Source organism: Micromonospora humida (assembly GCF_016901255.1).
GTDB classification, from domain to species: domain Bacteria; phylum Actinomycetota; class Actinomycetes; order Mycobacteriales; family Micromonosporaceae; genus Micromonospora; species Micromonospora wenchangensis.
In genome coordinates this window covers 1-55,227 of record NZ_JAFEUC010000015.1, presented here as the reverse complement: position 1 = coordinate 55,227, position 55,227 = coordinate 1, and the positions used below count along the sequence as shown (strand labels likewise).

The window sequence follows — 55,227 nt, the reverse complement described above, 5'->3', positions numbered from 1 at the left end:
GCACTTCTCGCTGCTGCCCGCCTGGCGGGGCGCGGCACCCGTGCAGCACGCGGTGCTGCACGGCGACGAGCTGACCGGGGCCAGTGTCTTCCAGTTGGAGCAGGGGCTGGACACCGGCCCGGTCTACGGCACGCTCACCGACGAGATCCGCCCCACCGACACCTCCGGCGACCTGCTGGAGCGGCTCGCCCACTCCGGGGCCGGGCTGCTGGTCGCCGTCCTGGACGCGATCGCGGCGGGCACCGCGCGGGCCGAACCGCAGCCCGCCGACGGGGTCTCGCTGGCTCCGAAACTGACCGTGGACGACGCCCGGGTGCGGTGGGGTGACCCCGCGTTCGCGGTCGACCGACGGGTGCGCGCCTGCACCCCCGCCCCGGGCCCGTGGACGACCTTCCGTGGCGACCGGGTCAAGCTCGGGCCGATCACCCCGGTCGGCAACGGCCCCACCCTCAAACCTGGAGAACTGCTGGTGGAGAAGTCCCGCGTGCTGGCCGGCACGGCGACCGTGCCGGTGCAGCTCGGTGAGGTGCGCGCGGCGGGCAAGAAGGCCATGCCGGCGACCGACTGGGCGCGCGGCGTCCGGGTCGCCGCCGGGGAGGAACTCGCGTGACCGAGCCGACCGCACGAGGAGACCGTCCGGCCGACACCGACCGGCGCGGCGACGACCGGCGGCCCTCCGGCGGCACCCGGGGCGACCGCCCCGCCCGAGCCGGCGGGTGGGGCGACCGGGCCGGGTCCGACCGGCGCGGCGGGCGACCCGGCCGACCGGTCCGTCCGGCCGTCGACCTGCCCCGGTACGCCGCCTACCAGGCGGTCGCGGCGGTGCACCGCGACGACGCGTACGCCAATCTGGTGTTGCCGGCGATCCTGCGCGAGCAGGGGCTGGCCGGGCGGGACGCCGCCTTCGCCACCGAGCTGACCTACGGCACCCTGCGGCAGCTCGGCACCCTCGACACGATCCTCACCGCCGCCGCCGGCCGGGACGTCGCGCGGATCGACCCGCCGGTGCGCGACGCGTTGCGGCTCGGCGCCTACCAGCTCCTGCACACCCGGGTCCCGGCGCACGCCGCCGTGTCCTCCACGGTCGACCTGGTCCGCACGGTGGGGGAGGGGGCCACCGGCTTCGCCAACGCGGTGCTGCGCGAGGTGGCCGGCCAGGACGTCGACGCGTGGACGGCCAAGCTCGCCCCGACGATGGCCGCCGACCCGATCGGCCACCTGGCCGTGACCTACAGCCACCCGCAGTGGATCGTCCGGGCCTTCGCCGACGCTCTCGGCGGTGACCTGGGCGAGGTGACCCGGCTGCTGATCGAGGACAACGAGCGCCCGCCGGTGCACCTGTGCGCCCGTCCGGGCCTCCTCGACCCGGCGGAACTGGCCGACGCGGTCGGCGGCGCTCCTGGTGCGTTCTCGCCGTACGCGGTCTACCTGCCCGGCGGCGCGCCCGGTGACCTGCCGGCGCTGGCCGACGGCCGGGCGCACGTGCAGGACGAGGGTTCCCAGTTGGTGGCGAACGCGCTGGCCACGGCCCCGCTGGACGGTCACGACGGCCGCTGGTTGGACCTGTGCGCCGGCCCCGGTGGCAAGGCCGGCCTGCTCGGCGCGCTCGCCGCGCAGCGGGGTGCCCGGCTGACGGCGGTGGAGGTCTCCGAGCACCGGGCCCGGCTGGTCGAGCAGGCCACCCGGGGTCTGCCGGTGAGCGTGCTGCACACCGACGGGCGCACGGTCGGGGCGGATCCGAAGCTGCCGGAGGGGCACTTCGACCGGGTGCTGGTCGACGCCCCGTGCACCGGGCTGGGGTCGTTGCGCCGCCGGCCCGAGTCGCGCTGGCGGCGGCAGCCGTCGGACCTGCCGCCGTTGACCCGGTTGCAGCGGGAGCTGCTCTCCGCCGCGCTGCGGGCGGCCCGTCCGGGTGGTCTGGTCGCCTACGTCACCTGTTCCCCGCACACGGTGGAGACGCACGTGACGGTCACCGAGGCGGCCCGGCGCGCGGGGGTGCCGGCGGACTTCGTCGACGCCCGGACGGTCCTGCCGTCGGGCATGCCCGGCCTGGGCGACGGCCCCACCGTCCAACTCTGGCCGCACCGCCACGGCACCGACGCCATGTTCCTGGCGCTCCTCCGCCGCACCTGACCGGTCCCGCCCCCCGTCGCGGCCCCGCCCGCCCTCGGTGATCAAGAGAATTGCGTCAACGAGCCGTCGCCGGATGACGCGAACCTCTTGATCACCGAAGCGGGAAGCGGCGGCGGGCGGGCGGACGGGCAGCGGGTGGGTCAGATGGTGGGGAGGCCCTTGGGGCCGGCGCCGCGCATCGAGCGGGTCAGCTTCCGGTCGTCGCTCCACAGGAAACAGCGGATGCCCCGGTCGCCCTCCTCCCACTCCCGCTGCGACGGCGGATAGAAGATCGACCCGGCCCGGTACGGCAGTTCGCTGTTGTTGGGCACCTCGGCGAAGCCGGCGATCAGCGCCATGCACCGCCGGTGCACCCGCTGGTTGGCGCGACCGAAATCGGCCCAGCTCAGGTCGCTGCGTTCCAGGTAGACGCCGACGAACTCGGCGCGGTGCGGCTCGGAGCAGAGCACCGGGGCCATGTAGTTGAGATTGTTGCCGATCAGTTTGGGATCGAAGCAGCGGTGGCTGAGCGGATTGTCGCCGATCATCGCCCCGCGCAGACTGCCGACGCGGTTGACCGGCCGGGTGTTGTCGATGCTGTCGGTCTCGCTCAGGTCGCACCGGAACCAGCGGGCGCCGCTGTTCCACGCCGAGTTGGCCGGCAGCGCGATGTTCATCGTCAGCCGGGCCGAGTGCCAGTCGCCACCGAGGACGTCGCGGGCCCGCTGGTCGCACTCGGTACGGGCGGGACGCAGCGCGGCGGAACCCGGCTCGGGCCGCTCACCCCGGGTCACCGCGCCGGTGAACGTGCCGACGTGGATGGTCTCGGCCAGGTGGCTGCGCGCGCAGTCCACCGTCTCGTAGGTGCCGGCCTGCACGACCGGGGTGATCCGGGGCAGGCAGGCGTCCGTGGCGGGCACGAACGACTGGGCGACCGGCAGCACCGGCCAGTCGTCGAGCAGGTCGCCGTCGGCACCGTGCTGCGGTACGCAGCCGCTGAGCGCCACCGTCACGGTGCCGGCCAGCGCCAGCGCCACGAGCCACCGTCGCATCGTCCGCCCTTTCCGGGGGTCGACGGTTCCGCCGCCGTGCCCCACCCGGCGTGCCCGCCGCCGGGCGAGCATCATACGTGACCGTCCCTGATGGAGTGTTGCGTCTTGCCGGTCGTTCGGCCAGTCGGCACCGGCCATTCGTCCCGGACTCCCGGGAAGAGGAGCCGTTGGTGCACCACGGGTCACGCCTGGATCACAGGGCGTCGCTCATGGTGCCGTGCTGTCCGCGGCGGATGGCCGCGTTCGTACACTTGCCCTGTGACCGTACCGCCGTCGATCATCGCGCCCAGCATCCTCGCCGCCGATTTCGCCCGCCTCGCCGATGAAGTCCGCGCCGTCGAGGACGCCGCGGACTGGCTGCACGTCGACGTGATGGACAACCACTTCGTGCCCAACCTGACCATCGGCCTGCCGGTGGTGCAGAGCCTGCGGGCGGTGACCCGGCTCCCGTTCGACGTGCATCTCATGATCACCGACCCGCGGCGGTGGGCCCCCGGTTACGCCGACGCCGGCGCGTACAACGTGACCTTCCACGCCGAGGCGTGCGACGACCCGGTCGCCCTGGCCAAGGATCTCCGCTCGGCCGGCGCCAAGGCCGGGCTGGCCATCGACCGGGACACCCCGATCGAGCCGTACCTCGACCTGCTGCCCAGCTTCGACACCCTGCTGATCATGACGATCAAGGCCGGCTTCGGCGGGCAACGCTTCATCCCGCAGCTGCTGGACAAGGTGCGGGCGGCCCGCCGGCACGTCGACAGCGGCCACCTGGAACTGCGCATCGAGGTCGACGGCGGAATCGCCGCCGACACCATCGAGCAGGCCGCGGCGGCCGGCGCGGACGCCTTCGTCGCCGGCACCGCCGTGTACGGCGCGGACGACCCGGCCGAGGCGATCCGTCGCCTGCGCGGGCTGGCGGAGCGCGCCAACGCCGGGGCCTGAGGTGGAACCCACCGGCGACCGCCCCGACGTGATCCTGGTCGTCGACGACGACGAGGACATCGCCCGCTTCGTCGAGTTCAACCTGAGGCTGCACGGCTTCGAGGTGCTGCACGCCGGGGACGGCCAGGAGGCGCTCGACATGATCGAGCAGCACAAACCGGACCTGGCCGTGGTCGACCTGATGATGCCGCGCATCGACGGCCTGGAGCTGACCCGCCGGCTGCGCGCCAACCCGATCACCTCGGCACTGCCGGTGATCATGCTGACCGCCAAGGGCATGACCGTGGACAAGGTGCACGGGCTCAGCGCCGGCGCCGACGACTACCTGGTCAAGCCGTTCGACACCGCCGAGCTGGTGGCCCGGGTCAGCTCCACGCTGCGCCGCAACAAGGAGTTCCGCGAGGTCTCCCCACTGACCGGCCTGCCCGGCAACAGCCGGATCCGCCGGGAGATCAGCGACCGGGTCCGCAGCGGCGTCGACTACGCCGTCGGCTACATCGACATCGACCGGTTCAAGAGCGTCAACGACCGGTACGGCTTCGTGCGGGGCGACGAGTTCATCTCCGCGCTGGCCCGCAGCCTGTACCGGGCGGTGGTCGCGATCGGGCTGCCGCCGGCCTTCCTCGGCCATGTCGGCGGCGACGACTTCGTGATCGTCTGCGCCCCCGACCAGATCCGCCCGCTGACCTCCCGGGCCGTGGTCGACTTCGAGAAGACCGCCGACACCCTCTACGACCCGACCGACCGGGAACGCGGCTTCGTCGAGCTGAAGGACCGGCGGGGCAACATCCGGCGGGCGGCCCTGGTCACCCTGTCGATCGGTGTCTCGCTCTCCGACGCCCGCAAGCGCTTCACCGACCCGCTGGCGGCGATCGCCGTGGCCAGCGAGATGAAAACGGTCGCCAAGAGCCAACCGGGGTCATACGTCGCAGTCGACAGGCGACGTGCCGACGGGGTGTGAAGTAGCACGCTGGAGGTGGCGGACTCCCCGGGGTTACGTGTAAGACTTCGCATGTACCCACCACGCGCTGGCGGGGCTCGGTGAAATTCCGAACCGGCGGTGATCCACGCTCGACGTGGTAAGCCCGCGACCCGGACGGCTGTGCCGCCCGGTGGACCTGGTGAGAATCCGGGGCCGACGGTGGGGGAGCGGTCCGTCCGCACCCCCGACAGTCCGGATGGGAGACAGCGCGCGGGCGGGGCGGGCCTGCGTGGCGTCTCTTGCGACCGCGTGGGCTCCCCGGGGGCGGCGCTGCCGTTCCCGGTTCCGCCGCCGCCTGCCCGGCTGCTCCCGTACCGCCCGCGCGGGGACCGGCGAGCGAGAGGGCAGGGCATGGGCGGCGTCTCCGTGGACGAGGCGATGCGTCGTGCCATCGAGTTGGGCGCGCGGGGTCTCGGCACCACCAGTCCCAATCCGGTCGTCGGCTGCGTGCTGCTCGACGCGGACGGCGTCGTCGTCGGGGAGGGCTTCCACGCCTACACCGGCGGGCCGCACGCCGAGATCGTCGCGCTCGCCCAGGCCGGTGAGCGGGCCCGGGGCGGCACCGCGGTGGTCACCCTGGAACCCTGCGACCACACCGGTCGCACCGGCCCGTGCAGTCACGCGCTGATCCGCGCCGGCATCGCCCGGGTGGTGATCGCCGTACCCGACCCCAACCCGGTCGCCTCGGGCGGCGCCGCCACCCTGCGCGCCGCCGGGGTGCGGGTCGAGTTCGGGGTACGCGCCGACGAGGCCGAGGCCGGCAACGTCGCCTGGCTGACCTCGATGCGGCGCGGCTGGCCGTACCTGATCTGGAAGTACGCCGCCACCCTCGACGGCCGGTCCGCGGCGGCCGACGGCAGCAGCATGTGGATCACCTCCGAGGCGGCCCGGATGGACGTGCACGCGTTGCGCGGCACGGTCGACGCGGTCATCGCCGGGGTCGGCACCGTGCTCGCCGACGATCCCCGGCTGACCGCCCGCAACCTGCGCGACGGCACCCTGGCCATCCGCCAGCCGCTGCGGGTGGTGGTGGACAGCGCCGGGCGTACCCCGGCCGACGCCCGGGTCCGCGACGGCGCCGCCCGGACCTGGATCGCCACCGTCGCGGAGGTCGGCGCCGGCCCGGACGGCCGGGTCGACCTGCCGGCCCTGCTGGCCGAACTGCACCACCGGGGGGTACGCGCCGCGCTGCTGGAGGGCGGTCCCCGGCTGGCCGGGGCGTTCCTCGCCGCCGGCCTGGTCGACCGGGTCGTCGGGTACGTCGCGCCGAAGCTGCTCGGGGCCGGACCGACCGCGTTGGTCGACGCGGGTGTGACGACCATCGCCGACGCCATCGATCTGGAAATCACCGACGTTACCCGGGTCGGGTCCGACCTGAGGATCACCGCGCTGCCCCGGAAGAGGGAGGCCTGAGATGTTCACCGGCATCGTCGAGGAGTTGGGCGAGGTCGTCCGGATCGCCGACACCGGGGGTGACTCGGCGCTGGTCGCGATCCGCGGCCCACTGGTCACCTCCGACGCCCGGCACGGCGACTCCATCGCGGTCAACGGGGTCTGCCTGACCGTGGTCGACGTCGACGGCGGGGTGTTCACCGCCGACGTGATGGGCGAGACGCTGCGCCGCTCGGCGCTCGGCGGGCTGCGCCCCGGCGACCCCGTCAACCTGGAGCGGGCCACCGCGCTGAACAGCCGGCTCGGCGGGCATCTGGTGCAGGGCCACGTCGACGGCGTCGGCGAGGTGCTCTCCCGGGAACCGGCGGCGCAGTGGGAGACGCTGCGGTTCCGGCTGCCCACCGCCCTGGCCCGGTACGTGGTGGAGAAGGGCTCGATCACCGTTGACGGGGTGTCGCTGACGGTGGCGGCGGTCGGCGACGACTGGTTCACCGTCGGGCTGATCCCCACCACCCTCAAGCTCACCACGCTCGGCGGCCGGGGGGTCGGCGCGCCGGTCAACCTGGAGGTGGACGTGCTGGCCAAGTACGTCGAACGCCTCCTCGACGCCCGGCTGCCCGGCGGCCCGGTCGGGACCGACGACGCCGCCCCGGCGCTGCCCGGCGACACCGCCGGAGAGGCACGGTGAGCGGCCCGGTCGGCTGGCTGCTCGACGCGCAGGTGCACGTCGTCGGTTCCCCGGTGCTGGTCCGGGAGATCGTCGGCAACGCCTTCGGGCTGGTCTCGGCGCTGCTCGGGCTGCGCCGGCTGGTCTGGGCCTGGCCGGTCGGCATGATCGGCAACGGGCTGCTGTTCACCGTCTTCCTCGGCGGGGTGTTCGCCACCCCGCAGGCGCACGACCTCTACGGCCAGGCCGGCCGGCAGGTCTTCTTCTTCGCGGTCAGCGTCTACGGCTGGTGGCGGTGGTCACGCAACCGCCGCCAGGGCGGGGACGCCCCGGCGGTCACCCCCCGCTGGGCCACCGGCCGGGAACGGCTCGGCCTGCTGCTGGCCGCCGTGCTCGGCACCGCGCTGAGCTATCCGCTGCTCGCCGCGCTCGGCTCGTGGGGGCCGCTGCCGGACGCCTGGATCCTCACCGGCAGCCTGCTGGCCACCTACGGGATGGCCCGGGGCTGGGTGGAGTTCTGGCTGGTCTGGATCGCGGTGGACGCGGTCGGCGTACCGCTGCTGCTGCGCGGCGGCTTCTACCCCTCGGCGGCGATGTACCTGGTCTACGGCGCGCTCTGCGGCTGGGGCTTCGCCGCCTGGTGGCGCAGCTCGCGGGCCAGCCGTACGGCGTCGACACCGATCCCGTCCACCTACTCGGAGGTCGTGGCATGAGCACCCAGGCGGTCACCTTCGCCCGGATCGAGGAGGCGGTGGCGGAGATCGCCGCCGGCCGGCCCGTGGTGGTGGTCGACGACGAGGACCGGGAGAACGAGGGCGACCTGATCTTCGCCGCCGAGCTGGCCACCCCGGAGCTGCTCGCCTTCATGGTCCGCTGGACCTCCGGGTACGTCTGCGTCCCACTGACCGAGGCGGAGTGCGACCGGCTGGACCTGCCGCCGATGCACCACACCAACCAGGACCGGCGCGGCACCGCCTACACGGTGACCGTGGACGCCCGGGAGGGGGTCAGCACCGGCATCTCGGCAGCCGACCGGGCACACACCATCCGGCTGCTCGCCGACCCCGGCACCGACCCGACGGACCTGGCCCGCCCCGGCCACGTGGTGCCGCTGCGGGCCCGCGCCGGCGGGGTGCTGCGCCGCCCCGGGCACACCGAAGCGGCGGTCGACCTGACCCGGCTGGCGGGGCTGCGACCCGCCGGGGTGCTCTGCGAGCTGGTCAACGACGACGGCACCATGATGCGCCTGCCGGATCTGGAGAAGTTCTGCGCCGAGCACTCGCTCACCCTGGTCACCATCGCCGACCTGGTGGCCTACCGGCGGCGGCACGAGAAGCAGGTCGAGCAGGTCGCGCAGGCGCGGATGCCCACCCCGTACGGGGTGTTCCGGGCGCTGGGCTACCGGGCCGAACACGACCCGGCCGAGCACGTCGCGCTGGTCTTCGGTGAGCTGGGCGACGGCAGGGACGTGCTGGTCCGGGTGCACTCCGAGTGCCTGACCGGGGACGTCTTCGGGTCGCTGCGCTGCGACTGCGGGCCGCAGTTGCAGGCGTCGCTGGCCCGGGTCGCCCGGGAGGGGCGGGGCGTGGTGCTCTACGTGCGCGGCCACGAGGGGCGCGGCATCGGCCTGCTGCACAAGCTGCAGGCGTACCAGCTCCAGGACCAGGGCCGCGACACCGTGGACGCGAACCTCGACCTGGGCCTGCCGGCCGACGCCCGGGACTACGGCACCGGCGCGCAGATCCTCTACGACCTGGGGGTGCGGTCGATGCGGCTGCTCACCAACAACCCGGCCAAGCGGGCCGGGCTGGAGGGGTACGGGCTGACCGTCACCGGCCGGGAGGGGCTGCCGGTCCGGCCGCACCCGGAGAACGTCCGCTACCTGCGGACCAAGCGGGACCGGATGGGCCACCTGTTGGACGAGCTGGACGAGGTGACCGAGGCCCCGATGGGCCGGCCGGTCCCCGGCGACGAGATCGGAGCATGACGATGGCGGGTTTCGGTGAACCCGGAGTGACCCCGGTGGATGCCGCCGGGCTGACCGTCGGGGTGGTGGCGGCGCGCTGGCACGGCGAGCTGACCGACCACATGCTCGACCGGGCGGTGGCCGCCGCGCAGGCGTGCGGGGCGCGGGTGGTGACGGCCCGGGTGGCCGGTTCGGTGGAGCTGCCGGTGGTGGCGCAGGCCCTGGCCCGGCGCTGCGACGTGGTGGTGGCGCTGGGCGTGGTGGTGCGCGGCGCGACCGCCCACTTCGACTACGTGTGCCGGTCGGTGACCGACGGGCTGACCCGGGTCGCCCTGGACGAGGGCAAGCCGGTGGCGCACGGGGTGCTGACCGTGGAGAACCTCGACCAGGCCCGGGACCGCGCCGGGCTGCCCGGCTCCGCCGAGGACAAGGGCTGGTCGGCGACGGTGGCCGCCCTGGACGCCGCCCTGGCGGTCCGGGCCGTGTCCACGGCCAACGGCCACCGCGTCGGCTTCGCCGGCTGACCACCCGTCGGGGCTTTGGCCTGGTGGGCCGATGTTGCGGGGTCCACGACCGCCGACCCCGCAACATCGCCCCACTTGGGGCACCCCGCGCTAGAGCCGGCCGGCCTCGATGATCCGCTTGAGGAACTGCCGGGTTCGGGGCTGGGTCGGCTCGCCGAACACCTGCGCGGGCGGCCCGGCCTCGACCACCCGACCGGCGTCGAGGAAACAGACCTGGTCGGCGACCTCCCGGGCGAACCCCATCTCGTGGGTGGCCAACACCATCGTCATCCCGTCGGCCTTGAGGTCCCGGATCATCGCCAGCACCTCCCCGACCAGCTCCGGGTCGAGCGCCGAGGTGACCTCGTCCAGCAGCATTAGCCGGGGCGAGTTGGCCAGCGCCCGGACGATCGCCACCCGCTGCTGCTGGCCGCCGGAGAGCCGGTCCGGGTAGGCGTCCGCCCGGTCGGCCAACCCGACCCGGGCGAGCAGCTCCCGGGCCTGCGCCTCGGCCTCGGCCCGCGCCCGCCGGTGCACCCGGCGCGGCGCGAGGGTGACGTTCTCCAGCACGCTCAGGTGCGGAAACAGGTTGTACGACTGGAACACCATGCCGATGCGCCGGCGGACCCGGTCGGGGTCGACCCGGGGGTCGGAGATCTCCTCGCCGTCGAGCGTGATGCTCCCGTCGTCGAGTTCCTCCAGCAGGTTGACGCAGCGCAACAGCGTCGACTTACCCGACCCGGACGCCCCGATCAGGGCGACCACCCGGTGCTCCTCGACGGTGAGGTCGAGCCCGTCGAGCACCACCCGGCCACCGAACTCCTTGCGTACCCCCTGGCAGGTCAGCACGGCCATGGTCAGCCTCCGGACTGGCGTCGGGCCGCGCGCAGCGTCACCCAGTCGGTGACCGCGATCAGCGGGATGGCGAGCAGCACGAACAGCACCCCGGCCACGATGTACGGGGTGTAGTTGAAGCTCTGCGCGGTGGCGATCTGGGCCGCCCGGACGGCGTCGATCGGGCCGGCCAGGGAGACCAGGCCGACGTCCTTCTGCAACGCCACCACGTCGTTGAGCAGCGGCGGCGCGACCCGCCGGACGGCCTGCGGCAGCACCACGTGCCGCATGGTCTGCCGGTAGGTCAGCCCCAGCGAGCGGGCCGCCGCGAGCTGGCTCGGGTGGACCGACTCGATGCCGGCCCGGAACACCTCCGCCAGGTAACCGCCGTAGGTGAGCACCAGCGCCAGCCCGCCGAGCACCAGCACCGGGGGCATCCCCTGCAACCGCAGGCCGGGCACGCCGAGGGTGAGCACGTACAGCACGATGATCAGCGGCAGGCCCCGGAAGGTGTACGTGTACCCGGCGGCGAGCGCGCGGACCGGGAAGAAGACCGGCCCGCGCAGGGTCCGCAGCAGCGCGATCAGCAGGCCGAGCAGCAGCGCCCCGACGGCACAGCAGACCAGCAGCCGGACGTTGAGCCACAGCCCGGTGAGCACCTCCGGCAGGGCGTCGCGGGCGATCTGTGGGTCGAGGAACGACAGGCGCACCCGGTCCCAGCCGGGTGCGCCGGTGACCGCGACGACCAGCAGCGTGCCGAGCACCGCCGTGGAGACGGCGGCGACCAGCACGCTGCGGGTCGTCTGCCGACGCCGGTACGCGGCCCGCCGCCGCTGGGCCGCCGACAGGAGGTACGGCCGGTCCACCGCCGGGTCGTCGTTGCCTGCGGACACCCGGCTCACTGGAGTTCGGTCGCCCCCGCCACCTGGGCGAGCCACTTCTGCTCCAGCTGCTTGAGCGTGCCGGCCTCGGCGAGTTCCCCGACGGTCTTGCTGACGCACAGCGTGAGCGGGGAGTCCTTGTCCAGCAGCAGCCCGAACGCCTCCGGCGCACCCACCTGCGGCAGCTGGCCGACGATGGTGGCGTCGGTGACCTCCGAACCGGTGATGTAGAACGCGGTCGGCAGGTCGACCACCAGCCCGTCGATCTGGCCGTTCTGCAGGGCCTTCTTGGCGTCGTCGTTGCTGTTGTAGACCTGCGGCTTGACCGAGGGCTTGATCAGGGCGGTGATCGCCTGGTAGCTGGTCGTGCCGACCTGCGCGCCCAGCTTGGCGTTCTTCAGGTCCGCCACCGACTTCTTCCCGGCGATCTTCGACGACTTGAGCGCGATGACCGTCTGCCGCACCAGGTAGTACGGGGCGGAGAAGTCGACCGCCTGCTTGCGTTCCTCGGTGATGGAGAACTGGTTGATGTCGAAGTCGAAGGTCTTCGGGCCCGGGGCGATGGCGGTGTCGAACTTCACCCGGGTCCAGGTGACGTCCCCCCGGGCGTACCCGAGCCTCTCGGCCACCGCGTACGCGACGGCGGACTCGAAACCCTCGCCGCTGTCCGGCTTGTCGCCCTTGAACCACGGCTCGTACGCGGGCTCGTCGGTGGCGATGGTGAGCTTGCCCGGTGTCCGGGTCTTCAGGCTGTCCTTGGCGCAGGACGCCGCGGTGGGGACGACGTCGGGGGTGGTGGGCGTGGGGTCCTGCGGGGCGCATCCGGCCACGGCGACGAGGAGCACGGCGGCGGTGGCGGCGGCGCGGGTACGTGAGCTGCTGCTGACCATGGCCGCCAGGATAGAGAAGACCGCCGATCCCTCGAAGGGTGTCCCATCAGGTAGATGAGAGATCGATGTGCAAACGTGTCCGGTCCGTTGCCGGTGGCCGGTGACCCGCGCTCCGGCCGGCCGGAGCGCCCGGCGTCTCCGGCCCCGTCCCAGCCTGCGGGAACGGGATGTGGGCAGGGCGACCCGGCCGGACCCGGAGCGCACGGCGTCGGTGGGTGGCTGGAAGAATCCGGTTCCGTGAAGACGTTCGAGGAGTTGTTCGCCGAGCTCCAGGCCAAGGCAGCCGCCGGCACGCCGGGTTCCGGCACGGTCGACGCCCTGGCCAAGGGGGTGCACTTCGTCGGCAAGAAGGTCGTCGAGGAGGCGGCCGAGTCGTGGATGGCCGCCGAGCACGAGGGCCCGGAGCGCACCGCCGAGGAGATCTCCCAGCTGCTCTACCAGGTGCAGGTGCTGATGCTGGCCAGCGGTCTGGAGCTGAAGGACGTCTACCGACATCTGTGAGTGCGCCCGCGTCGTTGATCTGATCCGATCGAAGGAGCACTCCGTCATGCTGCGTGTCGCCGTACCCAACAAGGGGGCCCTGGCCGAGAAGGCCGCCCAGATGCTGCGCGAGGCGGGCTACCGCCAGCGCACCGACCCCAAGGACCTGGTCTGCCCGGACGAGGCCAACGACATCGAGTTCTTCTACCTGCGCCCGAAGGACATCGCCACCTACGTCGGCTCGGGTGACCTCGACGTCGGGATCACCGGCCGGGACCTGCTGATCGACTCCGGTGCGCCCGCCGAGGAGGTGGTCGACCTGGCCTTCGGCCGGGCCACCTTCCGCTTCGCCGCCCGCCCCGAGGACGTCGGCGACGTGCAGGAGCTGGGCGGTCACCGGATCGCCACCGCGTACCCGGGGCTGGTCGAGCGGTACCTCGCCGAACTGGGCGTCAAGGCCGACGTGATCCGGCTCGACGGCGCGGTGGAGAACGCCATCCGGCTCGGGGTCGCCGACGTCGTCGCCGACGTGGTGGAGACCGGCGCGACGCTGCGCCAGGCCGGACTGGTCGTGTTCGGGGAGCCGCTGCTGCGGTCCTCGGCGGTGCTGGTCCGCCGGGCCGACGCGCCGGCCCACCCGCAGGCGGAGCAGTTGCTGCGTCGCCTGCACGGGGTGCTGGTGGCCCGCCGTTACGTGATGCTCGCCTACGACGTGCCGGCGGGCCTGCTCGACCGGGCCAGCGGCCTCACCCCGGGCATCGAGTCGCCGACGGTCTCCCCGCTGCACCGGGAGGGCTGGGTCGCCGTGCAGGCGATGGTGCTCCGCGACGACGTCCACCGGATCATGGACGAGCTGTACGAGTTGGGTGCCCGCGCCATCCTGGTCACCAACATCCACGCCTGCCGGCTCTGATCCGACCGCCCGGCGGCCCGTACCACCCGTCGCGCCCTCGTGCTCGACGTCCCTCGTGCTCAACGGCCCTCGTGCTCAACGGCAATGGGGACGATACAGCGGCATCATCCCCCACGGATACCGCTGTATCGGCCCCATTGCCTCAGCCCGCCCTGCCCCCGCCCCGCCCTCGCCCGCCCCGTCCGGCCCCGACCAGTCCGACCAGGCCCGCTCGAACCGGGCGGGGCTGGTGGGGGTGGGTGGCGACGCGACGCCGTCCGGGTCGGGTGGCAGACTGGAGCGGTGAGCGACACCGAGTTGATCCGTCTCAGGCCGCGTCGTATCCGGGTCGTCTGCTGGGCCTCGGCGATCGCCCTGCTGGTGGTCTTCAGCCTGGTGGCCACCTCGTTGACCGGGGCGACCGGCGAGGGCTACGGCACCTTCCAGCGTGGCGACCAGGTTGCCATGGTCGGCCTCGGGGTGCTCGGCGCGCTCGGCATCCTGCTGTTCACCCGGCCCCGGGTCGAGGCGGACGCCCGGGGGGTCCGGGTGCGCAACATCCTCGGCTCGTACGAGCTGCCCTGGGAGGTCGTCCGGGGGGTGCGCTTCGACCGGGGCGCGCCCTGGGCCAGCCTGGAGCTGCACGACGACGACCTGCTGCCGATGGTGGCGCTCCAGGCCGCCGACAAGGAGATCGCGGTCGACGGGGTCCGCGCGTTGCGCCGGCTGCACCAGGCCCACCTGGCCGGCCTCGGCGGCACCCCGGCCCGCTGACCGTCCCGGCCGAGGAGCCGCCTCCGCCGGCCCGCTGGCCCGCTGACCGTCTGGAGGGCCGCTACCGGGGTTCTCGTACCGTGCTGACCTGCGGGCCCGGTTTGGGGGATGGCTGCGCCGGGGTGTAGTGTTGCCACGTCGACCAGACTGCCCCCGCCTGTGGCGTGTGGGTGGTCCCGAAGCGGAGCGCCTGCTCCCACCCGAGTCGCCCCTGAGGTGGCCGGGTCCGGTCACCGGTTCCGGGTTCGTCCCGGCACCGGATGCGCGATCATGTGATCGTGACGACCGGTCGAGCGGGCCCTGGCATGCGCCGGGGCCTTCTGCTTTCCGGGTCGCCCCCACCCGGGGGCCGCGCGGGGTCGGCCACGCAGCAGACTCGACTCGAGGAGGCCACATCAGCGTCGAACCACGCGTGAACGAGCAGATCCGGGCACGTGAGGTCCGACTGGTCGGCCCTGAGGGTGAGCAGGTGGGCATCGTCCCGCTGGAGCGCGCCCTGCAGCTGGCCGCGGACGTCGACCTGGACCTGGTCGAGGTTGCGCCGATGGCGCGCCCGCCGGTGTGCAAGCTCATGGACTTCGGCAAGTTCAAGTACGAGAGCGCACTCAAGGCGCGCGAAGCGCGGCGTAACCAGCAGCAGACCGTCATCAAGGAGATGAAGCTCCGGCCGAAGATCGACCCGCACGACTACGAGACCAAGAAGGGTCACGTGGTGCGGTTCCTCAAGGCCGGCGACAAGGTCAAGGTGACGATCATGTTCCGCGGTCGGGAGCAGAGCCGCCCGGAGCTGGGTTACCGGCTCCTGCGTCGGCTCGAGTCCGAGATCACGGACCTGGGATACGTCGAGGCCGCTCCGAAGCAGGACGGCCGTAACATGATCATGGTTCTCGCTCCGCACCGGGCCGTCAAGGCATCCGCGGTCGCCGCCACGGCGTCCCGTGGGGGCCCCCGGGACCGGGCCGCGGAGGAATCGGCCGCCCCGGCAGGTGGCGCGACCCCGGTGGTCGGCGAGACCGCAGCAGCCGGCGAGACCGGCCCGACCGCTGACACCAGCGGCCAGTAACAGGGAGAAGACGTTCCACATGCCGAAGATGAAGAGCCACACGGGTATGGGCAAGCGGGTCAAGGTGACCGGCAAGGGCAAGATCGTCGCCCAGCAGGCCGGCCTTCGCCACAACCTGGAGAAGAAGCCGTCCACCCAGACCCGGCGGCTGACCGGCACGGTCGAGCTGGCCAAGGCCGACGTCAAGCGCATCAAGAAGCTGCTCGGCCGCTGACGCGCGCCACCTTTACCTAACAAGGAGTTGAGATGGCACGCGTCAAGCGGGCTGTGAACGCCCAGAAGAAGCGTCGTACCCTGCTGGAGACCGCGAGCGGTTACCGCGGTCAGCGCTCCCGGCTGTACCGCAAGGCCAAGGAGCAGGTGCTGCACTCGATGCAGTACGCCTACCGGGACCGTCGCGACCGCAAGGGCGACTTCCGGCAGCTCTGGATCCAGCGCATCAACGCTGGCGCCCGGGCCAACGGCATGACCTACAACCGGCTGATCCAGGGCCTGCGCCTGGCCGGCATCGAGGTCGACCGCAAGATCCTGGCCGACCTGGCCGTCCACGACGCCGCGGCGTTCGCCGCGATCGTCGAGCTGGCCCGCGCCGCCGTGGCGGCCGAGGGCACCGGTGGCGCCGCGGCCCAGGCCGCCTGACCCACCCCGGCAGCAGATCGAGGCGTCTCCCATGCAGTCACCACCGCGCGGGAGACGCCTCGACGCCGTCACCGGCCCGTTCACGCCGCGTACGCCCCGGGTGGTCGCCGCCCGCCGGCTGCACCGCCGGCGCGACCGCGATGCCACCGGCCGGTTCCTGGCCGAGGGACCGCAGGCCGTCCGCGAGGCCCTCGACCGCACCGGCACGGTGGTGGAGCTGTTCGGCACCCCGGCCGCGCTCGACCGGCACGCCGACCTCGCGGCCGCTGCCGCCCGCGTCGACCTGCCCGTCTCCGAGGTCACCGACGAGGCCCTGGCCGCGCTCACCGAAACCGTCACGCCGCAGGGCGTGGTCGCCGTCTGCCGGCACCTCGACGTGCCGCTGGACGCCGCCCTGGCGCGTGGTCCCCGCCTGGTCGCGGTGCTCGCCGGCATCCGTGACCCGGGCAACGCCGGCACCGTGCTGCGCACCGCCGACGCGGCCGGCGCGGGCGCGGTGGTCTTCGCCGGCGACACCGTCGACCCGTACAACGGCAAGTGCGTGCGGGCCTCCGCCGGCAGCCTGTTCCACGTCGACGTGGTCCGCGCCGGCGACCCCGGGGCCGTGGTCGACGCGTTGCGCGCCGCCGGGCTCACCGTCCTCGCCACCACCGGGTACGGCGACAGCGACCTCGACGACCTCGCCGACCGGGGTCGGCTCGCCGCCCCCACCGCCTGGCTGTTCGGTGCCGAGGCGCACGGCCTGCCCGGGGAGCTGACCGCCGCCGCCGACGCCCGGGTCCGGGTGCCGCTGCACGGGCGGGCCGAGAGCCTGAACCTGGCTGCGGCCGCCGCCGTCTGCCTGTACGCTTCAGCCCGAGCACTGCGCCGACCCCGGTCGGGCGCACACCCAGCAGGGGAGCCGGTCACGTGAGGAACGCGCCACGGCGTTCGTTTAGCCAGCCCGCCGGTGTCGGCGGGCGGTGGGCCTGACCTTCCTCCGCGCGTAACTCCCACCGGCGGGCTGCGGCACCGCCGCGCGTCCGTAGACTCGCCTAGCCGCCCGGAAGGGCCGGCGCCGCCGTGAGGGAGTGCCCGTACGCCATGAGTTACCGCAACGATCCGTACGACCCGAAGCAGGTCGCCCTGCTCGACCCGGCCGCCCTGGCCGGGGCCGTGGCCGACGCCGAGAAGGCGTTCGCCGCCGCCGCCGACCCCGACGCGTTGACCGCGTTGCGACCCGCGCACCTCGGCGACCGGTCCCCGGTGTCGCTGGCCCGCCGGGAGATCGGCGCGCTGCCGCCGGCCGCGAAGTCCGACGCCGGCAAGCGGGTCAACGAGGCCCGGCGGGCCGTCGAGTCCGCCTACGCGGCCCGTGCCGAGGTGCTCGACCGCGAGCAGGCCGCCCGGGTGCTGGTCGAGGAGCGGGTCGACGTGACCCTGCCGTACGACCGGCGGCCCCGGGGGGCGCGGCACCCGCTGTCGACCCTGATGGAGCAGATCAGCGACCTGTTCGTCGGGATGGGCTACGAGGTGGCCGAGGGTCCCGAGGTCGAGTTGGAGTGGACCAACTTCGACGCGTTGAACATCCCCGCCGACCATCCGGCGCGCGGGTTGATGGACACCTTCCACATCGCACCCCCGCCCGGCGCGGACACCTCCGGCCTGGTGCTGCGCACCCACACCTCGCCGGTGCAGGCGCGCACCATGCTGACCCGCAAGCCCCCCATCTACGTGGTGGTGCCCGGCCGGGTCTACCGCACCGACGAGCTGGACGCCACCCACGCGCCCGTCTTCCACCAGGTCGAGGGCCTGGTGGTCGACCGGGGCATCACGATGGCGCACCTGCGTGGCACCCTCGACCACTTCGCCCGCGCCATGTTCGGCGAGGGGGCCAAGACCCGCTGGCGTCCGCACTACTTCCCGTTCACCGAGCCGTCGGGGGAGTTCGACGTCTGGTTCCCCGAGCACCGCGACGGCCCGCGCTGGGTCGAGTGGGGCGGCTGCGGCATGGTCAACCCGAGGGTGCTGCGGGCGTGTGGCATCGACCCCGAGGTCTACTCCGGGTTCGCGTTCGGCATGGGCATCGACCGGACGGTGATGTTCCGGCACGGGGTCAGCGACATGCGGGACATGGCCGAGGGTGACGTGCGGTTCACCCGCGCGTTCGGGGCCGGGGCGTAGGGCGATGCGGGTACGAGTCACGGAGACGGTGGTCTGAGTCATGCGAGTTTCTGTCAGTTGGCTGCGGGAGTACGTCGACCTCCCCGTCGACCTGCCCACCGAGGACCTGGAACAGGCCCTGGTGGACCTCGGCATCGAGGTCGAGTCCGTGGTGGACCTGCGCCGCACGGTCACCGGTCCGCTGGTCGTCGGTGAGGTCCGCGAGATCGAGGAGCTGACCGGGTTCAAGAAGCCGATCCGGCACTGCCTGGTCGACGTGGGCACCGCCAACGGCACCGGCGAGTTGCAGCAGATCGTCTGCGGGGCGCGTAACTTCGCCCCCGGCGACCGGGTCGTGGTGATCCTGCCCGGCGGGGTGCTGCCCGGCGACTTCACCATCGGCGCGCGCAAGACGTACGGTCGGATGTCGGCCGGCATGATCTGCTCGGCGATGGAGCTGGGCCTCGGCGACGACCACTCCGGCATCATCGTGCTGCCGCCGGACACCCCGGCCCGGCCCGGCGACGACGCCCGCCCCGTGGTGGGCCTCGACGACGTCGTGGTCGAGCTGGAGATCACCCCCGACCGGGGGTACGCGCTGAGCGTGCGCGGCATCGCCCGGGAGCTGGCGTACGCCCTCGGGGTGGCCTTCCGCGACCCAGGCCGGGTGCCCGCGCCGGCCGGTACGGCGCAGCCGGCGTACCCGGTGCAGGTGCGCGACACCGTCGGCTGCGACCGGTTCACCGCCCGGATGGTCCGGGGGGTCGACCCGACGGCGGCCACGCCCGGCTGGATGCGGCAGCGGCTGACCGTGGCCGGGGTCCGCAGCATCTCCCTGGCGGTGGACGTCACCAACTACGTGATGCTCGAACTGGGCCAGCCGATGCACGCCTTCGACGCCGACCGGCTCACCGGTCCGCTGGTGGTGCGCCGGGCCGAGGCGGGCGAGAAGGTGACCACCCTGGACGGTGTGGTCCGCTCCCTCACCGCCGAGGACATGGTGATCTGCGACGACACCGGCCCGATCTCGCTGGCCGCGGTGATGGGCGGCGAGACCAGCGAGGTGGTCGGCGGCACCACGAACGTGCTGCTGGAGGCCGCCCACTGGGACCCGGTGATGGTCGGCCGTACGGCCCGCCGGCACAAGCTGTTCAGTGAGGCGGCGAAGCGGTGGGAGCGGGGCGTCGACCCGGCGCTGCCGCTGGTGGCCCTCCAGCGTGCCGTCGAGCTGCTCACCACCCACGGCGGGGGCGAGGCCGGCGCGGAGATCCTCGACCTCGACCACGTCCGGCCGATGCGGCAGGTCGTCCTCCCGGTCGACCTGCCGTCGCGCCGGGTCGGGGTGGACTACTCCCCGCAGCGGGTGGTCGACCTGCTGGAGCAGGTGGGCTGCACGGTGATCCGGGGTGCCGACCGGCTGGCCGAGGACGCGGGCACGGTCGCGACGACGGCCGGTGGTGGTGACGTGCTCACCGTCACCCCGCCGACCTGGCGGCCCGACCTCACCGACCCGGCCGACCTGGTCGAGGAGGTGGTCCGCCTCGACGGGTACGACCGGGTGCCGTCGGTGCTGCCCACCGCGCCCCCCGGCCGGGGGCTGACCTGGCAGCAGCGTCGCCGTCGGGCGGTGGCCCGCTCGCTCGCCGAGCGCGGCTACGTCGAGGTGCTGGCCCTGCCGTTCGTCGCCCCGGAGTTGGCCGACCAGCTCGGGCTGCCGGCCGACGATCCGCGCCGGCCAGCGGTACGGCTGGCCAACCCGCTGTCCGAGGAGGAGCCGCTGCTGCGCACGACCCTGCTCGGCCCGCTGCTGGGCATCCTCAAGCGCAACCTGGGCCGGGGTCACCGTGACCTGGCGCTCTACGAGATCGGGGCGGTGTTCCACCCACGTCCCGGCGTGGGTGCGCCGCCGGCCATGGGGGTGGACCGCCGTCCCACCGACGCCGAGTTCGCCGCCGCCGACGCGGTGGTGCCCGCCCAGCCCCGGCACGTCGCGGTGGTGCTCACCGGGGACGTGGAGCCGGCCGGCTGGTGGGGGCCGGGCCGCGCCGCCGGCTGGGCCGACGCGGTGGAGGCCGGCCGGGCCGTGCTGGCCGCCGCCGACCTGCCGGCCGAGCGGATCGAGGTGCGGGCCGCCGAGCGGGCGCCCTGGCATCCCGGCCGCTGCGCCGCGCTGCTGGTCGACGGGGAGGTGGTCGGTCACGCCGGTGAGCTGCACCCGGCGGTGCTGGCCGCGTTGGAACTGCCCCGCCGGACCAGCGCCATGGAACTGGACCTGGACGCCCTGCCGGCGGCACCGGTCGTGTCCGCGCCGACGGTGTCCGGGTTCCCCCCGGCGCTGATCGACGTCGCGTTGGTGCTGGACGACACGGTGGCGGCCGCCGACGTCCGGGCCGCGCTGGTCGAGGGCGCGGGTGAGCTGCTGGAGCACGCCCGGCTCTTCGACGTGTACGCGTCGGAGTCGCTCGGCGCGGGTCGCCGGTCGCTGGCGTACAAGCTCACCTTCCGGGCACCGGACCGGACGCTGACCGTGGAGGAGGCGGTGGCCGCGCGGGACGCCGCCGTGGCCGTGGCCGCCCAGCGGTTCGGGGCGACCCTGCGCGGCGCCTGAGGTGTGACAGCCGACGACGGCCCCGACCCGGTCTCCGGGTCGGGGCCGTCGCGGTCACGTGTCGTCGGTGATCTCCCCGCAGGTACGCAGGGCCGAAAGGTCGCGGACGGTGATCCGCCGGTAGTCGGTCTCCACCAGCCCCTCGGCGCGTAGCTCCCGTAGCGCCTTCTGGATGGAGGTCTCGGCCGCGCCGCAGATGGTGGCGAGTTCCGGTTGGGTCAACCGGACGTCGATGACCATGGCGTCGCGGTCCTGCCGGCCGTGCGAGCGGCACAGCTCGGCCACCACCCGGGCCACCCGGATCTTCACCGGGTACGACGAGAAGTCGATCCGGCGACGGTTGGACCAGCGCAGCCGGTCGGAGACCATGGCGGCCAGTTCGAGGGCGGCGTCGGGATGGTCGCGCAGGAATGCCTTGAACTGTGCCGGCTGGATGACGCTGTAGCGGGTGGGGCCGCAGGTGGTCACCGTCGCCGACCGGGGATGGTCGTTGAGCGCCGACATCTCACCCACGAGGTCACCGCCGACCCGCAACGACAGCAGGGCGGTCCGCCCGTCGGGCAGCGAAGCGGTGACCTTCGTCAGGCCGTCCTCCAGTAGCACCAGGTACGCCTCGTGGCGACCCTCCTGGATGAGGATCTGCCCGGCGGGTACCTGCCGGCGGACGCCGGTGGCCAGCAACGCGTCCCGTACCGGGCGGTCGAGCCGTTGCAGGAAGGTCCCGTACGGCCAGTCGCCGTCGGTGGGGACATGGGGTTGCCGCATCAGCACCGGCATCCTCCTCAGCAGACGAGAGGTGCCGAAGCGTATCCGGGTTGACACAGCTCGCACCGCCCCGCGACGGACCGCGAGGGTCTCGGCGACCACCAGGGCCAGGATCACGGGCGGGGAGAGCCCGAGCGCCAGGAGCAGTTCGGTCAGGTTCGTCCACATGTTCCCAGCACAACCGACCCGGCCTAGCACGACATCTGTCCACGATGGGATGACCGGATACCGACAGTCCCGGCGATGCCGTACTTCTAGGGGGTCTGCGCCCTGCGGGGCGGTTTCCATGGGCACGGTGGTGCCCGCTCGCCGAGCGGGCTGACGACGAAGGGTGTGCCCATGCGACATCCCGAACGGCGTCTGCTGATCTCTGTGGACATGGAACGGTACAGCCGGCGCAGCAATCTTCAGCAGTACGAGGCACAGCAGAACTTCCACACGCTCCTGCAGGCGGCGGCGACCGACGTCGGCCTGGACCGGGTCACCTGGGCCACCCAACAGGCCGGGGACGGCGAGCTGGCGATCCTGCCCCGCGACGTGCCGGAGTCCCGGGTCATCGGCCGGTTCGTGCCGGAGCTGAACCGGCGGCTACGCGCGTTCAACAGCAGCCGGACGCCCGCCGCGCGGATCCGGCTGCGGGTGGCCGTACACCAGGGCCTGGTGCACCTGGACGGCGCGAACGGCTTCCCCGGCCACGCCGTCGTGCATGTCTGCCGGCTCTGCGACGCCAAGCCGGTGCGCCAGGCGCTGGCCGCGTTCCCCGACGCCGGCGTGGCGCTGGTGGTCTCGACGGAGATGTACCGCGACGTGGTCTGCGAGTACCCGGAGGAGATGCGGCCGGAACGGTTCCGCCGGATCGAGGTCGAGCATCCGGAGAAGGAGTTCCGGGAGCCGGCCTGGCTCTACGTGGTCGACGAGGACATGTCGGCGTGGCCGCCGCCGGAAGGGCCGGCCCCTACCGACGGGGATCCGGTCGATGCGCGCCCTGCCGGGCAGTCCGACACCGGGCGGCGGGCCCGCCCCGCCCCGGCGGTCGAGCCGGGCATCCGCACCGGCGACATCCGGGTGCGTGGGCAGAACGCCATCGGCGCCGGCGCGATGGCGATCGGCGAGATCGGCCGTGACCTGAACCTGCGTGCCGACCGAGACGGCAGGGACCGGTGACCGGTCCGCACCCGGGCGCACCCGCCACCGCGCCGGCGGCGGGCGTACCGGGCCCGGTCGGCCCCACCCCGAACGGGGGGCCTGTCCCATCGCCGAAGGGCTCTGCCAAAGTCCTCCACCCGCAGCCGGCTGCCTCGGCCCCGCCTACCCGACCTGCCCCGTCCGGCGGCGCACCGGTGGCGGCACCGGCCACTCCGGTGGAACCCGACCGGTCCGCCCCGGCCCGAGCTGGTCGGTCCACCCCGGCGCACGACTCTCCCGACCGCCCGGAGCGCGCTGCTCACCCGGAGCACGCGGACCGGGCCGAGCACGTGGACCGGCCGGAGCACGCGGACCGGCCCGAGCACGTCGACCGGTCCGAGCGCGCGGACCGCCCCGACCGCAAGCCGGTCGGCCGGGCCTCGGACAAGAAGTCGCCGGTGGATGAGCCGGCGGAGCCGCTCTATGCCGAGGAGGTGCTCCGGCAGGTGCAGGGGCTGCTCGGCAACGGCCCGATCAGCGCCGGTGACATGCGGGTGGCCGGCCAGAACGCGACCGGTCACGGTGCGATGGCCGTCGGCACGGTGAACGTCGGTGCGGTCCGTGACGGTCGGTCGGCCCGTATCTGGTTCGAGACCTTCACTGAAGGCACCGTGCGGGAGCTGTCCGACGCGTACGCCTCGACGTCGAGCGATCAGCAACTGGACCGTCGGCTCGGACAGCAGCATCTGGTCTGCCTCTCCGGGCCGCCCGCGAGCGGACGGTTCACCTCGGCCCGGCTGGCTGCCGCGCGTCGGCACGGGCTGGCCAGGGTGTGCCTGCTGGGGGGCGTGAAACAACCGGGCGACCTGCTCGCCTCGGACGTCACGATCCCCGGCGGGTACGGCTACGTGCTGCCGCTCGACGACGCCGGGGTGCGCGACGTCGACGGCCCCACCCTGATGGGGCTGGCGACCCGGGCGAAGAACCTGGACATGACGATCGTCCTGGTGGGGGACTTCTCCCGACGGCGCAGCGAACTCGCCGGGTACCTGGTGGAGCACCGTCCCGCTGCGGCCGCCGAGGTGTTCGGGGCGCAGCTGCGGTCCGCGCTGTCCAACAGGTGTGTCGGTGAATGCGGGAACGACTGCGATGGAGGATGCCTGGACGGGTACGTCGAGGAGTGCACCACGCATCCCGAGCTGCACGCGTACCTGACGAGTGAACCACGGCCGGAGGACCTGGCACCTCTGGTGGAGGACATCGCGTTACGGGTTCCGAGGGGTGCCTCGCTGCGGGCGCGGCTCGCCCAGTTGCTGCCCCGCCACCAGCGGGAGTGGGCGGCGCAGATCCTCGACGTGGAGGAGACGGTCGAGGGCTGGTCCGCCGAGCAGATCCGTGCCTTCCGGGTCTCCTGCGCGGTGCTGGCCGGCCGGCCGGTCGCCGAGATCCGGCAGGCAGCGTGGGCGCTGATCGAGCCGGTCACGCCGGCCCCGGTGCCGGCTCAGGCGCCCACCCCGGCCCCGGCCCCGGTCGCGGGGGCGGAGACGGGCGGTGGTCCACCGGTGGGCGGCACCCGGATGCGGGGCACGGTGCTCGACAACCTGCTGGGCGTGGCGTTGCGGCGGGCCGTGCGGATCGAGGACGGGGGGACGGCCGGCGGTACGCGGATCGCGTTCCAGGCCGCCAACGAGCAGCTCCGGTCGGTGTTGCTGGAAGTGGCCTGGACCGACTGGTGGCTGCCGGAGCAACTGCTGGACTGGCTGGCCGGCCTGGCCAGGGCAGAGGTGCCGGAGACCCGGCAGCTCGCTGCGGGGGCGCTGGGCTGGTCGGCGGGTCGCGATGTCGGTGCCGCACTGGCCACCGTCGCAGGACTGGCTGCGGAACCCCGGGCGGCGGTGCGGCAGGCGGCAGCCGTCGCCGTCGTCGCGATGGCGGTGCAGCCGGCCCTGGGGCACCGGGTCCGTGCCGAGCTGGACAGGTGGGCCAGCGGATCGGCGGCCCATCTGCGGGACACCGTCGCCCGGGCGTACGAGCTGGGGCTGGCCCGGCTCTGGCCCGACGCGGCGCTGGTCCATCTGTGGTGGGTGGCGCAGGCCCGGACGCAGCGGTGGCACAACTCGGTGGTGCGGGGGCTGGTCGAGGTCCATGTCGGCGGTCAGCCCGGTCTTCTGCTGACGACGCTGATCGACTGGACCCGGTCGGATGACCCGGAGGCGCGGCTGCACGCCGCCCGGACGCTGCGGGTGCTCGCCGAACGGTGGGCGCCGCCGCCCCGGGAGCACTGGCCCGAGTTGCTCGGCCTGGCCGGGCAGGGTGTTGTCGGGATGGCGGACCTCGCCACCCTCTGGGCGACCGCGTTGAGCCTGCCGGAGACCGCCTACCGTTCGTGGCGCACCCTCGGCTGGTGGCTCAGCGGCGCGGACGGGCAGCCCGAGGTGGCCGGGCGCTGTCTCGACCTGTTGCGCCTGGTGATCACCGGCCGGCCGTCGCTGCGGCATCGGCTCGACCACCAGCTGCATCACGTGTGGCGGCCGGTGATGCCCCGTAACTCCCTGCTGGACGACGTGCGACGACTGATCGACGAGGAGCAGAGATGACGACCCAGTCCGGTGATTCCGGTATCCGCCCGTCCGCGCCCCCGCGACGTCGGTGGTGGCACGTGCTGTTCCCGCCGGTCGCGCCGGTGGCCCGCCCGACGGGGTGGGTGACGTACCGGCACGACGTGCCCGCCCCCCTGCTCGTGCCGGCGAAGGGCGACGCCTTCGACTTCCGGCTGCACGCGGTCTATTCCTGGACCGCGCAGAACATCAGCTACGACGAGTTGCGGTTCCGGGCGGAGCGCTACCTGCCGTGGGCCGGTGGCATCCTGCGGGACCAGGCGTTGGACCTGGGCCGCGCCCACGAGCCGCACCGCTCGCACGAACTGGAACAGGCCCTCAACCAGCGGCTGGCCAACCAGCGTTGGCCCCGGGTCGGGCCGGAGCCGCACTTCGGCGTGCAGGTCCGGGTGATCCCGGACGAACGGGTCCGGGAGCGGTTGCGCCCGTACTGGGAGAACCGGATCTGGATGGAGTGCGAGCACGAGCTGCAGAAGATCCGGGCGCGTCAGGTGGACGAGTTGACCAGACGCTGGTGCGCGTTACTGCAGAGCATGGAGGACGACCCGGTGACCTCGCACGCCGCCCGATTGACCGGTGATGATTTTGCCGAGGTTTTCGCCCATTACGTGCAGGAGCGCCGGGGTGCGGTGCCCGATCTGGTCAGCCTGCTCCGTGAGGCGCTGCAGGGGCACTCGGATCTGGGCATGGGCCCGTCGGAGTACACCGAGGCGTGGGACGCGGCGCTGCGCACCTACCAGCGGCAGCACGGGCTCGCCGAACAGGCGAACTGAGCCGGTGGTCGGGTCCCGGTCCGGCAACCGGGACCCGGCCACCTCTTCGCACGCCGCTCCTGTGGGCGGATGTAGCGGTGTCGGCGGGGATCGATGGCGCTACGTCGGCCCATCGGAGTCGATCACCGCGATCGGGGGTGAGGGCGGTGCCGGTCATGTCATGCTCATGCGGCGGAGCGTATTAAGTTGCATCTGACTGGGGCGGCGGCTAACCTTCTCTGCATAGTCATGCGGAGGTTAGAATGGGTATCCGAGTTGCGGTCGCCGGGGCGAGCGGCTACGCCGGGGGCGAGCTGCTGCGCCTGATCGCCGGTCACCCCGAGTTCGACCTCGTCGCCGCCACCGCGCACCGCCAGGCCGGTGCGCCGGTCACCGCCGTACACCCGCAGCTCGTGGGGTTGGACCTGACGTTCGCGGCGACCGATCCGGCGACGCTGGCCGACGCGGACCTGGTCTTCCTGGCTCTGCCGCACGGCGAGTCGGCGGCGCTCGCCGCCGAACTGCCCGAGTCGGTGCGGGTGGTCGACCTCGGTGCCGACCACCGGCTGCGCGACGCCGACGCCTGGTCCCGCTACTACGGTGGCCCGCACGCCGGGGCGTGGACGTACGGCCTGCCGGAGCTGCCCGGCCAGCGGGCGGCGATCGCCGGGGCGACCCGGGTCGCCAACACCGGCTGTTACGCCGTCGCCATCACCCTGGCCCTCGCGCCGCTGATCGCCGCCGGTGCGGTCGCGCCGGCCGACGTGGTCGTGGTGGCCGCCTCCGGCACCTCCGGGGCCGGTCGGGCCGCCAAGGCGCACCTGCTCGGCAGTGAGGTGATGGGGGATCTGTCGCCCTACAAGGTGGGTGCCCACCAGCACGTTCCGGAGATCAAGCAGGCCACCGGCGCGACCGGGCTGTCGCTGACCCCGGTGCTGGCCCCGATGCCGCGCGGCATCCTCGCCACCGTCACCGCCGTGCCCACCGGCGATGCCGACCCGCGTGCGGTGCTGGCCGACGCGTACGCCGACGCGCCGTTCGTGCATCTGCTGCCCGAGGGGGCGTGGCCGCACACCGCCGCGACCGCCGGGGCGAACTCGTGCCACCTCCAGGCCACCGTCGACGTCGACTCCGGCCGGGTGATCGTGGTCAGCGCCATCGACAACCTCGGCAAGGGCGCCGCCGGCCAGGCGGTGCAGAACGCCAACCTGATGCTCGGCCTCCCCGAAACCACCGGCCTGCCCCTCTTTGGAGTTGCCCCGTGAGCGCGAGGAGCGCAGCGCAGCGGAGCCCCGCAGTCGCGAACAGACAGTCAGCATCGGTGAGCGCGAGGAGCGCAGCGCAGCGGAGCCCCGCAGTCGCGAACGAAAGGTCTGTCCCGTGAGTGTCACCGCCCCTCGGGGCTTCCGTGCGGCCGGTGTCGCGGCCGGGTTGAAGAGCGGCGGGGCCACCGACGTCGCCCTGGTCGTCAACGACGGTCCGGACGCCGGAGTGGCCGGCGTCTTCACCACCAACCGGGTCAGGGCCGCGCCGGTGCGCTGGACGCAGCAGGTCGTCCGGGGCGGCGTGGTCCGCGCGGTGGTGCTGAACTCCGGTGGCGCGAACGCCTGCACCGGCCCGGCCGGTTTCCAGGACACCCACGCCACCGCCGAGCACACCGCCGCGGCGCTCACCGCGTCCAGCCCCCGGCTGCGGCTCGGTGCCGGTGACGTGGCGGTCTGCTCGACCGGCCTGATCGGCGAGCGGCTGCCGATGGACAAGCTGCTGCCGGGGGTGCGTACCGCGATCCGGGCGTTGGCCCGCGACGGCGGCCCGGCCGCCGCCGAGGCGATCATGACGACGGACACCGTGCCGAAGACCACCGTCTCCCGGGGCACCGGGTGGAGCGTGGGCGGGATGGCGAAGGGCGCGGGCATGCTCGCCCCCGGCATGGCCACGATGTTGTGCGTGCTGACCACCGACGCGGTGGCCGGGCCGGAGTTGCTGGACGCGGCGTTGCGGGCGGCCACCCGGGTCACCTTCGACCGGGTCGACTCCGACGGGTGCATGTCCACCAACGACACGGTGCTGCTGCTGTCCAGTGGGGCGTCCGGGGTGGAGCCCGACGAGGCGGAGTTGACCGCCGCGGTCACCGCGGCCTGTCATGACCTGGCGCAGCAGTTGGTGGCCGACGCGGAGGGGGCGACCAAGCAGGTCGCCATCGAGGTGGTCGGTGCCGCCGACGAGGACGACGCGGTCGAGGTGGGCCGTTCGGTGGCCCGGAACAACCTGGTCAAGACGGCGTTGTTCGGCAACGACCCGAACTGGGGGCGGATCCTGGCCGCCGTCGGCACCACGGCCGCCGCGTTCGACCCGGACGCGGTGGACGTGGCGGTGAACGGGATCTGGGTGTGCCGGGGCGGTGCCGCCGCGGAGGACCGGTCCAAGGTCGACCTGACGGGGCGGGACGTCACCATCCGGATCGACCTGCACGCCGGCGCGGCGGCGGCCACGATCTGGACCAACGACCTGTCGCACGCGTACGTGCACGAGAACTCGGCGTACTCGACATGAGCCTGTCCGCGGATCTCACCCGGGCCCAGGTGAAGGCCGAGACGCTGATCGAGGCGCTGCCCTGGCTGGCCCGGTTCTCCGGGGCCACCGTCGTGGTCAAGTACGGCGGCAACGCGATGGTCGACCCGGCCCTGCAACGGGCCTTCGCCGCCGACATGGTCTTCCTGCGCTATGCCGGGCTCAAGCCGGTCGTGGTGCACGGAGGCGGGCCGCAGATCTCGGCGATGCTCGGTCGGCTCGGCATCGCCAGCGAGTTCAAGGGTGGCCTGCGGGTCACCACGCCGGAGGCGATGGACGTCGTCCGGATGGTGCTGGTGGGTCAGGTCGGCCGGGAACTGGTCGGCCTGATCAACGCGCACGGTCCGTTCGCCGTGGGCCTGTCCGGCGAGGACGCCGGCCTGTTCACCGCCGTGCGCCGGCCCGCGTACGTCGACGGTGAGGCGGTCGACGTGGGTCAGGTGGGTGACGTGGAGTCGGTGGACGTCTCGGCGGTGACCGACCTGATCGCGGCGGGCCGGATCCCGGTCATCTCGACCGTCGCGCCGGACGCCGACGGGGTGCTGCACAACCTCAACGCCGACACCGCCGCCGCCGCGCTGGCGATCGCCCTGGAAGCCCGCAAGCTGGTCGTCCTCACCGACGTCGCCGGTTTGTACGCCGACTGGCCGGACACCGCCAGCCTGGTCAGCGAGATCGACACGGAGGCGCTGGCGACGCTGTTGCCGTCCCTGGAGGCGGGGATGGTGCCCAAGATGGAGGCCTGCCTGCGGGCGGTGCGCGGGGGAGTGCCCGCCGCGCACGTCGTCGACGGCCGGGTCGCCCACTCCACGCTGCTGGAGGTCTTCACCTCGGAGGGGTTCGGCACGATGGTCGTCGACACCCCGACCGGGTCCACCAACCAGGAAGGCACGGTCGGTTCATGAGCACGCTGGTGGAACGCTGGCAGCAGTCCATGATGGACAACTACGGCACCCCGCCGCTGGCGCTGGCCTCCGGCTCGGGCGCGGTCGTCGTCGACGAGGCCGGCCGGGAGTACGTCGACCTGCTCGGCGGCATCGCGGTCAACTCCCTCGGGCACGCCCACCCCGCCGTGGTGGCCGCCGTGTCCAAACAGGTCGCCACCCTCGGCCACGTCTCCAACCTGTTCGTCGCCGAACCCCCGGTGGCGCTGGCGGAACTGCTGCTGGCGCTGGCCGGGCGGCCCGGTCGGGTGTTCTTCGCCAACTCCGGCGCGGAGGTCAACGAGGCCGCGTTCAAGCTGTCCCGGCTCACCGGCCGGTCGCACGTCGTCGCCACCGTCGGCGGTTTCCACGGCCGCACCATGGGGGCGTTGGCGTTGACCGGCCAGCCGGCGAAGGCCGACCCGTTCCGTCCCCTGCCCGGCGACGTCGACCACGTCCCGTACGGCGACGTGGCGGCGCTGGCGGCGGCCGTCACCGACGCGACGGCGATGGTGATCCTGGAGCCGGTGCAGGGCGAGAACGGGGTGGTCGTCCCGCCGCCCGGCTACCTGGCCGAGGCGCGGCGGATCACCGCCCGGCACGGTGCCCTGCTGGTCCTCGACGAGGTGCAGACCGGGATCGGGCGCACCGGGGACTGGTTCGCCCACCAGGCCGAGGGGGTCGAGCCGGACGTCGTCACCCTGGCCAAGGGGCTCGGCGGCGGGTTGCCGATCGGCGCCTGCCTGGCCTTCGGCCGGGCCGCCGAGCTGCTGCGCGCCGGGTCGCACGGCACCACCTTCGGCGGCAACCCGGTGAGCTGCGCCGCCGCCCTCGCGGTGGTCTCCACGATCGCCAGCGAGGGACTGCTCGACCACGTCAAGCGCACCGGTGAACGGCTGCGCCGGGGCATCGAGGCGCTGGGCCACCCGCTGGTGGCCGAGGTACGCGGGGCCGGGCTGCTGCTCGGTATCGTGCTCGCCGCGCCGGTCGCCGGCCCGGTGGCCGAGGCGCTGCGGTCGGCGGGGTTCCTGGTCAACCCGGTCCAGCCGGGCGTGATCCGGCTCGCCCCGCCGCTGGTCCTCACCGCCGAGCAGGTCGACGCGTTCCTGGCCGCCCTCCCCGCCGCCCTCGACGCCGCCACCCCCAACTCCACCCCGACCCCGACGGAGACCCGCACATGATCCGGCACCTGCTGGCCGACGACGACCTCACCCCGGCCGAACAGTCGGCCGTGCTCGACCTGGCCGCCCGGATGAAGGCCGACCGGTTCGGGTTCACCCCGCTGGCCGGGCCGCGTTCGGTGGCGGTGCTGTTCGACAAGCAGAGCCTGCGCACCCGGATCTCGTTCGACGCCGGCATCGCCGAGCTCGGCGGCCATCCGCTGGTGGTGGACACCCAGGTCACCCACTTCGGGCGGGGCGAGACGCTGGCCGACGCCGGCCGGGTGCTGTCCCGCTACGTCGCGGCCATCGTGCTGCGTACCCACGGCGACGACCGGATCGCCGAGGTGGCGGAGCACGCCACGGTGCCGGTGGTCAACGCGCTGACCGACGGCTACCACCCGTGCCAGCTCCTGGCCGACCTGCTCACCGTCCGCGAGCACTGCGGCGGCACCGCCGGGCGGACCCTGGCGTACGTGGGGGACGCGGCGAACAACCTGTCGCACTCGTACCTGCTGGCCGGGGCGACCGCCGGGATGCACGTGCGGGTCGCCGGGCCGGCCGGGTTCCAGCCCGATCCGGGGGTGCTGGACCGGGCCGGGAAGATCGCCGCCGGCACCGGCGGATCGGTACGGGCGCTTGTCGACCCGGTGGAGGCGGTCCGGGACGCCGACGTGGTCGCCACCGACACCTGGACCTCGATGGGGCAGGAGGACGACGGGCTGGACCGGATCACCCCGTTCCTGCCGTACCAGGTCAACACGGCGCTGCTCGGCCACGCCCGGCCGGACGTGAAGGTGCTGCACTGCCTGCCCGCGCACCGGGACGAGGAGATCACCAGCGAGGTGCTCGACGGCCCGCAGAGCGTGGTCTTCGACCAGGCGGAGAATCGGCTGCACGCCCAGAAGGCGCTGCTGACCTTTCTCCTGGAGGCCTCCTCATCATGACCGCCCCGACCCGCGCCGCCCGGCACGCCCGCATCGTCGAGTTGATCCGGGCCAGGGCGATCCGTTCCCAGACCGAGCTGGCCGACCTGTTGGCCGCCGACGGGGTGCAGGTCACCCAGGCCACCCTCTCCCGGGATCTGGAGGAGTTGGGTGCGGTGAAGGCCCGGGGCGGCGACGGGCGGGCCGGTTACCTGATCCCCGAGGACGGCCACCGGCCGCTGCGTGACGCCGAGGCGGCTCCCGCCCGGCTGATCCGGCTGCTGCGGGAACTGCTCAACGGGGTCGATTCCAGCGGCAACATCGCGGTGCTGCGCACCCCGCCGGGCGCGGCCCACTACCTGGCCAGCGCGGTGGACCGGGCGGGACTGGCCGAGGTGGTCGGCACCATCGCCGGTGACGACACCATCCTCGTGGTGGCCCGGGAGGCCGACGGTGGGGCCGCGCTCGGCGAGAAGCTCGCCGGGTGGGCCCGCCGCGACGACGGCGGCGAGACGAACACCCCGTGACCGGCCGGGTCACGGGTTCACAGACGACGGACGAGCCGACACCCGGGGGCGTGTACCCCACCGTCGGGGAGCGAAAGGTGAGCACTGCCAGAATGAGCGGCGTGGACGACAAGAGCCTGACCGAGAACAGCGCCGCGACGAACCGGACGAGCCTGTGGGGTGGCCGGTTCGCCGGTGGCCCCGCCGAGGCCCTGGCGCGGCTGTCGGTGAGCGTCCAGTTCGACTGGCGTCTCGCCCCGTACGACATCGCGGGTTCCCGGGCGCACGCCCGGGTGCTGGCCGGCGCGGGGCTGCTCGACCCCGACGAGCTGGGGAGGATCCTGGCCGCGTTGGACGACCTGGAGGCGGCCTGCGCGTCCGGGCAGTTCCGCCCGACGATCGACGACGAGGACGTGCACACCGCGTTGGAGCGGGGCCTGCTGGAGCGGCTGGGCAGTCTCGGTGGCAAGCTGCGCGCCGGCCGGTCCCGCAACGACCAGGTCGCCACCGATCTGCGGCTCTACCTGCGGGACCACGCCCGGGGGGTGGCCGCCCGGCTGGTCGAGCTGGCCGATGCCCTGGTGGAGCAGGCGGAACGGCACGTCGACACGGCGGCGCCGGGGATGACCCACCTCCAGCACGCCCAGCCGGTCACCTTCGGGCACTGGCTGCTGGCGCACGTCCAGCCGCTGCTGCGGGACCTGGAGCGGCTGCGCGACTGGGACCACCGGACGGCGGTCAGCCCGCTCGGTGCGGGGGCGCTGGCTGGCTCGGGCCTGCCGCTGGATCCGGTGGCGGTCTCCAAGGAGCTGGGCTTCCGGACGTCGTTCGCCAACTCGATGGACGCGGTCGCCGACCGGGACTTCGTCGCCGAGTTCCTCTTCGTCACCGCGCTGGTCGGGGTGCACCTGTCCCGCCTCGGCGAGGAGGTGGTGCTCTGGACGTCGCACGAGTTCGGCTGGGTCGAGCTGGACGACGCGTTCGCCACCGGGTCGTCGATCATGCCGCAGAAGAAGAACGCGGACATCGCCGAGCTGGCCCGGGGCAAGTCGGGCCGGCTGGTCGGTGGGCTGATGAGCGTGCTGACGATGCTCAAGGGCCTGCCGTTGGCCTACGACCGGGACATGCAGGAGGACAAGGAGCCCGCGTTCGACGCGGTCGACACCCTGGAGCTGCTGTTGCCGGCGCTGGCCGGGATGATCTCCACGATGACGGTACGGGTGGACCGCCTGGTCGCCGCCGCGCCGGTGGGCTTCTCGCTCGCCACCGAGGTCGCCGACTGGCTGGTGCGGCGCAACGTGCCGTTCCGCGATGCGCACGAGATCACCGGCAAGCTGGTGGCGCTCTGCGCGGCCCGCGACTGCGCCCTCGACGACGTGTCCGACGCCGATCTGGTGGCGGTCAGCGAGCACCTCGACCCGTCGGTGCGTGACGTGTTGTCGGTCCGGTCGGCGCTGGCCGCCCGGATCACCCCCGGCTCCACCGGCCCCGGCCCGGTCGCCGACCAGCTCGCTGCCGCGTCCGACCAGCTCACCGGCTGGCGGGAGTGGGCCGCCGAGCGGGTCGTCCCCCGCTGAGCTGACCCGCGCCGGTCGTCCGTCGTCCCGTGGTCCGGGGCGCGCGGGCGACCGGGCGCGGTCCGGCCGGTCCGCGTCCCGGCCGGTCGTGCGGGTGGCCGCCGGTCAGGTGGGGCGTTCGCGGCGGGGCAGCTTCGCCACCACCGCCTCGTACGAGCCGTCGACCGCCTCGACCAGTTCGTCGTCGGGGATGGCGCCGCCCAGGTCGAGCGCGTTCCAGCCGGAGCGGCCGACGTACGGCATCGGTCGGGCGTCGGCGGGGAACCGGTGCAGCCACTCGTCGGCGACCTCGCGGCTCGGGCCGCACTTCACCCCGACCCTGGCGGTGCCGTCGGGTGCGCCGAGGAACGCGAAGATCCGGCTGCCCACCTTCACCACCTCGTCGCCCTCCCAGGGCCGGTCCAGCCAGGCCCCCGGCTTGCCGAGGCAGTACGCCAGCATCTCCTCGCGGGTCATGGTGTCCTCCCGGTGCGGTGGTGGTCGGCCCAGTCTCCCCGAACCGACCTGCTCCGGCTGGTCGGCAGTCCTGACCGTTGCCGCCGCGTCGCCGCTGGCGGACGGTTGGAGAACACGTTAGGTAATCAGGGCGGCGTGGCTACGCTCAGTGACGTCTGCTCCTGGGGCGCCCTCATCTCCTCGCCTCCTTTGCTCTGCTGCCCTTTCCGCACCATCCTTCTGACCTGCGATTCTCGTAGGAGTTGAGGCGGCAGCTCCGAATGGCAGCCGCTACTCGCGGTGTCTGTCGCGTCGAGGTCAGCAGAGCAAAGCGTCGCAGGGGGAGAGGTGGCGACGGCCAGCGGACTACTCCAAGTAGTGGGGTGGCGGCCGGCGTTGACGGCGTCGTGTCGGCAGTCAGGCGGTCCGGCTGACCAGGCGTTCGTAGCGCTGCCGGGCGGCCTGCGCGCTGCCCAGGCCGAGGCCGTGGCCGATCGCCTGCCAGGTCAGTCCCCGGGCCCTCGCCGTCGTCAGCAGTCCCGCCTCCAGCACGTCGAGTTCGGCCCGCAGGTGTGGCACCAGGGTCAGCGCGGCCGTCAGATCGGCCCCGTCGACAGGCTCCTCGTCGGTGTCCGGCACGACCCCGCCAGCGGCGAGCGCGGTGACCACGCAGACCGCTTCCCAGGGGTCGGCGAGGTGCGGGTTGGTGTGCCGACGGCGTCGGGCGTCGGTGTCGGCGTGCCGCTCGCTGAGCCGGTACAGCGCGGCGTAGGTCCGTTCGGCCCGGGCGCGGCTCGCGTCGGGTGCGGTGAAGGCGTCGCTCATCACCCCATCCCAATCCATCAACGGGACGTTGTCAACGAAACGTTCAAACGGTTTCCGTCGGTTTGCCGATCTTCGCCGGGTGGCGTTTCCTGGACCGGTGGACTACCCGTGGCTGCACGCCCCCGCCGCCGAGGTCGCCGCGACGGCACGCACCCTGCTCGGCTGGGAACTCGCCGCCGGCGGCGTCCGGATCAGGCTGACCGAGGTGGAGGCGTACGCGGGCACCGGCGAGGACCCGGCGTCGCACGCCCACCGGGGCCCCACCCCCCGGACCACTGTGATGTTCGGTCCGGCCGGGCACGCCTACACGTACTTCGTGTTCGGCATGCACTGGTGTCTCAACATCGTCTGCGGCCGGGACGGGGAGGCGGCAGCCGTCCTGGTGCGCGCCGGTGAGGTGGTCGACGGGCTGCCGACCGCCCGCGCCCGTCGGGGCGACGTCGCCGACCGGGACCTGGCCCGGGGGCCGGCCCGGCTGGCCGTCGCGCTCGGCGTCACCGTGTCGGCGAACGGCACCTGCGTGCTCGACGGGAGCGGCCCCCTGCTGCTGAGCCCGCCTATCCGGCCGGTCACCCGGGCCGAGGTCTCCGCCGGCCCCCGGGTCGGCGTGGCCGCCGCCCACGACGTGCCCTGGCGGTTCTGGATCACCGGTGACCCGACGGTCAGCCCCTACCGCCGGCACGTACCCCGACGTCGTACCTGACCCGGCCGTCGACCGGCCGGTCGACGGGACCGCCGGCTCGCTGGCATTCGCGCACAATCATGACCCTGGAGGTGGCCCGGATGGACTCACACGACGCCGGAGTGCTGGTCGGTCGGCTGGCCTGCGTGGTCATTCCGCTGCTGGTGATGCTGGTGCTGGCCGCGGTGGTCGTGGTGGCGGTGCAGTTGGCCCGCCGCCGGCCGACCCCACCCGGGCCACCCCCGGCCCCGTCCTGGCCCCCGCCCGGTCCGGCCGGGTACGGCATGCCCGCCGCGTCGTCGCACCCCACGCCACCCGCCGGCCCGTCGCCCACGGGCGGCCCGTCCGACGCCGTACCGCCGGCCACCGGTCCCGCCGGGGATGCTCCGGCGGCTCCCGCCGGTCCGCCGTCGGGCGCATCGGACCAGCCCGGCCCGGGTACGCCCCCGGAGGGGGAGCGGCCGCCGGTGGGGTGACCGGGGCCACCCCGCGCGTGGTCGCCGCCGGAATAGTTGACGCTGCAACTATGTTGTGCGCGACGTCCGGGTACCACGAACGGTCCCGGTATCTCAGATACGAGGAGCTGGTCATGCAGTTCGGAGTCTTCACCGTCGGCGATGTCACGGTCGACCCGACCACCGGACGGGAGCCGACCGAGCACAAGCGGATCAAGGCGATGGTGGCCATCGCCCTCAAGGCCGAGGAGGTCGGTCTCGACGTCTTCGCCACGGGTGAGCACCACAACCGCCCGTTCGTCCCCTCCTCGCCCACCACCATGCTGGGGCACATCGCGGCCCGCACCGAGCGGCTGCTGCTGTCCACCTCGACCACGCTGATCACCACCAACGACCCGGTGAAGATCGCCGAGGACTACGCCATGCTCCAGCACCTGGCCGATGGCCGGGTGGACCTGATGATGGGGCGCGGCAACACCGGGCCGGTCTACCCGTGGTTCGGGCAGGACATCCGCAACGGCATCCGGCTGGCCGTGGAGAACTACGAGCTGCTGCACCGGCTGTGGCGCGAGGACGTCGTCGACTGGCAGGGCAAGTTCCGTACCCCGTTGCAGTCGTTCACGTCGACCCCGCGCCCGCTCGACGGCGTGCCGCCGTTCGTCTGGCACGGCTCGATCCGCAGCCCCGAGATCGCCGAGCAGGCCGCGTACTACGGTGACGGCTTCTTCGCCAACCACATCTTCTGGCCCAAGGAGCACACCCAGCGGATGGTCGGCCTCTACCGTCAGCGCTTCGCCCACTACGGCCACGGCTCGCCCGAGCAGGCCATCGTCGGGCTCGGCGGCCAGGTGTTCATGCGGCGCAACTCGCAGGACGCGGTCCGCGAGTTCCGGCCGTACTTCGACAACGCGCCGGTCTACGGGCACGGGCCGTCGCTTGAGGAGTTCACCCGGGAGACCCCGCTGACCGTGGGCAGCCCGCAGCAGGTCATCGACCGTACCCTCGGTTTCCGCGAGTACGTCGGCGACTACCAGCGGCAGCTGTTCCTGCTCGACCACGCGGGGCTGCCCCTGAAGACGGTGCTGGAGCAGCTCGACCTGCTCGGCGAGGAGGTCGTACCCGTGCTGCGCAAGGAGTTCGACGCGCTGCGCCCGGCGCACGTGCCGGTCGCGCCCACCCACGCCTCGCTGGTCGCCGCCCGCGACGCCGCCGACAAGGCGGCCACCGGAGCGGCCGACGCCGGTGACCTGGCCGGGGCCGGGGCGGAGGGCCGGCGATGACCCGCCGCACCCTGGCCGTGGTGTCGGCGGGGCTGAGCCAGCCGTCGTCCACCCGGCTGCTCGCCGACCAGCTCGCCGCGGCCGCCCGCGACGAGCTGGTCGGGCGCGGCGACGAGGTGGAGCTGCGGGTGGTGGAGCTGCGCGACCACGCCCACGACGTGGTGAACAACCTGCTCACCGGCTTCCCGTCGACCGAGCTGCGGGCCGCCCTGGACGCGGTCACCGGCGCCGACGGCATCGTCGCCGTCACGCCGATCTTCAACGCGTCCTACAACGGGCTGTTCAAGTCCTTCTTCGACGTGGTGGACGCCCAGGCGCTTGTCGACCGGCCGGTGCTGATCGGCGCGACCGGCGGCACCGCCCGGCACTCGCTGGCCCTGGAACACGCCGTCCGGCCGATGTTCGGCTACCTGCGGGCGGTGGTGCTGCCGACGTCGGTGTTCGCCGCGCCCGAGGACTGGTCCGGTGGCACCGCCGAGGGGGCGCTGCGGTCCCGGATCCAGCGTGCCGGCCGGGAGCTGGCCGACCAGGTCGACAGGCGTCCACCGGCCACCGGGCCGGCCGACCCGTTCGCCCTCACCACCGACTTCGCGCAGCTCCTCGGCGGTCGGGAGGACTGAGCCTCACCGGTACGGGTGGGCCACCAGCACCGGGCAGTGGGCGTGCTGCACCACCGCCTGGCTGACCGAACCCAACAGCAGGCCGGTGAAACCACCCCGCCCCCGGGTGCCGACGGCCAGCACCGACGCCGTCGCGCTCGCCTCGACCAGGCCCTGCGCCACCCCGACCGCCCGGACCGGATGCTCCCGCAGCACCACGTCCGGGTGGTCGGCGCGCACGGCGGCGGACGCCTCGGCGAGCAGCCGCACGGCGTGCGCCCGGTACCCGGCCTCGGCCTGCTCCGCGTCGGCCCCGTCCCGCTCCGGCGGGGTGGGGCCGACGTGCACCAGCACCAGCGGGACCCCCCGCCGGACGGCCTCGGCGGCGGCCTGGTCGGCGGCCACCCCGGCGGCCGGCGAGCCGTCCACGCCCACCAGCACCGGCCCGTCCGGGCGACCCGCGGGGGTATCCGGGCGCACCACCAGCACCGGGCAGTGCGCGTGCGCGGCGACCTGCGCGCCGACGGAGCCGAGCAGCAACCCGGTGAACCCGCCCAGGCCCCGGCTGCCCACCACCACCAGGCCGGCCCGGCGGGACTCCTCGACCAGGGTCGCGCCGGCACCACCGGCGACCTGCCGCGCCTGCACGGTCAGCCCCGACCACCTGTCGGCCAGCTCGGCGGCGGTCCGCTCCAACATCCGCTGCGCCTCCTCCGACGGCGCCGGCACCCCCAGGTCGTACGGGTTCAGCGGGACGCCGTACCCGAGCGGATGCAGGTAGCCGTGCACCAGGTGCAGGGGTACGCCGCGCAGCACCGCCGCGTGGGCGGCCTGCTCCGCGGCGGCCAGGCTGGCCGGCGATCCGTCCACCCCCACCACTACCGGTCGGTTCATCAGCCCTCCCAGGAGATCGGCCCAGCACTCGTTGCCGGTCCGACCCATTGTCGACGTGCCGGCCCGCCCGCGCCGGCAGGTGACCCGGCCGGGCGTGCCGCCACCGCGACGGTCAGGCCGCCGGGCGTCGGACGATCACCAGCGGGCTGTGCGCGTGGTGCAGCACCGCGTGGCTGACCGAACCGAGCAGCATCCCGCCCAGGGCACCGCGGCCGTGCGCGCCGACGACGGTGAGCTGGGCCGACGCCGACGCCTCGACCAGCACCCGGGCCGCCGCGCCGGGCACCAGCCGTCGGGTCACCGGCACGTCCGGATAGCGTTCCGACCAGCCGGCCAGCGCCTCGGCGAGCACCCGTTCCTCCTCGGCGGCGACCGCCTCCACGTCGTAGACCAGCGGCAGCACGTCACCCGGGCCGATCGGTGCCGGGGTCAGCCAGGCGTGCACGGCCAGCAGCCCGGTGTCGCGCTGCGCCGCCGCGGCGAAGGCGAAGCCGAGCGCCTCGGTGGACAGCGCCGACCCGTCCACCCCGACCAGCACCGGGCCGTCGGCCCGTGGTTCACCCCGGACCACCAGCACCGGGCAGTCGGCACGGGCCGAGACCTGGACCGCCACGGAACCGATCAGCAGCCCGGCGAAGCCGCCCAGCCCTCGGGTGCCGAGCACCACCAGCGCCGCGTCGCGGGCCTCGCGCAGCAGCACCGGGGTCGGCGCGCCGTCGCACAGGCACCCGGTGACGGTCAGCTCCGGAGCGATCTTGCCGGCTTCGGCGACCGCCTCGGTGACGATCCGTTCGGCCTCGTTGCGCAGCCCGCCGTCGGGCGGTCCGCTGGGCGCGGGGCCGAGCGGGGCACCGAAGAGCGGCCAGATGAACGCGTGCACCACCCGCAGCGGGCGGTTGCGGGCGACGGCCTCCCGGGCGGCCACCCCGACCGCGTCCAACGCCGATCGGGAACCGTCCACACCCACCACGACGGGGGCACCGGCTCTGTTGGTCATCACGTCCTCCTTCGTCCGTCTCCAGCCTGGTCGGGCCCGGCCCGCCCGGTCAGGGGCGTCCGCCCCGACCGGCGGGCCCAAGGTCCCGGGTGGGGCGGTCGGTGGGCGCTGCGCAATGTCGCCGAAGTAGCGGTTTCGGAGCCGCCGGACACCGCTGTTTCGGTGCCCTGGAGTTGATCGAGCGTCACGTCGCCGTCGCGGCGCACCCCGGGGTCGGCCGCGGCTCGGGCGATCCGCCGCAGGTCACGGGACCAACGGCCCTGCCGCCCGGCCGCCGACGGGTGTGCCATGGAGGCGACGACCACCGGCGAAGGGCACCCCGATGACCCCTCTGGAGATGCTCACCGAGCACCCCTTCCTCGCCGGGCTGCCGCCGCAGTGGCTGCCCCGGCTGACCGGGTACGCCCGACCGGTGGTCTGGCACCCCGGTCACCGGCTGTTCCGCGCCGGTCAGCCGGCGGAACGGTTCTGGCTGGTCCGGGGCGGTGAGGTGGCGCTGGACTTCCCGGTCCCCGCACGCGGCGACGTCGGCATCGAGTCGATCGGGGCCGGTGGGGTGCTGGGCTGGTCGTGGCTGTTCCCGCCGTACCGCTGGCAGTTCGGGGCGGTCGCCGTCCGGCGGACCCCGACCGTGGAGTTCACCGCCGAGGGGGTACGCCGGCTGATGGAGTCCGACGACGCCCTGGGTCGGCAGCTCACCACCCGGTTCATGAGCGTGGTGGTGGACCGGCTCCAGGCGTCCCGGGGCCGGCTGCTCGACCTGTACGGCTACCCGACCTCGGCCGCGAGCTGACCCGCGCCCGGGTCGACGCTCCCGTCGGCCCGGACCGCCGTGCCGGCGTCGGGGCGGTCCGGGGAGCGGTGACCAGTCCGGCGGGTTGGACGAAGACCGTCCGGCGGGCCACCGCCTCGTCCCGGTCGTCGAGCCGGTAGCCGTCGAGCCAGACCCAGCCGTCGTACGTCGGCCAGTCGAGCACCCGGATCACCCGGAACCGGACCGGCCTGAGGAACTGGACGCTTGCCGCCCGGGTCAGCAGGAGCAGGTCGCCCGCCCTCGGCAGGGGCGCGTTCACCGCCGACCGAACACGCTGCGGTACCGACGCCACGCCCTGATCCGGGTGCGCGCGGCCTCCGCCGCCGGGCAGAAGCCGGTGCCGGTGCACCGCTCGCACCGCCGGTCGCGGTGCTGGTCCAGGCAGCGCCAGGCCAACTCGATGAGGTACGGCACCGCTCGGTGTCGACACATTGCGCCTCCCGGGGGTGGGGTCGTCGCGGCACCCCGCCCCGCCGAGCCCAGCTCCACCAGGTCGGAGGCACCGCGTCACCGATTCCACACCGCCGGTCACCCCAGTGTCAATGTCGACGCGTCTACATGAGCGCGTTGTTATGGTCGTGTCATGGCTAGCGCGATTGAGCTAGCGTGCAAATTTGATCGTGTCAACCCCGGCACGCGCGCACCGGTCTACCTTTCGGGCATGACTGATGAGGTGCCGGGGCCACTCGTCGCCGCAGGCGAAATCCTGAAGATGCTGAACGTCAGCCGGTCGCGCTTCCGCGCCATCGCGCTGCATCCGAACTTCCCGCGCCCGTTCCAGACGCTGTCGGTCGGCTCGGTGTGGCTGCGGTCCGACGTCGAGGCGTACATCCGGGACCACCGCCGCCCCAGGCCGTCGGCAGACGACGACGAGCAGGGCTGAGACGCCGGGTCAGGTGACGGTCAGGCCGCGTTCGGCGAACTGGCCCCGGACCCGGGCCACCAGCTCCGGGGTAGGCGGTTCCGTGCGGGCCAGCGGAAAGGTCAGCCCCAGCTCGGCGTACTTGTGTGCGCCGAGGCGGTGGAACGGCAGCACCTCGACCCGCTGCACGGTGGAAAGCCCGGCGACGAAGTCGGCGACGCCCGCCACGTTCTCCTCGGCGTCGGTGAGGCCGGGGACCAGCACGAACCGTACCCAGATCGGGGTGCCCCGGTCGGCGAGCCGGCGGCCGAAGCGCAACGTCGGGGTGACCGACCCGGTGCGGGTGACCCGGCGGTAGGTCGCCGGGTCCCACGACTTGACGTCCAGCAGCACCAGGTCGGTGGCGTCGAGCAGGGCGTCGTCGGCGCGGACGCCGAGGAAACCCGAGGTGTCCAGCGCGGTGTGCAGGCCGAGATCGTGGCAGCGGCGCAGCACCTCGCCGGTGAACCGGGGCTGCATCAGCGGCTCGCCGCCGCTGATCGTCACCCCGCCACCGGCCACCGCGATGAACCGCCGGTACGGCTCGATCTGCGCCATCAGCTCGTCCACCGTCTGGTGCCGGCCGCTGCGCCGGTACCAGGTGTCGGGGCTGTGGCAGTACCGGCAGCGCAGCGGGCAGCCGGCGAGGAAGGCCACGAACCGGGTGCCCGGCCCGTCGACCCCCACCGACACGTCCCACGAGTGCACCGCCCCGGTCGGCACGCCGTCGCCCCGCCGGCTGGCGGTGGCGACGGCGTCGGGCGGCCGGAGGTTCACAGCGACCCGTGGAAGGTCCGGGACACCACGTCCTCCTGCTGTTCCCGGGTGAGCCGGACGAAGTTCACCGCGTACCCGGAGACCCGGACGGTCAACTGCGGGTAGCGCTCCGGGTGCGCCATCGCGTCGACCAGGGTGGCCCGGTCCAGCACGTTGACGTTGAGGTGGAACCCGCCGGCGTCGGTGTAGCCGTCCAGCACCCCGGCCAGGTTGTCGATCCGCTCGTCGCGGGTGTGACCCAACCCGTCCGGGGTCACCGTCGAGGTCAGCGAGATGCCGTCGCGGGCGGCGTCGTACGGCAGCTTCGCCACCGACAGCGCGGCGGCCACCAGCCCGTGGCTGTCCCGGCCGTTCATCGGGTTCGCGCCCGGGGCGAACGGTTCACCGGCCCGCCGGCCGTCCGGGGTGTTGCCGGTGTGCTTGCCGTACACCACGTTGGAGGTGATGGTCAGCACCGACATGGTCAGCTCCGCGTCGCGGTAGGTGCGCTGCCGGCGCAGCTTCGCCGCGAACGTCTCGGTCAGCCACACCGCGATCGCGTCGGCCCGCTCGTCGTTGTTGCCGTACGTCGGCGGTTCCCCCTCGACCACGTAGTCGATCGCCAGCCCGGTGTCGTCGCGCAGCACCTTCACCTTGCCGTATCGGATCGCGGCGAGGCTGTCCACCGCCACCGACAGCCCGGCGATGCCGGTGGCCATGAACCGGCGCACCGGGTGGTCGTGCAGGGCCATCTCCAGCCGCTCGTAGGCGTACCGGTCGTGCTGGTGGTGGATCACGTTCAACGCGTCCACGTACGTCTCGGCCAGCCAGTCCAGGGTGCGCTCGTAGGCGGCCAGCACCTCGGCGTAGTCGAGGGTCTCCCCGCCGACCGGGGCGCTGGCCGGGGCGACCTGCTCACCGGTGATCTCGTCGCGCCCGCCGTTGATCGCGTACAGCAGGGCCTTGGCGAGGTTGGCGCGGGCGCCGAAGAACTGCATGTCCCGGCCCACCCGCATCGCCGACACGCAGCAGGCGATCGCGGTGTCGTCGTCGTACGCGGGCCGGATCAGGTCGTCGTTCTCGTACTGGATGGCGCTGGTGTCCAGCGACACCTGGGCGCAGAACCGCTTGAACCCGACCGGCAGCCGGGGCGACCAGAGCACCGTCAGGTTCGGCTCCGGCGCGGGACCGAGGTTGTAGAGGGTCTGCAGGTAGCGGAAGCTGGTCCGGGTGACCAGCGGCCGGCCGTCGGCACCCATCCCGCCGAGCGCCTCGGTGACCCAGGTCGGGTCGCCCGAGAAGAGCTGGTCGTACTCGGGGGTGCGCAGGAACCGGACGATCCGCAGCTTGATCACGAAGTCGTCGACCAGCTCCTGGGCGTCGATCTCGGTCAGCCGTCCCTCGGCCAGGTCCCGCCGCAGGTAGACGTCGACGAACCCGGCGGTACGTCCCAGCGACATCGCCGCGCCGTTCTGCTCCTTGGTGGCGGCGAGGTAGGCGAAGTACAGCCACTGGATCGCCTCCCGGCCGGTGGTCGCCGGCCCGGAGATGTCGTAGCCGTAGCCCGCCGCCATCTGCGCCAGCTCGCCGAGGGCCCGGATCTGCTCGGCCAGCTCCTCCCGGTCCCGGATCACCTCGTCGGTCGACGGCCGGTCGTCCAGCGCCGCCTTGAGCGCCTTACGCTCGGCGACCAGCCGGTCCAACCCGTACAGCGCCACCCGCCGGTAGTCGCCGATGATCCGCCCCCGCCCGTACGCGTCGGGCAGCCCGGTGATGACGTGCGAGCGGCGCGCGGCGAGCACGTCGGCCGGGTACGCGTCGAACACCGCGTCGTTGTGCGTCTTGCGGTACGTGGTGAAGATCCGGTGCACCTGCGGGTCGGCGGGGTAGCCGTACGCCTTCAGCGCGGTCTCCACCATCCGCAGCCCACCGGCCGGCATGATGGCCCGGCGCAGCGGCGCGTCGGTCTGCAACCCGACGATCAGCTCCCGCTCCCGGTCGATGTACCCGGGGGCGTGCGCGGTGATGGTGGACGGGGTGGCGGCGTCGACGTCGTACACGCCGCGTCGGCGTTCCTCGACGAACATCGACCGCAGCGTGCCCCAGACCTCCAGGGTGCGGCAGGTGGGTCCGGTGAGGAACGACGCGTCCCCGGTGTAGGGCTCGTGGTTGTCCCGGACGAAGGCGGCCACGTCGACGGTGTCGCGCCAGGCGTCGCCGGTGAAGCCGCGCCACGGGTCGAGATGTGCGGTGCCGGTCATGATCGGTCCTTCCGCGCTGGTCGGGTCCGGCGGCCTGGGCCGCCGGGGTGTTGCGCCTGCACCATCAGCCTCGTCGGGTCGGTCCGTCCCGGGCAGAGGCGCAGGACCACCCCCGCCCGGGACCAAAGACCCCCGGCGGCCGGTCAGCGCCGCACGACGAGCCGCTGGGCGCGCAGCAGCCGCGCCCACCACGGCCGGGGCGTCGCCGGGCGCAGTGCGGGCACCCGCGCTCCGCGCAGGCTGACCCAGCCGCCGGGCCCCATGGTGACCGTGCGGATCGCCGGTGGCCGACGCCGCGCCACCACCGCCACGCCCGCGGTGAGCAGGGCGACGGCGGCGGCACCGGCCGCGGCGGCGAGCACCCGGTCCGGGTCGGGCAGCGCCTGGTAGCGGACCCGCCCGTCGGCGAGCACGAACGTCCCGACGGCCCGCCCGTCGCGGGTCACCGGCACCAGCGCGGCGGCCGGCGAACCGGGCAGCGCCAGCACCGGCCCCACCGGCCCGGCCGTCGTTGTCCCGGTGGCCTCCACCGGGGTACGCGGCACCGGCGGCGGGCCCAGCGTGGCGGGTCCGGTCGGGTTGAAGATCGCGGTCATGGCGCTGCCTCCTATCGGCTGTCGGACGTGCCGGTGCCGGCGGCGACGGCGGCCCGGCCCGCCGCGAGCCGGGCGACCGGCACCCGGTACGGCGAGCACGAGACGTAGTCCAGGCCGGCGTCGGCGAAGAACGCCACCGAGTCGGGGTCGCCGCCGTGCTCGCCGCAGACCCCGACGGTCAACTCCGGGCGGGTGGCCCGCCCCTGTGCCACGGCCAGCCGCACGAGCTGGCCCACCCCGACGGTGTCGAGGCTCTCGAACGGCGACACCTCGAAGATCCCCCGTTGCAGGTACGCCCCGAAGAACGACCCCTCCACGTCGTCGCGGGAGAACGCCCAGGTGAGCTGGGTCAGGTCGTTGGTGCCGAAGGAGAAGAAGTGCGCCTGGGTGGCGATCTGTCCGGCGGTCAGCGCCGCCCGGGGCACCTCGATCATCGTGCCGATCGGCACGGCCGGCGCGTCGGGCACCTCGGCGAGCACCCGCTCGGCCTCCGCCCGCACGACCGCCAACTCCCGCACGTCACCCACCAGCGGCACCATGATCTCCGGGCGGGGGTCCCCGCCGTCGCGGACCCGCTGCGCCGCCGCCTCGGCCACCGCCCGCACCTGCATGGCGAACAACCCGGGCACCACCAGCCCGAGACGCACCCCACGCAGCCCCAGCATCGGGTTGGCCTCGTGCATCCGACGGACCGCCGTCAGCAGTCGCCCGTCGCGTCCCGGGTCCCGGCCCGACGCCTCGGCGCGGGCGACCCGCGCGGTCAGCTCGGCCAGCGGCGGCAGGAACTCGTGCAGCGGCGGGTCGATCAGCCGGATCGTCACCGGCAGGCCGTCCATCGCGGCGAGGAGTTCGGTGAAGTCGGCCCGCTGCAACGGCAGCAGCGCCGCCAGCGCCCCGGCCACCGCGTCCGGCCCCTCGGCCAGGATCAGCCGTTCCACCAGCTCCCGCCGCCCGCCGAGGAACATGTGCTCGGTGCGGCACAGCCCGATGCCGGCGGCGCCCAGCGCGCGGGCCCGACGGGCGTCGGCGGCGGTGTCCGCGTTGGCCCGCACCCCGAGCCGGCGTACCGCGTCGGCGTGCCCGAGCAGCCGGTGCACGGCCGCCACCAGCGGGTCGGCCTGCGGGTCCAGCTCACCGGCGAGGTACCGGGCGACGGGGGAGGGCTGCACCGGTACCGCACCCGGGTAGACCCGGCCGGTGGTCCCGTCGATCGAGATCACCTCACCGGCCCGGACCACCCGGTCGCCGACGGTGAACTCGCCCCGATCGGGGTCGACCACCAGCGCATCCGCGCCGCAGACGCACGTGCGGCCCATGCCGCGGGCCACCACGGCGGCGTGCGAGGTCTTCCCGCCCCGTGCGGTGAGCACCCCGGCAGCGGCGATCATGCCGGGCAGGTCGTCCGGGTTGGTCTCCCGACGCACCAGGATCACCGGCCCGTCGGCGGCGGTCGCGGCGGCCGAGTCGAACACCACCCGGCCCACCGCCGCCCCCGGCGACGCCCCCACCCCGACGGTGAGCGGCGGCGGCGCGCCGGCCAGGTCGAACGCGGGGAACATCAACTGACCCAACTGTGCCCCGCTGACCCGGCACAACGCCTCGTCCAGGGTGATCAGCCCCTCGTCGACGAGCTGGGCGGCGATCACGAACGCGGCGGCGGCGGTCCGCTTGCCGACCCGGGTCTGCAACATCCACAGCGTGCCGCGTTCGATGGTGAACTCCACGTCGCACAGGTCCCGGTAGTGCCGTTCCAGCGTGGCCAGCACCCCGGTGAGCTGCTGGAAGCTCGCCGGGTCGAGCCGGGCCAGCTCGGGCAGGGCGACGGTGTTGCGGATGCCGGCCACCACGTCCTCGCCCTGGGCGTCGGGCAGGTAGTCGCCGTACACGCCGGGCAGGCCGGTGGCCGGGTCCCGGGTGAACGCCACCCCGGTGCCGGAGTCCGGGCCGAGGTTGCCGAAGACCATCGCCATCACGTTGACGGCGGTGCCCAGGTCGTCGGGGATGTGCTCCTGCCGCCGGTAGATCCGGGCCCGCGCGGAGTTCCACGACGCGAACACCGACTGCACGGCCTGCCGCAACTGCTCCTGCGGGGACTGCGGGAACTCGTGCCCCACCGCCCGCAGGAAGATCTTCTGGTACGTCGACACCAGGTCGCGCAGCTGTCCGGCGTCCGGCCCGTCCGGGCCGGCGGTGGCCCGCAGGGCGGCCAACTCGTGGTCGAACTCCTCCGCCGGCACCCCGTGCACGGTCCGGCCGAACATCTGGATCAACCGCCGGTACGCGTCCCACGCGAACCTCGCGTCGCCGGTGCGGGCGGCCAACCCCGCCACGGTGGCGTCGGTGAGCCCGATGTCCAGGATCGTCTCCATCATCCCGGGCATCGAGTACCGGCCGCCGGAACGCACCGCCAGCAGCAGCGGGTCGTGCGGGTCGCCGAGCCGCCGGCCCACCTGCCGCTCCACCCGCCGCAGGTGGGTGTCGACCTCCGCGAACAGCCCGTCCGGCGGCGACCCGGTGGCCAGGTACGCCCGGCAGGCGTCGGTGCCGATGGTGAAGCCGGGCGGCACCGGCAACCCGAGCCGGGTCATCTCGGCGAGGTTGGCGCCCTTGCCGCCGAGCAGGTCGGCCCTGCTGCGGTCACCCTCGATGAAGTCGTAGACGTACCTGGTCATGGCCCCGGCCTCCACTCCACTCGCCGGTCGGACCTGTCCCTTCGTTGGTAGCAACGCCGGGGGGTCCACCGGCAGGGCCGGACGGTACGCCGACCGGGCCACAGGTCCCGACGTGTCGGTGCCGGTGCGTATCCTCCGGCGGTGACCGCCGATGTGTCCCTGCGCCCGGTGCGCGACGACGACCTGCCGCACTTCTTCGCCCACGAGCAGGACCCGGAGGCGGCCTGGATGGCGGCGTTCGGCCCGGCCGACCCGACCGACCGGGGGGTCTTCGACGCGCACTGGGCCCGCATCCGCGCCGACCCGACCGTGGTCAACCGCACGGTGGTCGTCGACGGCGCGGTGGTCGGGCACGTGGCGGCGTTCCCGGTGGGCGAACACACCGAGGTCAGCTACTGGATCGACCCGCGCCGGTGGGGGCGCGGGCACGCCACCGCCGCGCTGACCGCACTGCTGCGGGAGCTGCCGCACCGGCCGCTGCGTGCCCGCGCCGCGAAGGACAACCGGGCCTCCCTGGCGGTGCTGCGCAAGTGCGGCTTCGTCGTCGTCGGCGAGGACTCGGGATTCGCCCCCGGCCGGGGCGTCGAGGTCGAGGAATGGCTGCTGGAGCTGCCCGACGTCCCCGCTGACCAGGGCGGGCACTAGTCTCGCGGAGTGAACTGGCTCGAACTCGTCGGCTGGGCCGGCTCCGCGCTGCTGGTCTGGTCGCTGCTGCAGACGCGCATCCTGCGGCTGCGCGCCCTCAACCTGGTCGGCTGCCTGATCCTGATCGGCTACAACGCCGCCGTGCAGGTCTGGCCGATGGTCGGGCTCAACGTGGTGCTCGCCGTGATCAACGTGTGGTACCTGCGGAAGATGCTGGCCACCCGGCACGACGACCGCGCCTACCAGGTGGTCGAGGTGGGCGTCGGCGACCAGTTCCTGGCCCACACGCTGCGGGTGCACGCCGCCGACATCGCCCGGTTCAACCCCGACTTCCGCCCACCCCCGGCCGCCGCCGACCGGTCGGCCTTCCTCGTGGTACGCCACGACGAGGTGGTCGGGGTGGTGCTGTCGCACGCCGAGGCGGACGGTGTCGCCCAGATCGACCTGGACTACGTCACCCGCCGCTTCCGCGACTTCACCCCCGGCGAGTTCGTCTACCGCCGCAGCAGCCTGTTCACCGACCGGGGGTTCCGCCGGGTGGTCAGCCCACCGGGCATGGTCGCCCCCTACTACCACCGGCTCGGCTTCCGCCCCGAGGGCGACGCGTACGTCCTCGACCTGGCCTGACCGCCGGGCAGCGCCGGCCGCCGGGCAGCCCTGAGCGCCGGCCTCCGTAGCGGCGGTCAGTGAACGGCCGGTCGGGGCCGGGCCGCCGCTCGGGCCGATGGCCGTGGGGAGGGTTCGCGGACCGCGCGGCTGGGCACAGACTGGGCTACGCCGGGCGGGTCCTCCGTCCGGCGGCGTCGGCGGTGTCGCCGACGCCCACCGCCTGAGGGAGAGTGCCGGGCGTGCAGAGCTACTGGAGCCAGTTGGCCCTGGTCGGAGTCCTGGTGGTGCTCAACGCGATCTTCGCGGGCAGCGAGATGGCGCTGGTGTCGCTGCGGGACAGCCAAGTGCAGCGGCTGGAACGCTCCAGCCGGGCCGGCCGGGTGCTCGCCCGGCTCGCCAAGGACCCGAACCGCTTCCTCGCCACCATCCAGATCGGCATCACCCTGGCCGGTTTCCTCGCCTCGGCCGCCGCCGCGGTCTCCCTGGCCAAGCCGCTGGTGCCGCTGCTCGGGTTCCTCGGCAGCGCCGCCGAGACGGTGGCCATCGTGCTGGTCACCCTGGTGCTGACCTTCGTCACCCTGGTCTTCGGCGAGCTGGCCCCGAAGCGGATCGCCATGCAGCGCGCCGAACGCTGGGCGCTGCTGGTGGCCCGCCCCCTGGACATCCTGTCCAGCTTCACCCGCCCGGCGGTGTGGCTGCTCGGCGCGACAAGCGACCTGGTGGTCCGCCTCGCCGGGGTCGACCCGAAGCACCAGCCCGACGAGATCGGCCCGGACGAGCTGCGCGACATCGTCGCCGGCAACCACGGCTTCACCAAGGAACAACGCACCATCATCGCCGGCGCGGTGGAGATCGCCGACCGCCAGCTGCGCGCGGTGCTCGTACCCCGGTTGCAGGTCTTCACGCTCGACAGCGGGACCACCGCGGAGGCCGCCCGGCTGCTGCTGGCCGCCACCGGCCACTCCCGGGCCCCGGTGGTCCGCCACGGCGGCCTCGACGACGCGGTCGGCGTGATCCACCTGCGGGACCTGGTGGGGGTGCCGGACGACCGGCCGGTCGACGACTGCGCCCGCCCGCCGATGCTGCTGCCCGACTCGCTGCCGGTGGTCGACGCGTTGCGCCAGTTCAAGGCCGAACGGCAGCACATCGCCCTGGTGGTCGACGAGCGGGGCGCGGTCGACGGCATCGTCACCCTGGAGGACATCCTGGAGGAGATCGTCGGGGAGATCTACGACGAGACCGACCGGGACGTCCGCGCGGTGCGCACCGAGGACGACGGCTCGCTGGTGCTGCCCGGCACCTTCCCCGTGCACGACCTGACCGACATCGGCGTCGAGGTGCCCAACCGGCCCGCCGGTGACTACACCACCGTCGCCGGGATGGTGCTGTCCTGCCTCGGGCACATCCCCACCGTCGCCGGGGAGCAGGTCACCATCGACGACTGGGAGATCACCGTCACCGGCGTCGACCAGCGTGCCATCACCCAGATCCGGCTGCACCACGCCCCGACCGCGACCCCCGCCGAGGAACCGGAACCCGTACCCGACGAGGCCCACGCCTGACCCGCCCCGGGGTCAGTCCGGGGGCGTCGGGTCGCCGAACGGGAAACCCGGCACCGGGGGCAGCAGCTGGATCTGGTCGGCGGGGAACTGGCGGGTGTCCCGGCTCAACGCCTGCGCCGTCACCCGGATGAGCCAGGGGCCGGACGGGTGCCGCTGCGCCCCGATCAACCGGCCCCACACCCGGCTCCACCAGTGACCGGTCACCAGCACGTCGGTCAGCCGCAGCCGGCCGTCCGGGAAGTCCCCCCGCACCACCACGTCCACCACCCGCCCCAGCCGCCGGCCGTGCAGGTCGTACGCGGTGCGCCCGAGCAGCTCACCCGCTCGCACGGTCGGCCCCCGGAATCCGGTCGATCAGGTGCCGCCGCAGCCACGTCTCCACCGGCGGGCGGGGCAACTCGTCGGCGCGGGCCCGCAGCCGCACCGCACTGTCGATCCGGGCCACCCGGCCGAACGGGATGCGCAGCGGGGCCGACGCCTCCTCGGCGAACCGGTCGGCGAGCGCCACCAGCAGCCGCCCGACCCGGCCACCGATCCGCCGCCCCAGCGCGCCCTGCCCGGTCAGCAGGTACGCCACGTACGGCACGCCCCGCTCGTCGACGGCGAACTCGACGTCGTCGACCTTGCCCAGCAGCAGCCCGTCGGCGTCGACGATCTGCCGGTCGAGCAGTTGCCGGCCGAGCTGGACCCTCACCGCCCCATCCCCGTCCCGACCGCCAGCGGAACCGCCGCCACCGACGCCGCCACGATCACCAGCAGGAACACCGCACCGAGCAGGTTCAGCCACGGCCCGTTCACGTCGTCCCCCAGGTACGTCCGGTCGTTGGCGACGACCAGGATCGGCAGGTACGTCAACGGCAGCACCACCGCGCTGGCGACCAGCATGTACTCGGTCAGCCGCACCGGGTCGACGGTGGTGGCCAGCAGCAGCGTGCCAGCCAGCACGCTGACCAGCAGCACGCTGTGGAACCGGGCGGCCTCCCGGGGGCTGACCCGCTTGCCCCACTGCCAGCCGAAGTACTGCGCCGCCGCGTACGCCGCCGACAGTCCGGTCTCCAACGCGGCCCCGAAGGTCACCGCGAAGAACGCCAGCGCGGCCACCGCCAGCCCCACCCCGCCGAACGCCAGCACCACCGGCTCGGCGACCTGGTCGAGGCTCGACAGCGACACCCCGGCCGGGTGGAACACCACCGCGGCCGTGGCGATCAGCGACAACGCCAGCAGGCCGCCGACCGGGAACCCGATGAGCACGCTCGACCGGGCGTCGGCCAGGTCGGCGGCGCTCCAGTTCTCCTCCACCCCGCCGGAGGAGAAGAAGAACACCTCGTACGGGCTGACTGTGGAGGCGAACAGCGCCACCGCCACGAACCAGTACGCCCCCCAGCCCTGCCCGGCCGGGTTCGGGTGCAGGGCGTCGTGGCCGAGCGCCGCCCAGTCCGTCGGCAGCCAGAACAACGCCACGGCGAAGACCAGCAGGGTCAGCCCGGCCAGCCCGAACACCCGCTCCATGAGTTGGAACCGCATCCGCCACAGCACCAGCCAGACCGCGAACGCCGCGACCGGCACCCACAGCAGGTAACTCACCCGGGAGGCCAGTTGCAGGGCCAGCGCCACCCCGCCCAGCTCGGCGGCCAGGGTCAACACCGTCACCAGGTAGGACGCCGCCAGGTTGAGCAGCGCCACGCGGGGACCCAACCGCTCCCGGACCAGGTCGAACACCGCCCGGCCGCTGACCGCCGCGATCCGTCCGGCCATTTCCGCGTACGCGCAGATGCCGACCACGCCGAGCAGCAGCACCCAGGCGTGGGCCATGCCGAAGCGTGCCCCCGCCTGACTCGCCGCCACCAGGTCGCCGATGTCGACGAAACCACCGATGGCCGAGAGCACCCCGAGGGTGGCGGCGAGGAGCTTCCTCACGTGCGGACGGGATCGGCGGCGGTCATCGAGGCGACGATATCGGCGCAGCGCCCCTCGTACCGGGCGAAACGGGCAGGCTCGCCGCTTCCGCCCGGCGGGTCAGTCCCGGCTGAGGTTCTGCAACCGCACCTGACCCCGCGACACCAACCGCCCCTCCGCGTCGGTGATCTCCACCTGCCAGAGCTGCTGGCTGCGCCCCCGGTGCACCGGCGTGCCCACGGCCACCAGCTCGCCCTCGCGGACCGCGCGCAGAAAGTCCGTCTGGTTGGAGACCCCGACGACGCTGCCCCGGTCGCCCAGCCAGAGCGTGCCGCCCACACTGCCGACGGTCTCCACCACCGCGCAGTAGACCCCGCCGTGCAGGATGCCGGCCGGCTGGTGCAGCTCGGGCCGCACCTTCCACCGGATGACCACCCGGTCCCCGCTGGCCTCGTCGAACGTCAGCCCCAGCAGACCGACCAGGCCGTCCGTCATCTCCGGGATCTCCACGGCTGTTCCTCCTCGTCGCACCGGCCCGGCCAGCCTAGCCGCGCCCGCAGGCGGCAAACCCGGTACGGCCCCAGGTCGGCGATGGGGGAGAATCGGTGACCGTGACCGACAGCAACCTCCCGCACGGGCGGGACTCCCTGACCGAAGACCTGCGGTGGCGCGGCCTGATCCAGGACTCCACCGGCCCCGACGAGCTGCGCGACCTGCTCGACGGCGGGGCGGCCACCTTCTACGTGGGCTTCGACCCGACCGCGCCCAGCCTGCACGTCGGCCACCTGATGCAGGTCACCACCGCCCGCCGGCTCCAACTCGCCGGGCACCGGCCGCTGCTGCTGGTGGGCGGTGCCACCGGCCAGATCGGCGACCCGAAGGAGAGCGCCGAGCGCACCCTCAACCCGCCCGAGGTGGTGGCCGGCTGGGTGCAGCGCATCCGCGACCAACTCGCGCCGTTCGTGTCGTACACCGGGCAGAACGCGGCGCAACTGGTCAACAACCTGGAGTGGACCGGCGAGATGTCGGTGGTCGAGTTCCTGCGGGACGTCGGCAAGCACTTCCCGGTCAACAAGATGCTGGCCCGCGAGGTGGTGCGGGCCCGGCTGGAGACCGGCATCAGCTTCACCGAGTTCAGCTACCAGCTCCTCCAGGCCAACGACTTCTTCGAGCTGCACCGCCGGCACGGCTGCCAGCTCCAGTACGGCGGCTCCGACCAGTGGGGCAACATCACCGCCGGCGTCGACTACGTCCGTCGCCGGGGGGCCGGCCCGGTGCAGGCCTTCACCACCCCGCTGGTCACCCGCTCCGACGGCACCAAGTTCGGCAAGACCGAGGGCGGTGCGGTCTGGCTCGACCCGGAGATGACCAGCCCGTACGCCTTCTACCAGTTCTGGGTCAACGCCGACGACCGGGACGTCACCCGCTACCTGCGGTACTTCAGCTTCCGCTCCCGGGAGGAGCTGGAGGCGCTGGAGAAGGAGACGGCGGAACGGCCGGCGGCCCGTGGCGCCCAACGTGCCCTCGCCGAGGAACTCACCACCCTGGTCCACGGTGCGGAGGAGACCCGGCAGGCCGTCGCCGCCAGTCAGGCGCTCTTCGGTCGGGGCTCGCTCGACGAGTTGGCCCCGGAGACGCTGCGTGCCGCGCTGACCGAGGCCGGGCTGGTGCAGCTCACCGGCGAACTCCCCGATGTGGCCGGGCTGCTGCGCGACGCGGGACTGGTCGGTGGCCTCAAGGAGGCCCGCCGGGTGATCACCGAGGGCGGCGCGTACGTGAACAACATCCGGGTCACCGACGTCGACGCCACCGTCGACCCGGCCGACCTGCTGCACGGTCGCTACCTGGTGCTACGCCGGGGCAAGCGCTCCTTCGCCGGGGTCGAGCTGCGTTCCTGACCCGGTCGGCCCGTCCTCGCCGTCCCCGGCAGGCCCCGTCCGTGTGCGGCCCGGCGAGGACGGCCTCCGACGGATGGCCCCGCTCGACGGGCGGCCGGTGTGCGGCAGTGTGACGTGCGACGCGTCCGCCGGATTTGACGATCATCTCGGCGGACGCGTAACTTTCTCTCTGCCAGCGCGGAACGGACGAACCGGGGCGAACACCCCGAAGGCCGGAGCGCGGTGTGAGGCACCGGCTTCGCGGGGTTGTCCTTCGCAGAGCGCGGACCGGGCGGTGCCCGGATCGGCCCGGGGGGTCGATTTGGTGGGGCGAAACCGACCGGGTAGTGTGTGACGCCGGCAGGGAACCGGGCGAGCGTGTGGGAGACCGCACCGGCCGGCCTGGCGGAAATCACGAGGGCTTCCGGCGTGAGCCGGGTGTGTTCGTGGTGTGTGGAAATTGTGGTGGAAGTGGTGCGGATCGCTGCAGAGCGGTTTGACACGGCGGATACCACCGGGTAACGTAGTAAAAGTGCCCAGCGCGGAAGCGCGGGGTGTGGTGAAGGAAATGCCCCAGGTCGGGGGTTCTGCTGTTGCGGGGCTTCCGGGTGGTGTGTGGTTGTTCTTTGAGAACTCAACAGGGTGCTTGTAAAGCCAGTGCCAATTGTTTTATACCCCGGGCTGGGCAGGCTTTGGTCTGTTCGGTTTCGGATTCCTTTGGCAACACTTTTG

Annotated in this window: 57 protein-coding genes and 1 riboswitch (1 of these 58 only partly in view); of the genes, 38 read left to right on the top strand and 19 right to left on the bottom strand. The window is 73.5% G+C overall.

The genetic code is table 11. The features are described 5' to 3' along the window. Both fmt and JQX11_RS26020 read left to right on the top strand, forming a co-directional pair. Positions 1–610, top strand: partial view of a methionyl-tRNA formyltransferase gene (fmt, locus tag JQX11_RS26025; RefSeq protein ID WP_204927716.1) — the 3' portion only. It extends 317 nt beyond the left edge of the window; 610 of the gene's 927 nt are visible here — the last part of the coding sequence; its start codon lies off the left edge, out of view; its stop codon occupies positions 608–610. Continuing rightward, entirely contained in the window at positions 607–2,133 is a 1,527-nt protein-coding gene (locus tag JQX11_RS26020; RefSeq protein ID WP_204927576.1) for an RsmB/NOP family class I SAM-dependent RNA methyltransferase, read from the top strand. The genes fmt and JQX11_RS26020 overlap by 4 nt, the downstream gene beginning before the upstream one ends. A 140-nt stretch (positions 2,134–2,273) precedes the next feature. On the opposite strand, the gene JQX11_RS26015 is transcribed toward JQX11_RS26020, so the two are convergent. Next, positions 2,274–3,164, bottom strand: coding sequence for a septum formation family protein (locus JQX11_RS26015; RefSeq protein ID WP_204927575.1), 891 nt, complete (start codon positions 3,162–3,164; stop codon positions 2,274–2,276). A 258-nt stretch (positions 3,165–3,422) separates the two neighbouring features. On the opposite strand from JQX11_RS26015, the gene rpe reads away from it, so the two are divergent. The 7 genes from rpe to ribH all read left to right on the top strand — a co-directional run bounded on the left by rpe (position 3,423) and on the right by ribH (position 9,634). Continuing rightward, positions 3,423–4,103: a ribulose-phosphate 3-epimerase gene (gene rpe, locus JQX11_RS26010; protein ID WP_204927574.1), complete on the top strand. Its 681-nt coding sequence runs from the start codon at positions 3,423–3,425 to the stop codon at positions 4,101–4,103. A gap of 1 nt (position 4,104) precedes the next feature. After that, a complete protein-coding gene (locus JQX11_RS26005; protein ID WP_088645203.1) occupies positions 4,105–5,064 on the top strand; it encodes a response regulator in 960 nt (319 codons plus the stop codon). A 62-nt stretch (positions 5,065–5,126) separates the two neighbouring features. Continuing rightward, a riboswitch (FMN riboswitch) is annotated at positions 5,127–5,297 on the top strand. A gap of 139 nt (positions 5,298–5,436) precedes the next feature. Further along, entirely contained in the window at positions 5,437–6,498 is a 1,062-nt protein-coding gene (gene ribD / locus JQX11_RS26000; RefSeq protein WP_145918942.1) for a bifunctional diaminohydroxyphosphoribosylaminopyrimidine deaminase/5-amino-6-(5-phosphoribosylamino)uracil reductase RibD, read from the top strand. 1 nt (position 6,499) lies between these two features. Continuing rightward, positions 6,500–7,165 carry a riboflavin synthase gene (locus JQX11_RS25995; protein WP_232378603.1) on the top strand — a complete coding sequence of 222 codons (666 nt, stop codon included), beginning with the start codon at positions 6,500–6,502 and terminating at the stop codon, positions 7,163–7,165. Continuing rightward, complete coding sequence (gene pnuC / locus JQX11_RS25990) at positions 7,162–7,857, top strand: nicotinamide riboside transporter PnuC (protein ID WP_204927573.1); 696 nt, start codon at positions 7,162–7,164, stop codon at positions 7,855–7,857. The genes JQX11_RS25995 and pnuC overlap by 4 nt, the downstream gene beginning before the upstream one ends. After that, the gene (locus JQX11_RS25985) at positions 7,854–9,131 is read left to right on the top strand and encodes a bifunctional 3,4-dihydroxy-2-butanone-4-phosphate synthase/GTP cyclohydrolase II (RefSeq protein WP_204927572.1); all 1,278 of its coding nucleotides are present in this window, start codon (positions 7,854–7,856) and stop codon (positions 9,129–9,131) included. Before pnuC ends, JQX11_RS25985 begins: the two co-directional genes overlap by 4 nt. A 2-nt stretch (positions 9,132–9,133) precedes the next feature. Next, positions 9,134–9,634 (top strand): 6,7-dimethyl-8-ribityllumazine synthase, encoded by a 501-nt coding sequence (gene ribH / locus JQX11_RS25980; protein WP_088645198.1) that lies wholly within the window; start codon positions 9,134–9,136, stop codon positions 9,632–9,634. A gap of 90 nt (positions 9,635–9,724) precedes the next feature. Here the strand turns inward: ribH and JQX11_RS25975 are convergent, their stop codons facing one another. The 3 genes from JQX11_RS25975 to JQX11_RS25965 are packed head-to-tail and all read right to left on the bottom strand — an operon-like array spanning position 9,725 to position 12,218. Continuing rightward, on the bottom strand, positions 9,725–10,468 hold the full coding sequence (locus tag JQX11_RS25975; RefSeq protein WP_232378602.1) for an amino acid ABC transporter ATP-binding protein: 744 nt from the start codon (positions 10,466–10,468) through the stop codon (positions 9,725–9,727). Between the two features lie 2 nt (positions 10,469–10,470). Next, positions 10,471–11,295: an amino acid ABC transporter permease gene (locus JQX11_RS25970; RefSeq protein WP_204927714.1), complete on the bottom strand. Its 825-nt coding sequence runs from the start codon at positions 11,293–11,295 to the stop codon at positions 10,471–10,473. Positions 11,296–11,345: 50 nt separating this feature from the next. After that, on the bottom strand, positions 11,346–12,218 hold the full coding sequence (locus JQX11_RS25965) for an ABC transporter substrate-binding protein (RefSeq protein ID WP_204927571.1): 873 nt from the start codon (positions 12,216–12,218) through the stop codon (positions 11,346–11,348). A 237-nt stretch (positions 12,219–12,455) separates the two neighbouring features. Between JQX11_RS25965 and JQX11_RS25960 the strand changes: the two genes are divergently transcribed. The 9 genes from JQX11_RS25960 (at position 12,456) to pheT (ending at position 20,816) form a co-directional block, all read left to right on the top strand. Then, complete coding sequence (locus JQX11_RS25960; protein WP_067305135.1) at positions 12,456–12,719, top strand: phosphoribosyl-ATP diphosphatase; 264 nt, start codon at positions 12,456–12,458, stop codon at positions 12,717–12,719. Positions 12,720–12,765: 46 nt separating this feature from the next. Continuing rightward, positions 12,766–13,611, top strand: a complete 846-nt coding sequence (gene hisG, locus JQX11_RS25955) for an ATP phosphoribosyltransferase (RefSeq protein WP_204927570.1) — start codon at positions 12,766–12,768, stop codon at positions 13,609–13,611. A 282-nt stretch (positions 13,612–13,893) separates the two neighbouring features. Next, positions 13,894–14,364 carry a PH domain-containing protein gene (locus tag JQX11_RS25950; protein WP_204927569.1) on the top strand — a complete coding sequence of 157 codons (471 nt, stop codon included), beginning with the start codon at positions 13,894–13,896 and terminating at the stop codon, positions 14,362–14,364. A gap of 412 nt (positions 14,365–14,776) precedes the next feature. Beyond that, entirely contained in the window at positions 14,777–15,427 is a 651-nt protein-coding gene (gene infC, locus JQX11_RS25945) for a translation initiation factor IF-3 (RefSeq protein WP_204927568.1), read from the top strand. Between the two features lie 19 nt (positions 15,428–15,446). After that, positions 15,447–15,641, top strand: coding sequence for a 50S ribosomal protein L35 (rpmI, locus tag JQX11_RS25940; protein ID WP_026267805.1), 195 nt, complete (start codon positions 15,447–15,449; stop codon positions 15,639–15,641). A 32-nt stretch (positions 15,642–15,673) separates the two neighbouring features. Continuing rightward, positions 15,674–16,066 (top strand): 50S ribosomal protein L20, encoded by a 393-nt coding sequence (gene rplT / locus JQX11_RS25935; protein ID WP_088645192.1) that lies wholly within the window; start codon positions 15,674–15,676, stop codon positions 16,064–16,066. A 31-nt stretch (positions 16,067–16,097) separates the two neighbouring features. After that, the gene (locus tag JQX11_RS25930) at positions 16,098–16,979 is read left to right on the top strand and encodes a TrmH family RNA methyltransferase (RefSeq protein WP_204927567.1); all 882 of its coding nucleotides are present in this window, start codon (positions 16,098–16,100) and stop codon (positions 16,977–16,979) included. A gap of 170 nt (positions 16,980–17,149) precedes the next feature. Continuing rightward, positions 17,150–18,229 (top strand): phenylalanine--tRNA ligase subunit alpha, encoded by a 1,080-nt coding sequence (gene pheS, locus JQX11_RS25925; RefSeq protein WP_204927566.1) that lies wholly within the window; start codon positions 17,150–17,152, stop codon positions 18,227–18,229. Between the two features lie 40 nt (positions 18,230–18,269). Beyond that, on the top strand, positions 18,270–20,816 hold the full coding sequence (gene pheT / locus JQX11_RS25920; protein WP_204927565.1) for a phenylalanine--tRNA ligase subunit beta: 2,547 nt from the start codon (positions 18,270–18,272) through the stop codon (positions 20,814–20,816). A 54-nt stretch (positions 20,817–20,870) separates the two neighbouring features. Here pheT and JQX11_RS25915 read toward each other — a convergent pair whose 3' ends face one another. Further along, the gene (locus tag JQX11_RS25915; protein WP_232378601.1) at positions 20,871–21,749 is read right to left on the bottom strand and encodes a Crp/Fnr family transcriptional regulator; all 879 of its coding nucleotides are present in this window, start codon (positions 21,747–21,749) and stop codon (positions 20,871–20,873) included. A 171-nt stretch (positions 21,750–21,920) separates the two neighbouring features. On the opposite strand from JQX11_RS25915, the gene JQX11_RS25910 reads away from it, so the two are divergent. From JQX11_RS25910 to argH, 10 genes are all read left to right on the top strand, one after another. After that, complete coding sequence (locus JQX11_RS25910) at positions 21,921–22,745, top strand: hypothetical protein (protein WP_204927564.1); 825 nt, start codon at positions 21,921–21,923, stop codon at positions 22,743–22,745. 419 nt (positions 22,746–23,164) lie between these two features. Next, complete coding sequence (locus JQX11_RS25905; RefSeq protein ID WP_204927563.1) at positions 23,165–25,303, top strand: hypothetical protein; 2,139 nt, start codon at positions 23,165–23,167, stop codon at positions 25,301–25,303. Continuing rightward, the gene (locus JQX11_RS25900) at positions 25,300–26,097 is read left to right on the top strand and encodes a hypothetical protein (protein WP_232378600.1); all 798 of its coding nucleotides are present in this window, start codon (positions 25,300–25,302) and stop codon (positions 26,095–26,097) included. The genes JQX11_RS25905 and JQX11_RS25900 overlap by 4 nt, the downstream gene beginning before the upstream one ends. 242 nt (positions 26,098–26,339) lie before the next feature. After that, complete coding sequence (gene argC / locus JQX11_RS25895; protein ID WP_204927562.1) at positions 26,340–27,341, top strand: N-acetyl-gamma-glutamyl-phosphate reductase; 1,002 nt, start codon at positions 26,340–26,342, stop codon at positions 27,339–27,341. 115 nt (positions 27,342–27,456) lie between these two features. Then, positions 27,457–28,629 carry a bifunctional glutamate N-acetyltransferase/amino-acid acetyltransferase ArgJ gene (argJ, locus tag JQX11_RS25890; RefSeq protein WP_204927561.1) on the top strand — a complete coding sequence of 391 codons (1,173 nt, stop codon included), beginning with the start codon at positions 27,457–27,459 and terminating at the stop codon, positions 28,627–28,629. Further along, positions 28,626–29,552 carry an acetylglutamate kinase gene (argB, locus tag JQX11_RS25885; protein WP_204927560.1) on the top strand — a complete coding sequence of 309 codons (927 nt, stop codon included), beginning with the start codon at positions 28,626–28,628 and terminating at the stop codon, positions 29,550–29,552. The genes argJ and argB overlap by 4 nt, the downstream gene beginning before the upstream one ends. Continuing rightward, entirely contained in the window at positions 29,549–30,751 is a 1,203-nt protein-coding gene (locus JQX11_RS25880; RefSeq protein WP_204927559.1) for an acetylornithine transaminase, read from the top strand. Before argB ends, JQX11_RS25880 begins: the two co-directional genes overlap by 4 nt. After that, on the top strand, positions 30,748–31,677 hold the full coding sequence (argF, locus tag JQX11_RS25875) for an ornithine carbamoyltransferase (protein ID WP_204927558.1): 930 nt from the start codon (positions 30,748–30,750) through the stop codon (positions 31,675–31,677). Before JQX11_RS25880 ends, argF begins: the two co-directional genes overlap by 4 nt. Next, positions 31,674–32,183, top strand: a complete 510-nt coding sequence (locus JQX11_RS25870; protein WP_204927557.1) for an arginine repressor — start codon at positions 31,674–31,676, stop codon at positions 32,181–32,183. The genes argF and JQX11_RS25870 overlap by 4 nt, the downstream gene beginning before the upstream one ends. Before the next feature lie 92 nt (positions 32,184–32,275). After that, complete coding sequence (gene argH / locus JQX11_RS25865) at positions 32,276–33,739, top strand: argininosuccinate lyase (protein WP_204927710.1); 1,464 nt, start codon at positions 32,276–32,278, stop codon at positions 33,737–33,739. 105 nt (positions 33,740–33,844) lie between these two features. Here the strand turns inward: argH and JQX11_RS25860 are convergent, their stop codons facing one another. Continuing rightward, complete coding sequence (locus JQX11_RS25860) at positions 33,845–34,195, bottom strand: MmcQ/YjbR family DNA-binding protein (protein WP_204927556.1); 351 nt, start codon at positions 34,193–34,195, stop codon at positions 33,845–33,847. Between the two features lie 396 nt (positions 34,196–34,591). Continuing rightward, entirely contained in the window at positions 34,592–34,999 is a 408-nt protein-coding gene (locus JQX11_RS25855; RefSeq protein WP_204927555.1) for a DNA-binding protein, read from the bottom strand. Positions 35,000–35,096: 97 nt separating this feature from the next. Here JQX11_RS25855 and JQX11_RS25850 point away from each other — a divergent pair, with 97 nt between their 5' ends. The 4 genes from JQX11_RS25850 (at position 35,097) to JQX11_RS25835 (ending at position 38,036) form a co-directional block, all read left to right on the top strand. After that, on the top strand, positions 35,097–35,702 hold the full coding sequence (locus JQX11_RS25850) for a DNA-3-methyladenine glycosylase (RefSeq protein ID WP_204927709.1): 606 nt from the start codon (positions 35,097–35,099) through the stop codon (positions 35,700–35,702). An 80-nt stretch (positions 35,703–35,782) separates the two neighbouring features. Then, positions 35,783–36,157, top strand: coding sequence for a hypothetical protein (locus JQX11_RS25845; protein WP_204927554.1), 375 nt, complete (start codon positions 35,783–35,785; stop codon positions 36,155–36,157). Between the two features lie 113 nt (positions 36,158–36,270). Further along, positions 36,271–37,416, top strand: coding sequence for an LLM class flavin-dependent oxidoreductase (locus JQX11_RS25840; protein ID WP_204927553.1), 1,146 nt, complete (start codon positions 36,271–36,273; stop codon positions 37,414–37,416). Further along, positions 37,413–38,036, top strand: a complete 624-nt coding sequence (locus JQX11_RS25835) for an FMN reductase (protein ID WP_204927552.1) — start codon at positions 37,413–37,415, stop codon at positions 38,034–38,036. The genes JQX11_RS25840 and JQX11_RS25835 overlap by 4 nt, the downstream gene beginning before the upstream one ends. A 3-nt stretch (positions 38,037–38,039) precedes the next feature. On the opposite strand, the gene JQX11_RS25830 is transcribed toward JQX11_RS25835, so the two are convergent. Both JQX11_RS25830 and JQX11_RS25825 read right to left on the bottom strand, forming a co-directional pair. After that, the gene (locus JQX11_RS25830; protein ID WP_204927551.1) at positions 38,040–38,909 is read right to left on the bottom strand and encodes a universal stress protein; all 870 of its coding nucleotides are present in this window, start codon (positions 38,907–38,909) and stop codon (positions 38,040–38,042) included. Between the two features lie 112 nt (positions 38,910–39,021). After that, positions 39,022–39,906, bottom strand: coding sequence for a universal stress protein (locus tag JQX11_RS25825; RefSeq protein ID WP_204927550.1), 885 nt, complete (start codon positions 39,904–39,906; stop codon positions 39,022–39,024). Positions 39,907–40,228: 322 nt separating this feature from the next. Between JQX11_RS25825 and JQX11_RS25820 the strand changes: the two genes are divergently transcribed. Continuing rightward, on the top strand, positions 40,229–40,699 hold the full coding sequence (locus JQX11_RS25820) for a cyclic nucleotide-binding domain-containing protein (protein WP_088645166.1): 471 nt from the start codon (positions 40,229–40,231) through the stop codon (positions 40,697–40,699). Here JQX11_RS25820 and JQX11_RS33495 read toward each other — a convergent pair. Continuing rightward, on the bottom strand, positions 40,614–40,967 hold the full coding sequence (locus JQX11_RS33495; RefSeq protein WP_307826364.1) for a hypothetical protein: 354 nt from the start codon (positions 40,965–40,967) through the stop codon (positions 40,614–40,616). The genes JQX11_RS25820 and JQX11_RS33495 overlap by 86 nt on opposite strands. Positions 40,968–40,975: 8 nt before the next feature. Continuing rightward, positions 40,976–41,152, bottom strand: a complete 177-nt coding sequence (locus tag JQX11_RS25810) for a hypothetical protein (RefSeq protein ID WP_204927549.1) — start codon at positions 41,150–41,152, stop codon at positions 40,976–40,978. Between the two features lie 151 nt (positions 41,153–41,303). Here JQX11_RS25810 and JQX11_RS25805 point away from each other — a divergent pair, with 151 nt between their 5' ends. Further along, the gene (locus JQX11_RS25805; RefSeq protein WP_232378599.1) at positions 41,304–41,603 is read left to right on the top strand and encodes a helix-turn-helix transcriptional regulator; all 300 of its coding nucleotides are present in this window, start codon (positions 41,304–41,306) and stop codon (positions 41,601–41,603) included. 9 nt (positions 41,604–41,612) lie between these two features. On the opposite strand, the gene pflA is transcribed toward JQX11_RS25805, so the two are convergent. The 4 genes from pflA to ppdK all read right to left on the bottom strand — a co-directional run bounded on the left by pflA (position 41,613) and on the right by ppdK (position 47,906). Further along, positions 41,613–42,398 carry a pyruvate formate-lyase-activating protein gene (pflA, locus tag JQX11_RS25800; protein ID WP_307826356.1) on the bottom strand — a complete coding sequence of 262 codons (786 nt, stop codon included), beginning with the start codon at positions 42,396–42,398 and terminating at the stop codon, positions 41,613–41,615. Beyond that, the gene (gene pflB / locus JQX11_RS25795; protein ID WP_204927548.1) at positions 42,395–44,638 is read right to left on the bottom strand and encodes a formate C-acetyltransferase; all 2,244 of its coding nucleotides are present in this window, start codon (positions 44,636–44,638) and stop codon (positions 42,395–42,397) included. Before pflB ends, pflA begins: the two co-directional genes overlap by 4 nt. Positions 44,639–44,781: 143 nt before the next feature. After that, positions 44,782–45,234: a hypothetical protein gene (locus JQX11_RS25790; RefSeq protein ID WP_204927547.1), complete on the bottom strand. Its 453-nt coding sequence runs from the start codon at positions 45,232–45,234 to the stop codon at positions 44,782–44,784. Between the two features lie 11 nt (positions 45,235–45,245). After that, positions 45,246–47,906: a pyruvate, phosphate dikinase gene (gene ppdK, locus JQX11_RS25785; protein ID WP_204927546.1), complete on the bottom strand. Its 2,661-nt coding sequence runs from the start codon at positions 47,904–47,906 to the stop codon at positions 45,246–45,248. Positions 47,907–48,047: 141 nt separating this feature from the next. On the opposite strand from ppdK, the gene JQX11_RS25780 reads away from it, so the two are divergent. From JQX11_RS25780 to JQX11_RS25770, 3 genes are all read left to right on the top strand, one after another. Then, positions 48,048–48,551: a GNAT family N-acetyltransferase gene (locus tag JQX11_RS25780; protein ID WP_204927545.1), complete on the top strand. Its 504-nt coding sequence runs from the start codon at positions 48,048–48,050 to the stop codon at positions 48,549–48,551. 9 nt (positions 48,552–48,560) lie between these two features. Beyond that, positions 48,561–49,178, top strand: a complete 618-nt coding sequence (locus tag JQX11_RS25775) for a YgjV family protein (protein WP_204927544.1) — start codon at positions 48,561–48,563, stop codon at positions 49,176–49,178. A 221-nt stretch (positions 49,179–49,399) separates the two neighbouring features. Further along, a complete protein-coding gene (locus tag JQX11_RS25770; RefSeq protein WP_204927543.1) occupies positions 49,400–50,722 on the top strand; it encodes a hemolysin family protein in 1,323 nt (440 codons plus the stop codon). A 12-nt stretch (positions 50,723–50,734) separates the two neighbouring features. Here JQX11_RS25770 and JQX11_RS25765 read toward each other — a convergent pair whose 3' ends face one another. From JQX11_RS25765 to JQX11_RS25750, 4 genes are all read right to left on the bottom strand, one after another. Continuing rightward, the gene (locus JQX11_RS25765) at positions 50,735–51,052 is read right to left on the bottom strand and encodes a PRC-barrel domain containing protein (RefSeq protein WP_204927542.1); all 318 of its coding nucleotides are present in this window, start codon (positions 51,050–51,052) and stop codon (positions 50,735–50,737) included. Next, entirely contained in the window at positions 51,039–51,416 is a 378-nt protein-coding gene (locus tag JQX11_RS25760) for a hypothetical protein (protein ID WP_204927541.1), read from the bottom strand. The genes JQX11_RS25765 and JQX11_RS25760 overlap by 14 nt, the downstream gene beginning before the upstream one ends. Further along, positions 51,413–52,639 (bottom strand): NRAMP family divalent metal transporter, encoded by a 1,227-nt coding sequence (locus JQX11_RS25755; protein ID WP_204927540.1) that lies wholly within the window; start codon positions 52,637–52,639, stop codon positions 51,413–51,415. Before JQX11_RS25755 ends, JQX11_RS25760 begins: the two co-directional genes overlap by 4 nt. 99 nt (positions 52,640–52,738) lie before the next feature. Beyond that, on the bottom strand, positions 52,739–53,113 hold the full coding sequence (locus tag JQX11_RS25750) for a PaaI family thioesterase (protein ID WP_204927706.1): 375 nt from the start codon (positions 53,111–53,113) through the stop codon (positions 52,739–52,741). A 116-nt stretch (positions 53,114–53,229) separates the two neighbouring features. On the opposite strand from JQX11_RS25750, the gene tyrS reads away from it, so the two are divergent. Continuing rightward, positions 53,230–54,516 (top strand): tyrosine--tRNA ligase, encoded by a 1,287-nt coding sequence (gene tyrS, locus JQX11_RS25745; protein WP_204927705.1) that lies wholly within the window; start codon positions 53,230–53,232, stop codon positions 54,514–54,516. Positions 54,517–55,227: the final 711 nt, after the last annotated feature.

Excerpts from the sequence above, each read along its gene's own strand:
- JQX11_RS26015 (WP_204927575.1), bottom strand. The coding sequence starts at position 3,164 with ATGCGACGGTGGCTCGTGGCGCTGGCGCTGGCCGGCACCGTGACGGTG.
- ribD (WP_145918942.1), top strand. The coding sequence starts at position 5,437 with ATGGGCGGCGTCTCCGTGGACGAGGCGATGCGTCGTGCCATCGAGTTG.
- JQX11_RS25995 (WP_232378603.1), top strand. The coding sequence starts at position 6,500 with ATGTTCACCGGCATCGTCGAGGAGTTGGGCGAGGTCGTCCGGATCGCC.
- JQX11_RS25985 (WP_204927572.1), top strand. The coding sequence starts at position 7,854 with ATGAGCACCCAGGCGGTCACCTTCGCCCGGATCGAGGAGGCGGTGGCG.
- ribH (WP_088645198.1), top strand. The coding sequence starts at position 9,134 with ATGGCGGGTTTCGGTGAACCCGGAGTGACCCCGGTGGATGCCGCCGGG.
- JQX11_RS25975 (WP_232378602.1), bottom strand. The coding sequence starts at position 10,468 with ATGGCCGTGCTGACCTGCCAGGGGGTACGCAAGGAGTTCGGTGGCCGG.
- JQX11_RS25965 (WP_204927571.1), bottom strand. The coding sequence starts at position 12,218 with ATGGTCAGCAGCAGCTCACGTACCCGCGCCGCCGCCACCGCCGCCGTG.
- hisG (WP_204927570.1), top strand. The coding sequence starts at position 12,766 with ATGCTGCGTGTCGCCGTACCCAACAAGGGGGCCCTGGCCGAGAAGGCC.
- rpmI (WP_026267805.1), top strand. The coding sequence starts at position 15,447 with ATGCCGAAGATGAAGAGCCACACGGGTATGGGCAAGCGGGTCAAGGTG.
- rplT (WP_088645192.1), top strand. The coding sequence starts at position 15,674 with ATGGCACGCGTCAAGCGGGCTGTGAACGCCCAGAAGAAGCGTCGTACC.
- JQX11_RS25930 (WP_204927567.1), top strand. The coding sequence starts at position 16,098 with ATGCAGTCACCACCGCGCGGGAGACGCCTCGACGCCGTCACCGGCCCG.
- pheS (WP_204927566.1), top strand. The coding sequence starts at position 17,150 with ATGAGTTACCGCAACGATCCGTACGACCCGAAGCAGGTCGCCCTGCTC.
- pheT (WP_204927565.1), top strand. The coding sequence starts at position 18,270 with ATGCGAGTTTCTGTCAGTTGGCTGCGGGAGTACGTCGACCTCCCCGTC.
- JQX11_RS25915 (WP_232378601.1), bottom strand. The coding sequence starts at position 21,749 with ATGTGGACGAACCTGACCGAACTGCTCCTGGCGCTCGGGCTCTCCCCG.
- JQX11_RS25910 (WP_204927564.1), top strand. The coding sequence starts at position 21,921 with ATGCGACATCCCGAACGGCGTCTGCTGATCTCTGTGGACATGGAACGG.
- JQX11_RS25900 (WP_232378600.1), top strand. The coding sequence starts at position 25,300 with ATGACGACCCAGTCCGGTGATTCCGGTATCCGCCCGTCCGCGCCCCCG.
- argC (WP_204927562.1), top strand. The coding sequence starts at position 26,340 with ATGGGTATCCGAGTTGCGGTCGCCGGGGCGAGCGGCTACGCCGGGGGC.
- argB (WP_204927560.1), top strand. The coding sequence starts at position 28,626 with ATGAGCCTGTCCGCGGATCTCACCCGGGCCCAGGTGAAGGCCGAGACG.
- JQX11_RS25880 (WP_204927559.1), top strand. The coding sequence starts at position 29,549 with ATGAGCACGCTGGTGGAACGCTGGCAGCAGTCCATGATGGACAACTAC.
- argF (WP_204927558.1), top strand. The coding sequence starts at position 30,748 with ATGATCCGGCACCTGCTGGCCGACGACGACCTCACCCCGGCCGAACAG.
- JQX11_RS25870 (WP_204927557.1), top strand. The coding sequence starts at position 31,674 with ATGACCGCCCCGACCCGCGCCGCCCGGCACGCCCGCATCGTCGAGTTG.
- argH (WP_204927710.1), top strand. The coding sequence starts at position 32,276 with ATGAGCGGCGTGGACGACAAGAGCCTGACCGAGAACAGCGCCGCGACG.
- JQX11_RS25860 (WP_204927556.1), bottom strand. The coding sequence starts at position 34,195 with ATGACCCGCGAGGAGATGCTGGCGTACTGCCTCGGCAAGCCGGGGGCC.
- JQX11_RS25855 (WP_204927555.1), bottom strand. The coding sequence starts at position 34,999 with ATGAGCGACGCCTTCACCGCACCCGACGCGAGCCGCGCCCGGGCCGAA.
- JQX11_RS25845 (WP_204927554.1), top strand. The coding sequence starts at position 35,783 with ATGGACTCACACGACGCCGGAGTGCTGGTCGGTCGGCTGGCCTGCGTG.
- JQX11_RS25840 (WP_204927553.1), top strand. The coding sequence starts at position 36,271 with ATGCAGTTCGGAGTCTTCACCGTCGGCGATGTCACGGTCGACCCGACC.
- JQX11_RS25835 (WP_204927552.1), top strand. The coding sequence starts at position 37,413 with ATGACCCGCCGCACCCTGGCCGTGGTGTCGGCGGGGCTGAGCCAGCCG.
- JQX11_RS25830 (WP_204927551.1), bottom strand. The coding sequence starts at position 38,909 with ATGAACCGACCGGTAGTGGTGGGGGTGGACGGATCGCCGGCCAGCCTG.
- JQX11_RS25825 (WP_204927550.1), bottom strand. The coding sequence starts at position 39,906 with ATGACCAACAGAGCCGGTGCCCCCGTCGTGGTGGGTGTGGACGGTTCC.
- JQX11_RS25820 (WP_088645166.1), top strand. The coding sequence starts at position 40,229 with ATGACCCCTCTGGAGATGCTCACCGAGCACCCCTTCCTCGCCGGGCTG.
- JQX11_RS25810 (WP_204927549.1), bottom strand. The coding sequence starts at position 41,152 with ATGTGTCGACACCGAGCGGTGCCGTACCTCATCGAGTTGGCCTGGCGC.
- JQX11_RS25805 (WP_232378599.1), top strand. The coding sequence starts at position 41,304 with ATGGCTAGCGCGATTGAGCTAGCGTGCAAATTTGATCGTGTCAACCCC.
- pflB (WP_204927548.1), bottom strand. The coding sequence starts at position 44,638 with ATGACCGGCACCGCACATCTCGACCCGTGGCGCGGCTTCACCGGCGAC.
- JQX11_RS25790 (WP_204927547.1), bottom strand. The coding sequence starts at position 45,234 with ATGACCGCGATCTTCAACCCGACCGGACCCGCCACGCTGGGCCCGCCG.
- ppdK (WP_204927546.1), bottom strand. The coding sequence starts at position 47,906 with ATGACCAGGTACGTCTACGACTTCATCGAGGGTGACCGCAGCAGGGCC.
- JQX11_RS25750 (WP_204927706.1), bottom strand. The coding sequence starts at position 53,113 with ATGACGGACGGCCTGGTCGGTCTGCTGGGGCTGACGTTCGACGAGGCC.